Source organism: Shewanella septentrionalis, assembly GCF_025370265.1.
GTDB lineage: Bacteria > Pseudomonadota > Gammaproteobacteria > Enterobacterales > Shewanellaceae > Shewanella > Shewanella hafniensis.
Map to the genome: position 1 here is coordinate 57,672 of NZ_JAMTCC010000006.1, position 57,671 is coordinate 115,342.

Consider the following 57,671-nt stretch of genomic DNA (forward strand, 5'->3'; position numbering starts at 1 on the left):
CTTTGGTTATTTTGAAACCAAGGTTGGTAATGTTTCACAATCCCCTGCTATGCAATTGTGGTACTTTAGCCGGACAAAAAAGTGTCGGGCATTGGCTTTTAGCCTAGAGTAGGCCTTAATCACTAAGGTTTACGGCGTCTAGATTCAAATCGCCTACATGACACAAAATGCTGCGGCTACTGGGGAGTTTCGCAAGAATGAAGAGCAAGAGTTTATTAGGCAATATTGGTGTGCAAGTGGTTATTGCCATGATTATCGGCGCGCTAGTCGGTTTTATCATGGGCGAGAGTGCAAGCGTGTTTGCACCACTCGGAACCATTTTTATCCATTTAATCAAAATGCTAGTGATACCACTGGTGTTAGTTTCTATCATCAGCGGCGCGGCAAGCTTAGGCGATAGCCCATCGGCAGGTAAGATAGGCATTGGCACTTTTGGCTTCTTTATCGTGACATCAGGCATCGCCGTAGTATTGGCGTTGGTGATGGGCAATCTGTTCCAACCGGGCGCGGGGGTCGATTTCACTGCCCATAGCAGCCCAGATTTGATGGAAGTGACTAAGGAACACGGCGCATTGCCAGGGGTAATGGATACCTTTATCGGCATGATCCCAACCAATGTGTTCGAATCGCTGAACGGCGGTAACATCTTACAAATCTTAGTCTTTAGTATCTTCTTCGGTATCGCGCTGACTAAGGTTAAAGGCGATGGCGCTAAGCCAATTTTAGCCGCACTCAACACTGTCGTCGACGCCTTTGTGTGGATGATCAACTGCGTGATGATCATTGCGCCTATCGGTGTATTTGGTTTGATGGCCGATTCTGTCGGCACCTTCGGTTTCGATGCCTTAGAAGTCGTATTTAAGTTATTCGCCGTGTTTGTGGCCGCGATTCTGATTTACGGTTTTATCTTCTTCCCATTGGTGGTGCAGCTCTTCTCGAGAGCCTCGGCACGCCAGTTTATTTCGGCAATGAAGAAACCACAGGTGATGGCGTTATCGACCGCCTCGTCAATGGCGACGCTGCCGGTGAATATGGAAACCTGCGAAGAAGATCTTAAAGTCTCTAAGGCAACCACGGCCTTTGTGCTGCCGTTAGGCGCCACCATCAATATGAGCGGCAACGCGATTTACTATGGTTTAGTCGCCATGTTCTTCGCCCAAATGTATAACGTCGATTTGTCGATGACAGCCTATGCAGCCATTATCTTCACTTCGACCTTAGGCGCAATTGGTCAAGCGGGTGTGCCCGGTCCATCATTCTTAGTGGTGGCTGTGTTGTTAGCGGCTGGCATCCCTATCGATGGCTTACCTTTGCTTTTTGCCTTAGACAGAGTGTTTGACATGATCCGCACCGCACTTAATATTACTGGCGATGCGGCTTGTGCCTTGATCATGGATAAGTACACAGAAGTTGAAGTTAAAGCGGATAGCGAGCACAGCTTAAGCTAGCGAAACAGTCACTCAAGGCTTCAAATACCGGCTTGAATAGGCAACCCTTATTCAAGCCTTTTTTATGCCCGCTGTTAGATATACCGAACTCTATCCTACTGATTTATTATCACTTAATTGAAATTAATGTGATCTTGGCGGCGCCTTGGGCTAAGCTCAAACGGCGCTGCCTCGCAATTCGTATTTCTTTATCTGCCAAGCCACACGGGCGCGACCTCTTTCTGCGATAATGGCTTGGCTATCATCAGCCCAAAGGAGTGTTGCATTATGTCCGTCTTTGCCCCTGCAAGCCCTTTTGCCGACTTTATCTATCGCCATTTCCGCGCCATTCATGCCCTTAAACTTGGCCTCGCCTTGCTGATTGCCGTCACCATTAATGCCATTTGGTCGCCGCCACATTTTATTTGGAGCATGGTGACAATCGTGATCATTATGATGAGCCTGCCACAGGTGGGTGGTGCGATTGAAAAGTCCCTGCAACGGGCGGTAGGCACTTGTTTAGGTTCTGCTTATGGCGTGATGTTAGTCGCCACTATCGACAGTTATTGGCTGATTATGGGGCTACTGATCTTAGCCGTCAGCTTGATTTGTTTTATCTCGGCGGGACGCTACAGCTACGCCTATCTCGTGGCAGGATTTACCATCATCATAGTGGTCGGCGATGCTAACCATGATACTTCTGAGGCACTGTGGCGCACAGCCAACATACTCTCAGGCTGCGTGATTGCTATTTTAGTCTCGCTATTTATTTTCCCAATCAAGGCCAAACAAGACTGGCGCAGCCAGCTCGCCAATGCCATCGACAATATGGCAAAGGTGCTCACCCAACATTTACACGCCCCCGCTAACCATGATTTAGATTTTCGCGCCGAACTCGAAGCGGCCATGAAAGCGGTATTAACCCAAAAGAAGCTGTTTTTCTCCCTCGAGTGGGAAAGCCAAACCTTAAAAAAGCATAAAATACTGCTGGCGGAATTGGTCAATAAACAGGTTCGGCTGATCACCCTACTCGAATTGTTGCCTTTGAGTCGCTGGCAGGAAGCCGACAAAGAGGCTTACCACCAAATCAATCGCGTCGCCGCCGAGCTTACTGCCCATCTTCAAAGGCTGAGTGAATTTGTCGCAGGTAAAACCGCATCTTTACCCACGCTGCCCACCGCCCTAGGGCAAGAGTTGCAACTCAGATTACAACTCAGCTTGGCCGCTCAGACGCCGAATTCAGCCCCTTTGACAAATGAAGTCGCGCAGGGATTTGCCCTCACGGGATACGGCTGGCTTATCTATCAACTCGCCATCGCCGTCGAAGCCCTCTACGCCGATATCGAGATTATCGAAATCGCTTATCGCGGACAAACCGTGTTACACAAAACTGCCAAGCGTTCATAAGCCGTTACCACGGGGAATCACAGCTAAAAATCACTCTCGCGAACCAAGATAACCCCTTGACCGCCCTTGCGTTAACGGGGCGTTTAATGAAAAGATACCGTCCTATTAAAAATTCGATATATGGACTCTTTTCATGCGCTTATTTTCCCTCTCCGTTATCGCCATTGCCTGCCTTTCTGCGGGCAGTCTCTACACTGTCGATGCTGTTGCCAACGATGCGAAAACCTTAGCTCAAGCATCTACAGATTTGCCAACCTCAACGCCAGTCGCTGCGGCGCAAACCGTCACCGACAAAACGCCAGTTGAAACCCCAGTAGCAACAGCGCCACAGGATGTAAGTCCGGCTGCGAATATCCAAGCAACCGAACCCGCTGCGACTGTCGCAACCGATGCCACCACTGTAGTGCCAGAGCCCGCGCCTAGCCCTGAGCGAGCCAACACCTTTGTCAACGATGCCATTTTACCGCCGAGTATCACTTGGCATGGCGCCAGCGAATCGCTCATGTTGAGTGTCGATAACGAGTGGGCAACGCCATTTGAACAAAGTAGTGGTATTGAAAGCCCAAGCTACGAGGCCACTATCGCTTGGCTCGACAAACTTGCAGGCGAGACCGATAAATTACAAAAGGTTAGCTTAGGTAAGAGCCCACAGGGGCGCGATATTTGGATGTATATCGCCAGCAGTGAAGGCATTAATGAGTCGGCACGGCTAAAGCAAAACACTAAGCCGACGATTCTGGTGCAGGCAGGGATCCACGCGGGCGAAATCGACGGTAAAGATGCTGGCATGATGCTGCTGCGGGATATCATCAAAGGCGATAAGAGCGATCTGCTCGAAAAGGCTAACTTGCTGTTTGTGCCTATGTTTAGTGTCGATGCCCATGAGCGCAGCGGCGAATTTAATCGCGTGAATCAACGTGGCCCTGTGAATATGGGCTGGCGTACTACCGCAAATAATCTCAACCTTAACCGCGATTATGCCAAGGCCGATACCTTAGAAATGCAGCACATGCTACGCGCAATCAACGTCTGGCAGCCAGATTTATATATCGACGTGCATGTCACCGACGGCATCGACTATCAATACGATGTCACCTTTGGTTATAACCTCGCCCAAGGGTTAAGCCCAGCCAGTTACCGCTGGCTCGAAAACAGCTACAGACCCGCAGTTGAAGCGGCATTAACCGAGCAAGGCCATATTCCCGGCCCGCTGATTTTTGCCGTGGATAACGCCGATATCACCAAAGGCATGTCGCTGTGGAATCCTAGCCCACGCTTCTCTAACGGTTATGGTGATGCGCGCCATTTACCGACTATTTTGATTGAAAACCACAGCTTAAAACCCTTTAAACAAAGAGTGCTCGGCACCTATGTGATGCTGGAGCAAACCCTCAAAACCGTGGGCGAACAGGCGACAAAACTTAAGAGTGCGATTCAGGAAGATAAATATCGCGCCTCACCGCTGATCACCCTCACGTGGAAATCGGCACCACTGGCAAAAGGTTGGGACTTTAAGGGTATAGATTACAAGCTGGAGCAGAGTCCGATTAGCGGCACTGAGGTGGTACGCTGGAACGGTCAACCTAAGCTGTACCCAAATCTGCCTGTGCTCGCTGAGACTGTGCCCGATATTAAAGTCACTCGCCCGAGTGCTTACTATATTCCGGCTCAATGGACGCAAGTGATTGATCGTTTGAACATACACGGCATTCGTATGACGCGCCTGAGCAAACCGACAGAGCTTAAATTACAGCAATATAAACTCAGTAATCCCGTGTTTAACACTAAGGATTTTGAGGGCCGTCAAACGGTCAAAGCCGAGTCAGAGTTGACGAAAGTCAGCACGACTCTGCCCGCTGGCACCATTAAAATCAGCACAGATCAACCGCTGGGCGATCTGGCGGTTTTACTGCTAGAGCCGCAATCGCCAGATTCTTTGCTGCAATGGGGTTTCTTTAATCCTATCTTCACCCGCACTGAATACATTGAAGATTATGCGGTTGAGCCGCTGGCGGCCAAGATGCTAAAAGATGATCCTAAGCTGCAGGCTGAGTTCGACAAGGCACTGACCAACGCCGAATTTGCCGCCGATCCCGAGGCACGCCTGCGCTGGTTCTATGAACGCAGCCCTTACTACGATAACCGTTACCTTAAGTATCCGGTTTACCGTAGTCGTTAATCCTCGCCATCACAAACGGCAAGCATTACGAAGGCTTACGAGCGCTGATGCTATACACCAAGGGCACATTCTGCCCTTGGTGTGTTAACACATAACGACCATCGGCTTGGGCTTCGAGCCCTTCGAAACAGTTGTACGGGCTGAAATCGAATTCGTGGAAGAACTCCAACACTAAGCCCGCCAGCAATAACGCATTGATCACTTCAGATAGACTGTGTGACCAACACATTAAGGTTTGCTGATCATCACCGGCATTTTCGGTATAGGTGCCTTCCTGCTCTATATCTGGCTCACCCCGATTAAAATAGCTGTAACCATCAAACAACTGCTGCGCCGGATGAAACTCGGCCATGTAAAACTGTCCGCCTGGCTTTAAACAAGCAGCAACCGTCTGCGCCCACAGGGTTAAATCCGGCAGCCACACAATGGCACCATAGGACGTAAACACAATATCTTGCGGCTCAACCTTGCTCGCCACACTGTAAACATCGCTACAAATAAACTCGGCGGACAATTGTGTCTGCTGCGCCAGCTTTTGTGCTTCATCAATCGCCACCTCAGACAAATCAACGCCCAGTACTTTAGCGCCCATGCGCGCCCACGACAGGGTATCTAAGCCAAAATGGCATTGCAGATGCAGCAAACTTTTTCCTGCCACATCCAGCTCGCTCAGCTCGATTTCCCGTAATGAAGTATTTCCACGCAGGAAGCCCGCCACATCGTAAAAATCCGAAGTTAAATGTACCCGAGTGCGCGCATCCCAAGCCGTCTTGTTCGTCGTTAAATAATCCATCTGCATCCCTTCTTATGTTTTTTGTATTTTTTGTATTTTTTATATTGTCTGTATGTTTGCCCAGCCAGACCTATGAGGCTCAAGCTAACTTAATAAATGAGCAATTTCACTAATCTGTGAGTAAATCCCTCATTCGGCGGACATGTCCGCACAACCAAGCGCGGACACTTTCAGCTTAAACAATTGATTATAAATGAAACTTAAAATTGGCATGGGCTGTGCAATGTCTTATCCATCGCAAGACGACTCAGCGCTCACCCGAATAACGAGTGCCTGATAAACAAGGAAGCTAACATGTCACTACGCCCATTTATATTCACCCTCGCTTTTATATTGGTGTTTACCGCAGGGGTATCGCTCACTGGCTGCATTATTAATGTCAACGCCGCTGGCATGCCGGATTTAGACCACCAACAACGCGAACTCACACTCGATAGCCAAGACTTACAAGGTCTGATTGCCGAGACTGGCGCAGGCAGTCTCGAAATTATCGGTGTCGAAGGCCTCAGCCAAATTAAACTCGTCGCCGACATTTACAGTAACGACGACAGCAAAGTCATTCTCACCCTTGAGAAAAAGGCCAACAAGGCCAAGCTCAAAGCCGATTTTGAACAAAGCGGTTTTAATAATTACTCACCCTATATCGACCTAAAACTGCAAGTGCCTGCGAATTTAGCACTGGATATCGATGACGGCTCAGGCGCCATTTTGATCAGCAAGATGACAGCAGATATCAATGTCAAAGACGGTTCAGGTGAACTCATCATTAACGGCGGTAACAATGTCAGCATTGATGATGGTTCAGGGGACATTGAAGTCAGTCAAATCAACGGCAACCTCACGATTGACGATGGCTCTGGCGCAATCAAGGTAACTGATATTCGCGGCAATATCGCCATCGATGATGGTTCAGGCAACATCGAAGTCGCCAATGTGCAGAGTCCTGTGACCATCACAGACGGATCAGGCGACATTAATGTCTTTAACACTAAGGGATTAACGATTCTTGCGGCAGGTTCTGGCGATGTGAAATTTAACAAAATCGACGGCCCAGTGAGCATGCAATAACGCGCTGTTTTACTACCCTACACCCAAAGGTTTTACCTACTTCCCGGCGTAGAGACTGATGTTGCAACGGTTCCCAGCCAAGATGTCAGTCTTCTACCCACCCTTTTAAGCTTGTTCCCGACTTATGCATTTATGCCACTAACCCCTTGTAGTGGCATTTTTTTAGCTCTCGATTCTTACTTTTTCAGCTCAAAATCAGGCCTAAATTTGATGGCGACGAAATCTTAAAAAATTGATTTATCATGGAATTTAATCGTTAAGCTATTAAGCACTGTCATTCCAGTGACTCGCCGTGAATATGTCCCTATAGGCTCGACCGTGGAATCCATGCCACGAACGGTCACTTCCATGACAGTGCTTAATTCCGCGAGCTAAATCGTATTCTGTTAGCCTTAAACGGCGCCTAAGTGTAAGGTGAGAACCGAGCTAAAAATCTCAGAAGGTGCCATATCTTTGAGCAAGTTAGCCCTCCGAGCAGCGCTCGCTGTTTACTGAACTCGTTTGATAATAGCTTTAAATACATTGCCAGCCTTGTTGTCAATAAATTCAATATCGGGGTAAGCTCTTATCGCCCGTTTTATGCCGCTCCCCAAACCACGATATGGCAACACTTTTGGAGCGAAAGAAGCCAAAATTGGGTTTCTAACGTTTGAGTTGCCCATCTTAATATTTTCTATCGTTAAATTATTAGGCAAGTGACCTGGGCTAACTATTTCAATCCGATCTGTAAACACCAAAACCTTAACTGGTGCAGATACGAAGTAGTCACGATGAATAAGCGCATTGGCAATAAGCTCTTCAAGCACTATTCGCGGTATTTCAGGCTCACCCACAGAGTTGATGCTTTGCTCATTCTGTACATGGCGAATGTTAGACAGCACAAAGCCGAGAACCTTTTGGAACACATCCGAAAGTTTGCCGTTAATATCCTGACTGTCGATGTAATGCTCATCTTCAATATCAACACCAGGGAAAGCGACCGCTTTTACAATAAAAACGGGCAAGCGTACTTGCGGTCTTGAAGCGAATAGAAGAGAACCACAAATGTTTAGTTGACCGTTTTTTGCCAAGTTCATGTTTTCAAGTAATTGAACGCGAGATACTTCTTGGTCTTCAACCCGTTCGCTGTATTCTCTCTCGAAAAATGCGTCAAAAAACTCTTGGTCGATGTCCGCAACTGAACTTCCGCCTACAGGGATCTCATCAGCATGTATCAGTGCTGCTTCTTGAAACATTCGTTGGAGCTCTTCGCGTGCTGTCACTCTGCGTTTATCAGAGCCACTTTTAACCCAGATATACCCATTAGTATCCATGTAAGGCTTGTTCAAACCAGCTTCGACGGTTACTAGCAGCACCTTCCCAGTTGGCAAAGTGAAATTTTGAGTCATTGGATTTATTGCTGGCCTAACGTTATTAGATGCAGCATTAGAGATCCGATTATTAATCTCTCGGATATTTTCGTCAGTCAACCCTGAAATAGATCCATCGTCGTTTACACCAACGAGAATGTAGCCACCTTTAGAGTTGCAAAATGCGGCCATTTCAGAGGCCAATGAGTTCTCATTATTAATGGTGGCTTTAAACTGATGCCTTGAGTCTTCACCGTTGGCAATAATAGCTAAGAGTTCTTCGGTTTCCATGCTTCATATACCTGCTTACGTTTTTCGAAGGCTTCGGCACCGCCTTCCATAATACTAACAATGCGTTGCTGAACTTCAGCACAGTCAATGCTGCCAGTGACTAACGCGATGTGGTCATCTTGATACTCACAGGCTATCACCTGTTCCGCATCACCCAGTACAGGAATATTGGCGTTGTGTGTTGCAAAGATAAACTGAGTAAAGGGCTTGATCTCTCGAATAAGCTTGATGACATCATCATAGATGGTTTGGTTATCCAAATCGTCTTCTGGCTGATCAATAATCACCACATCATTTTCTTGCTGGCTCAACACAAACAGCATCAAGGCAGATGCTCGCTGCCCCAAAGAGTGGTGTGCCAGTGCTTTACCATGATATTCAATAGTGAACACATTAGGGACTTGCCAAGTTAATAAAGAGTTCAAATGTTCTTCAAAGTGCTGCCAAAAAGTATCAGAAGAACCACCAAGTAAGATATCTACTTCTACTTTATCGCGATAGACAGCAGCAAAATCACTAAAACTATTCACCACTCCCTGCAACGTTGCTTCACGAATACGGCTCCCTCGATACAAATCTTGTATGTGCTTCAGCATGGCGGCTTTATTCGCCTTAAACTGCGGCACAATTTTAAGTGGAGAATCAACCCGATTTATCTTGCCCAGCACCTGCTCAATGGTGCGGTACTCTTCCAGCCATAGATCGTTAAGCTGTGCTAATTCACGTTCCAGCGATTGATTCAAATCCGCATATTGCTGCTCGCTTTTGTCTAGCACGGTTATCATTTGTTCGGCTTGATCTAATAGGCTTTTAAGCTGCTTAAACTCCTGTGGGCTAATTGCCTGTGCACCAGCTTGCTTAAGCTCTGTGGCCAGCTTGCGTTCAATCTCCGCGAACTCTTCCTTCAGCGCCTGCTTTTGTTGCACAAAACCAGACAGCTTCTGCTGTAATAGCGCAACAGTATTGTGACCATTTAACACCGTTTGCTTGATGCTATCAAAGCCTGCAATCAACTGCTGATAAGTTTCAAAAAAATCATCAAAAAACACCTGATTCTGGGCAGACTTATACAACGCCTGATTCTTTAGCTCATCCTCAAAGCTGGCGACAAAACTATTGAGATCAGAAAGATAATGCTCGGCACCTTGAATAACTTGCTGCGCTTTGCGTTCGTCGCGGTCAAAATCAATTTGCTTTTGCAGCTTGCTCTCTACACCGTGTTGCTGATAGAACTTGAGCTTAAATACAGCATCTTGCTTTTTCTGCAACCATTCTTGCTTTTGCGTTGCCGCTCGGGTGAGGCGTTTAATCTGATTAATCACATCAACCACACGTTGACGGCCTTGCTCAATTTTTTGCCGAACGGGCACCAGCGCTTCGCCAAGTAGCTTTTCAATCAAATCCTTTTCAAAGCCAGCACCCGTGCTGGAAAGATCTTTCTGGCCAAAATAAATCGGCTGATGCAATACCGTTTCACGTACCGACACTCCCGGTTGCAACTGACCATTCACATACACATCGGGGCGCTCACCCAATATACGGCGAATTTGATAGGGCTGACCGCGGCGGTCAATGGCGTCGATGGTAATTTTTCCACCACTGCGCAGTAAGTGCTTTACTAGACTCTCTTTGTATTCCACATCCGACGACTTATCGCCAAAGGGAATATTCAGCGCGTAACGTACCCCTTCCAACACGGATGATTTACCACTGCCACGAATGCCAATCAGGGTATTGAGCTCAGGCGAAAGGCAAATTTCTGTGCCACCTAAAGTACCAGCCCCTTCAAAGCAGATTTTTTGAATATAAGAATGCTTATAGCTGGGCAACTCGGTCCGGACTCTGGAAGCTTTGTCGCGCAGCGCAAACTTCACCGCTTCAAAGCTGAATGAACCAAGTTTTAGGTAGCTTGCCTCTTTACGGGCCGCCATATACGAAAGGTTCTTGGCATCACAACCTTCCACTTCCGCTGGGTATAAATTACCTAATACCTGCAGAACCTTCGCGCGCTCATCACGGGTTCGCACTTTTTGAAAAGCCAACGCTCTGCGTCTTACTGCCGCGTTATCAAATAGCTCTTTTATGCGCCCTGGTGCAAGGCCGCCCCATAAGCCATTGGGCGCTTCAACGTGAGCAAAAATGAGAAAATAATCTTTATGGAATTTATCTAACTCTCGAACAGAGTCGACAATATCATGGTTCGATCGTGCATTTTCTTGTTCAAAGTTTGCTTGGCCTGCGAATGTAACACTAAGAAAACTTTGGATGTAATTCTCATTCTCTTTGTTATGAAACCATTCATCGGAAAATACCACTAAAGTATGAACACCAGCTTGTCCATCTTTAATGGATAGCTCAATGCCAGGCAACAAACCAATGCCTGACTTTTTGGCATTCTTGCGCAGAACCTTAAATTCATGCAGATCGAACTTATTGTGGTTGGTAATCACACCAAGGCCAATACCAGCGTTAGCTAGCGCCGTGACATACTGGTTTGCATAGTCGTTCTCCTCACCACTATAAGTAAACTCTTTATCGGCGCGAGTATGGAGGTGGAAGTCAGCCTTTAACCAGCGACTTCCATATTCAAAAACTTCACTATTCATCATCAAACTCCTGCAATCCAATCAAGCTATTTCGAGTTAAAGTAGCTTCATATTTAGCTCTGCCGCTTCAAATCTAGGAGTTAAGTTCCTCATTCTACTAAACTCAGCACAGAAACTTTGACTAATTCCTGCACCTTCACAGAACTATTTTGCTGTAACATGATTAAGAACATTCGCATATTTCAACATTTGTAAATTCAACTAAACGCTGGATGGGTTACGCGGGCAGTATTCGGAGCGACTCGAGTATTCTTATAGATTTCAGCTCCATCATTCTACGATGTCCCACTGTTTTTATGTAATTTATATAAAAACAACTAAGTATGAATAGACTAATTAAATTGAACCGAAATATACAAAGATTTTGACTTGCCTTTACTCGGATGCGAGAAAGTGCTCACTATTGCTCTATATTTGTCCTATTGAATAGCAACCGGCACAATTTATCGCTACGACAATTGCTAAATTCTACTACTTAGCAACAGAGTTGGAATATATGTAAGCTTACAGAATACTCTGTGCTTAATCATTGTATTCAAATACCAATGACTTAACCGGATTTTGCTCTTTTATATCGCACTACGATCGACAATATCAATCAACGCCAGCTTTTGAGCACGACTCAGCTTTTTAACTGCTATTTCACGGCGCAGTGCATCGCCGTGACTACCAACCTGCTCTTGATACATCAGCGTTAATGGACCTTTACCCCGCAGATACTTAGCGGATTTGATGCCACCCGACTGATGCTCACTAAAGCGTCGCGCTACGTCAGTGGTGACGCCTGTGTATAAATGCCCGTTGGCGCAGCGGACTATATACAAGTACCAAAGGGCTGATTCGGTCACTTACGAATGACCTACTTCGCCATACCTAACAGACTCAAGAAGAAGGCATATTCTTGGGCTGTGTCTTGGTATTGACGATAACGTCCACTCTTACCGCCGTGGCCAGCTTCCATATCCACATTGAATAACAACACCTTATCATCCATCTTGTACCACTTATTCTGTACATCGCGCAGTTTAGCGACCCACTTGGCGGGTTCAAAATACTGCACTTGGGAATCATGCAAACCTGTCGTCACTAACATGTGTGGGTATTCTTGCTCGGTGACATTGTCGTAGGGCGAGTAACTCAACATGTAATCAAAGTAAGTTTTCTCGTTCGGATTGCCCCACTCGTCGTACTCATTGGTCGTCAATGGAATCGACTCGTCCAGCATAGTCGTCACCACATCAACAAACGGTACATGGGCTGCAAGGGCGAAATACTTGTCCGGCGCTTGGTTAGCAATTGCGCCCATCAGCAAACCTCCCGCGCTGCCGCCAGAGGCGACGACCTTGTTTTTATCGCCATAACCTTGTGCAGTTAATGCCGTTGTTACATCGATAAAATCATTGAAGGTGTTTTGCTTATTCAACAGCTTACCGTCGTCATACCAAGGGCGGCCGAGCATTTCAGAGCCGCGCACATGGGCGATGGCATACACAAAACCACGATCGAGCAGACTGATAACGGATGAAGAAAAGTCTGGTTCAACTGTATAACCGTAAGATCCATAACCATATTGATACAGAGGGTTAGTGCCATCTTTCTTGAATTTATCTTTGCGATACACCAAAGAAACGGGCACCTTTACGCCATCACGAGCGGTAATAAATACACGTTCGGCACGATATTGGCTGGCATCGAAGCCGCCTAAGACTTGATCTTGTTTCAATAAATCCCGTCTATCAGGATTCACCAGCGAATATTCGTATACGGCTTCTGGCGTTGTCAGGCTGGAGTAGAAAATGCGTAACTTATTGCTGTCTTGCTGGGCATTAACATCTAAACCCATCACATAGGCAGGTTCATCAAAGCTCAGTTCGAAAGGCTTTTGACCATTGAACGGCATCACTTTAATTCGCGTCAGGCCGTTTTCGCGGGTCTGAATAATCAGATAATCCTTGAGCACTAACTCATCTTCGATACGGGCATTGGGATTATGCGCAACCACTTCTTGCCACTTCGATTTATCCGCCGCATCTTTGATGGCAACTTTCATCAAACGGAAGTTAGTCGCCTGCCAGTTGGTGAGAATGTAATAAGTATCACCCAGCTTAGACACACTGTATTCGTGACCTTCTTCCCGCGCTAATACTGGCTTGAATAAACCTAAAGGCTCGCTGGCATCGAGAATAGACACTTCACTCGTCGTGGTGCTTTCTTGGAACAACACAATTTGCGACTCATCTAAGGTTTTGCCGAGTGAAATATAAAATGAATCGTCTTGTTCTTCATACACTAAGACATCGCTCGATTGCTTAGTGCCCAGCTCGTGGCGATACACTTGATAGCCCAGCAAGGTTTTTAGATCTTTGGCGATATAGAACACATGCTTGTTGTCGTTCGCCCACACTACGCGACCTTCAGTATTTTCAAGCACGTCGGTGATCATGTCGCCTGAAGCCAAGTCTTTAAAATAGATGTGATATACACGGCGGCTGAGGACGTCTTCGCCAAAGGCCAACATGGTTTCATCTGGGCTCACACTCGCGCCGCCTAAACCATAAAACTCATGGCCCTTAGCTCGCTCGTTAACGTCGAGCATCACTTGCTCAACGCCATCGGCGCCTTTACGGCTGATTAACGGATATTCGCCGCCTTCTTTATAACGACTGTAATAGCTGTGCTGGTGCCATTGGTACGGCACACTGGACTCATCGGCGACTAAGCGCTCGGTTAATTCTTTAAAAAGGCCATCTTGTAGCGGCTTTAAGGGTTTAAAATAGGCCGCAGTGTAGCGATTCTCGGCTTCGAGATGGGCCAACACTTTAGGATCTTTGCGTTCATCGTCACGCAGCCAATAGTAATCATCGGTGCGCGTTACGCCATGCAAGGTCATCACATGGGGAATTTTTTCAGCAACTGGGGCGGGTACTTGCCCTTTTGAGGTCGAACAACCGGATAACAACATGGCAATACCTAAAGTTAGCAGCAGAGATCGCATTTATACGTCCTTGTGACGTCCATAACGACCGTCGCAGAATGCAACGGCAAATAAATTAGCATGATAGTGGTCAGGTGTGCACTAGCGCAAACATTGAACGCGAGAAGTTGCCATTCGCGGTAAATAAGAGCAACATAACGGCGTTTTTGAGCGCAAACGGCTCAAAAGCAAATTCTCAGGGCGGGGTGAAACTCCCCACCGGCGGTAAATGGGTAACGCTAAGTGATTATTTAACTGAGCATCCCCAAAGCCCGCGAGCGCCCGAAATCACTTTCGGGGTCAGCAGATCTGGTGCCTTAGATTTTGCCGAGTGCAAAACTGACTATTCCAGAGCCGACGGTAATGGACTGTGTGCTTTAATGGCGACAGTGCTGAGTCCGGATGGAAGAGAATGTAAGACAACATTGTGGTATTTAAGTGCAACGCGCTTGTGTATCGCAGTGTTAGCCTCATGTTTTGCAATAACTTCACCCCAAGTGAAGCGATATTGCTACAGCAAAATCGAGCCATTAGGTTTGATTAAGTTGTATTTCTGCACGCCCTGATTCTGGATATTCCAATGTCGTATTTTTTAAGGATATTAACCATGAATCAGTCTTTACTTGCTCCTTTTGGTACTGCTATCGAACGCGTTGAAGCGGGTCTTAATGCCCTGCGTCAAGGCCAAGGTGTGTTAGTGGTCGATGACGAAGATAGAGAAAACGAAGGCGATTTAATTTTCGCTGCCGAGACGCTGACGAACGCCCAAATGGCCATGCTCATCCGTGAATGTAGCGGTATTGTTTGCCTGTGTTTACCCGATGAAAAAGTCAAAGCCCTCGAACTGCCTGCTATGGTCGAGCACAACTCGAGCCAATACGGCACGGCTTTCACTGTAAGTATTGAAGCAACTGTCGGTGTAACGACTGGGGTTTCTGCCGCTGACCGCGTGACCACCATTAAAGCCGCGATTGCCGACAACGCTAAGCCAAGCGATCTCGCTCGCCCTGGCCATGTGTATCCACTTCGCGCCCAACCGGGCGGCGTGTTAACTCGCCGCGGCCATACCGAAGGCACGATCGATTTAGTGCAACTCGCTGGCTTAAAACCCGCAGGTGTATTGTGTGAAGTCACTAACCCAGACGGTACTATGGCGCGTTTACCCGAAATTATCGCCTTCGGTGCGCTGCACAATATGCCAGTGCTGACGATTGAAGACATAGTGGTCTACCGTAAATCGTTATTGGCTAAGGTCGGTTAAGTCAGACTTCAATGGCCTAAACTTAGGTCATTAATTTAAGACGAAGGGACGTTTCGCTGCGGCAAACGTCCTTTTTATTGGGCTTTATTTGCAGTCCAACATCGCTTAACCCACCGGTTATACCATTCCCTGAATCAACGCCCATAAGGGCAATAAATAAAGCCATTCTTTCGAATAACAAAATACTGTGTCACATCACAGACAAATGAAATGTTTGTTTGATAGGCAAAAAATACACTAATAAAAATAGTTGCTTAGCTCGATATATAACAATCTGCTTAATTTCGTGACCTAGATTAGATATCCATAAACTAAAGGTCGCGGTGACTGGCCGCCTATGTTAAATATTCTCACCCTGTGCCTAGTTCCATTTTCAACTCAAGTTCAACGTGATGACGTTGAATTTCTTTTTTGACTAGGCGAACGAGTGGAGTGATCTTTAATGCCGTCAGCGCTACACCACCTCAGTTTGAAGCAAAAGCTCATTCTGTTTTCGCTTGTCCCCCTGTTGATGATGAGTTTTTTTATTCTGACTCGCATGCATGGCTTAATAAATGAATCACACTCGGCCAAGCACAACCATCTTGCGGTGCAGGCGACGGTACACATCACCGAATTACTGTATCAGTTGCAGAATGAATATGGTCTGAGCACCAACCAACTGCCCACCGATAACGCGCTAGTCACGCAACAACAGGCGACCTCCAAAGCTCTCGATACGTTACTTAACAGTGAACCTTTAGCCCACCTCAGTGAGTCGCTCGATCCTAAGAGTATTGAAGCCAGTCAGATGAACGCATTATTAGATGCCATCACACTCACAGGCCACAGACTCGCCAACGCACGTCAAACTCTTGCGAGCGAAACACAAGGCTCGTTTAGTGATCTCTATAGTCAACTGCACACTCAGCTATTACAGCTCATTCAACTATTGCAGTTACAAACCAACGAAATCAGCCAATCCCGCGCCTATACCGATTTAATAAACTTGCTGATGGTGCAAGAACTCGCCGTAAAAGAACGTAGCGCGATCAATCATTTGCTGCTCAGCGACTCACTCAATCTGAATGATTACCGCACCATAGGCTCCTTCATGTATGAATATGGCCGAGCTGTGATGCACGCGAGCAGTGCCGCGATTTCCGATAGAAAATCGTTACTGAAAAACCTGCAAGATTCGCCAGAGAATCAACTTATTCTGCAAATTAGCCAACAAATCGAGCAACAAACCCGCATTAGCGCACTGGCACAGAATATTAATGCCAACTTAGGTTACGGTGGCTTAATGGGGAGTTTTCAGGACTATCTGCTGAAGGGCGATGACGTTTCACTGCAAAAATTTAATGATGCGCTGGCGAACATTCACCTCAACTTAGATGAACTCAATCACGAAATTCGCTTTCTCCCCGAATTTAAGTCGGCGCTGAAAACCATTGAGGACAGCGTAGATCAATACCAGTTCAGCATGGTCAAGCTAAAGCAACTGCGGCAGCAAGGTTTGCCGATGGCGGAAATCAACGCCATCGCGCAAGTCCCAGCCAGTGAGGACAAGTTAAGCCAAGCGATGACACAGCTGTTAATGCCGCCACACCCGATTGACAGCCAAAAATGGTGGGCACTTACCACAAAGCGTATCGAACAACTGCATCAACTCGCCAAAGACATCACCCAGACCATGGCGCAGCAGAGCGAGTTTCAACAAAACCAAGCCCTGACCTTCCTCGGCCTGTACTTGTTATCAGCCCTGTTCACCGCAACCGTTACACTCTGGCTCGGACAGAAGATCATTCGCAACTTTATGGATAAAATCACTAAGATTGCTAATGACATGCAGCAAATGGCGGAAGATCCCAAGCTCAATATCAATATCCGCGTCTCAGGTACTGATGAACTCGCTCGCATGGCCCGCGCCATGAACCGGATGATCAGCGAACGGCAGAAGGCGAACCATGCGCTCACCCGCGCCGCTGCGGTATTTGACTATTCTGCCGAGGGCATAATGGTGACTGATGCCGACAACCATATCGAACTGGTCAATCCGGCATTCTGCAATATTACTGGCTATACATTGGAAGACGTGAAAGGCCGCAGTCCATCCATCCTCAGTTCTAGCCGTCATTCGCAACACTTTTACACCACCATGTGGGAGTCGCTGCAAACAGAAGGAAAATGGGAGGGCGAGGTTTGGAATAAACGCAAAAATGGCCAAGTGTATCCCGAGTATTTAGCCATTACTGTGGTGCGAAATGAGCAGGGGCAAATAATCCAACACATTGGTTTATTTATGGATATCAGTAAGCGTAAGCAATATGAGCAAGATCTTTGGTATCAAGCCAACTTCGATGCGTTAACGGGACTGCCTAATCGTAAGTTGTTTAATGAACGCCTGCAGCACGAAATCCATGCGGCGCAGCATGACTCACGCAAACTGGCGATTCTGCTGATAGATTTAGACCAATTCAAATACATCAACGATGTGCAAGGCCATGCCACAGGCGACTTATTACTTAAAGATGTGGCCAAGCGCTTAGAAAGCATTGCGGGTAAAACCGACTTTATCGCCCGTATCGGGGGGGATGAATTTGTCCTTATTTTACCGCGACTAACCAACGAGCTTGCCATCGAACACATGGCAACGCGTATTATCGAAACCTTAGGCATACCATTTGACTTAAATGACCGCGAGATCCAGATTTCAGCCAGCTTTGGTATCGGCGTCTATCCCGAAGATGGCCTCGATGTCAGCTCACTCACCCGCAATACCGAAACCGCCATGTATCAAGCTAAAGATGCGGGACGGAACAATTTCAAATACTTTACCGCGGGCATGAATGAAGCCATGTTCGCTCGGATGGAGTTAGAGCAACGCCTGCGCCGCGCCGTAGCACAAAATGAATTTGCCCTGCATTATCAACCCATAGTAGATATGCAAACTGGAGTCGTCTGCAGCGTCGAAGCCCTTATCCGCTGGCAAGACCCTGACTTTGGCCTGATCCCACCGGATCAATTTATCCCGCTGGCCGAAGAAACCGGACTGATAGAACCTATGGGCGAATGGGTGCTCAACCAAGCCATGCATGATTTGAGACAGTGGCAGAAAAGTGGCTTAAAAATCAATGTTGCGATTAATGTTTCCGGTCGCCAATGCATCAACACCCGCGGCATGGGATTCGACCAAGTGCTGCAGGAATGCTTTGACCGCCACCATGTAAACCCACGCAATGTGCATATTGAGATCACTGAGAGCATGCTGATGGGCGATGCCAGCCATTGCTTGAGCACGCTAGAATCGATTCGCCATTTAGGCTCGCAAATCTATATCGATGACTTCGGCACAGGTTATTCTTCCCTGAGTTATTTGAAAAAATTCCCCATTTCAGTGATTAAAATCGACCGTAGCTTTGTGGAAAATGCCCTCGAAAGTAACGCTAATGCTAACTTAGTCAAAGCCATCGTCATGATGGGGCAAAGTCTCGAAATGGAGTTAGTGGCCGAAGGCATAGAAACCGAAGCCCAGTGGCACTTCCTGCGGGATCTAGGTTGCCACTTCGCTCAAGGATATTTGATCTCTAAACCACTGCCCTTTGACGAGATCACCCCCTTGCTGCACATCAAGCACACAACACTGCTCAACCACGATTACCAAGATAGGTGCGTGAATATCTAAGATGCTGAAAGCTAGCAACTAATAGCAAAAAGAATTGAAGAATAAACAGCAAAAAAGCAGCCTAGGCTGCTTTTTTTGTAACGAATAAAACGGATTTACGCCTGTGGTTGGCCTTGGCCGTTCATTATGCTTTCGCCGCCCTTAGAGGCTAACTTAGCTAAATCTTTATCGATAAAGAACAGTGCCTTACCATCTTCACCCACTAAACGTATCTTATCGACAATCGACTTGAACAGCTTTTCTTCTTCGTGCTGCTCGGCAACATACCATTGCAGGAAGTTGAAGGTTGAATAGTCTTGATTCGAAAAGGCTGCATGGGCCAAGGCATTGATCTGACTGGTGATCAACTGCTCATGTTCATAGGTGAGTTCGAACAACGCCAGCAGCGAATCAAACTGTGATTGTGGCGCTTCAATCGCCCCTAACAAAGGTAAGCCACCGGTTTCACTCACATAAGTGAACAAACGACGCATATGGCCCATCTCTTCGTCCGCGTGCTCGCGCATAAACTTAGCTGCACCTTCAAATCCCTGATCTTCACACCAAGCGCTCATTTGCAGGTATAAATTTGAGGAGAAGAACTCCATATTAATTTGTTCATTCAACTTTTCGATCATAGTGGCTGACAGCATAGTAAATCCTCTTTTGCATTCGAACTGAATCATGGGGCACATTGTCATCAAGGGGGTCGACAAAAGCAACAAAATTTACCTTTAGATTTTTAGCTAAGTTAATGATTCATTGATAAAAATGATTTTCATTTGTCCAGCGACTCGCGTTCAGCCTTTGGCTTAGTGACATAAATTGCACCACTGCTTGCTAGGTTATCATCCAAAGTGGCAGGAAAAACTGACTGGCCTATCACAGAAACTCACATGCAAATCATAGCCATCACCGATCACCGTGGCATAATAGCCAGTCATAATCAGGTGGAAATTCATTCAGCGTCATCACGACCCATTGCATATAAGGCAGACCCTCATGTCCGTAACAGCCGATCCTTGTTCGCAACCTAGCTTAATGCATCCAGATCAAGCTATTCCCCTTTTGCTCGAACAAGTTAGCCCAGTGTCAGACACAGAAGTCGTATTGCTTCCCCATGCTCTTGGCCGCGTCCTTGCCGAAGATCTCGCTTCCTGCATCGACCTGCCACCCTTCAACAACTCCTCAATGGACGGTTACGCCTTCCGTTTTGTCGACTTGAATACGCAAACCAATCGCACTTCATTACGCCTTATCGGCAGTTCCTTCGCCGGCCATGGTTTTGAAGGTGAAGCCAAACCTAATACTTGCATACGGATCATGACGGGCGCGCCTGTGCCTGCAGGTTATGACACAGTACAAATGCAGGAAGAAGCCGAAGTTGAAGGTGAGTTTATTCATATTCGCCACCCTAAGGCGCAAGGCGCCAATGTGCGTTGCCGTGGTGAAGAGCTGACCCAAGGCACTAAAGTGCTCAGTGCTGGCATTCAAATTGGCGCAGCCGAGCTAGGCGTATTGGCGACTATTGGTGTCAGCCAAGTGCGAGTCTATCGCCAACTTAAGGTGGCGTTTTTCTCCACGGGTGATGAACTGCGTCCGGTTGGCAGCGAACTCGCACCGGGACAAATTTACGATTCGAACCGTTATTCGATTCAAGGTTTACTCAGTCGCGCTAATGTGGAATGGCTCGATTTAGGCGTAATCGCCGATGATCCTGAAGCCATACGTCAGGCATTTCGCCATGCCGCCAGCCAAGCAGATATGGTGCTGACCTCGGGCGGCGTGTCGGTCGGCGAAGCTGACTTTACGAAACAAATTCTCGATGAAGAAGGCAAAATCACCTTCTGGAAACTCGCCATCAAACCAGGTAAGCCCTTCGCCATGGGCAAAATTGGCAAGGCAGTATTCTGTGGTTTACCGGGGAACCCCGTGTCTTCTATGGTGACGTTTTACAAACTCGTTTGGCCAATACTGAACAAGATGCAGGGTTTAACCCCAGTTGCACCTTTGATGTTAGACGCTACGCTCACCACGCCAGTGCGTAAACAACCGGGCCGCGTCGAATATCAACGGGGCATTTTAAGCCGTAATGCACAGGGCAAACTCGAGGTTGCCATTACTGGTAGCCAAGGTTCTGGCATGTTGACCTCAATGAGCCTAGCGAACTGTTTCGTTTTATTGGAACAATTCCAAGGGGATACACCCGCTGGCACCCAAGTGACGGTCGAGCCCTTTAACAGCGTGCTCTGCTAGGAAAATCTCCATGAATGTGCCTGACGATATTCTCAGCGACAGTGAACTCTTAAGATACAGCCGTCAGATCTCCATCAAAGCCATGGATATCGACGGCCAAGAACACCTAAAACAAGCGAAAGTGTTGATGATAGGTGCAGGCGGATTAGGCTGCGCCGCCAGCCAATACCTCACAGTTGCAGGGATTGGCGAGCTGACCTTGGTCGATTTTGATACAGTTGAACTCTCTAACCTGCAGCGCCAAGTGCTGCATCAAGATGCCAATGTCGGCCAGCCAAAAGTCGAATCGGCCAAACAGAGCCTTAGTCAGCTCAATCCCTTCATTAAGATCAACATTATCAATGCCGTATTAGATGATCATGAGATTGACGCCCTTGTTGCCGATCACAATCTAGTGCTCGACTGCACCGATAATGTCAGTGTGCGCGAACAACTCAATCTCAGCTGTTTTAAGCATAAAGTGCCCTTAGTGTCAGCTGCGGCAATTCGGATGGAAGGCATGGTCACAGTGTTCGATTATCACAGCGAAACACCTTGTTATCATTGCTTTAGCGCCCTATTTGGCGAGCAACAACTCAGCTGTGTCGAGTCGGGCATCCTAGCCCCTGTGGTCGGCATGATAGGTTGTTTACAGGCGGTTGAAGCCATCAAGGTCATCACTGGCATGGGTAAAACCTTAGCGGGCCGCATTTTAATGATCGATGCGATGACGATGGAGTTTCGTGAGATGAAACTCCCGAAACACGCGAAATGTAGTGTTTGTGGTACTCAAGCTTAAGATATTCTCGCTTGAAAAACAGCTTTACTTGCCTTAAGTTAGCCCGACGCTGGTGAGGCTAAACGACCAGTTAACATACGGAAATAAAAAGGAAAATATATGGATTCGGAAAACAGTGTATTTGATCGCATGACCACAGACGATCCCATCGTTGGCGCTGGTATCTACAACCTCGTTATCGGCCTCACGCTGATTTGGGGTTTTGCCGTTAACTATTGGATGGTCACCAATATCGACCCAGAAGCGATTGCCAGCGTGAATCCTTGGATTTTCTTTATCGGCTATTTTGCCTCCTGTTTTTTCGGGATTTATCTGTTTCAAAAATCGAGCAATCCCGTGGTCAGCTTTATTGGCTACAACTTTGTAGTCGTCCCCTTCGGCTTAATTATCAATATGGTAGTCAGTCAATACGACCCTGAATTAGTGACGGAAGCCATTCGCATTACTGGCCTAGTAACCATTGCCATGATGTGTTTAGGCACACTCTTTCCCGCCTTTTTCCAAAAAATTTCCGGCGCACTCACGATTGCTTTGTTGCTGGTTATCGTAGTCGAGCTAATTGAAGTGTTTATCTTTAATACTCACCACGGCATTTTAGATTGGATAGTGGTGCTGATTTTCTGCGGGTATATAGGTTACGACTGGGGACGGGCGAATCAAATCCCTAAAACCATAGATAATGCCATCGATAGCGCTGCCGCTTTGTATATGGATATCATCAACTTATTCCTACGCATTCTGCGAATTTTAGGGCGTAAATAAGTCACCAAGGAGTGTCTATGAAAGTCCTATTACCGTTTACTGCAACTTTACTGCTGGCAACTGTGGCACTCGTGGGTTGCGGCGAAGCTGAAAAACCTGCTGCGCAAGTTAAGATTGCTAATCCGGCCTCTGAGTATTGCATCTCCCAGGGTGGTAGCTTAGCAATAGAGAAAACCACCGAAGGTGAGCATGGCATCTGTACCTTGCCAAACGGTGAAGCCATGGAAGAGTGGGCGTTATTCCGCCGTGATCATCAGGAAGAAAAGCCGCAGTAACAGTGGTTCTTTTTACCTTTAAAAAAACAGGCGCCAATAATGGCGCCTGTTTTGTTATTAAGTAAACTGAAAATCTTAATTGGCTAAGTGTTCTGCGCGCCAGATTTTGCGCTTAGCGGCCGACTGAAAGCTCCACGCTAAGACCCGCGTAATTTTATTGCCTTGCTGCATTTCAATCGTCTTCACTGTATCGACGTTCAACTTTGCTAAGGCTTGATAACAAGGTTTCAGGTTTTCTTGCTTCGACACTAGGCTAGTGAACCACAGGCATTGGTCTGCAAACATCTGACTCTCGCGGATCATGGTCGCCAAGAACTGTCGCTCTCCACCTTGGCACCAAAGCTCTGCCGCTTGGCCGCCGAAATTCAGCTTAGGTGCAGCCTTTACTGAGCTCCCCCGATTAAGCTGTAGATTATTCACCTTGCGCTTTGTACCTTCGCTCGCCTCGGCCATAGAGGCATGAAACGGAGGATTACACAGGGTTAACTCAAAACGTTCTTCGGCTTGAATAATTCCCTTGAAGACCGCCTTGTCATCAGGCTGTAATCGTAAACTTATCAGCCCTTGCAGCACTGGATTTTGCTCGATAATACTCTGCACATTGGTGAGTGAATGGGCATTGATATCCGAGGCAATAAATTGCCAGCCGTACACTTGGCAGCCCAATATGGGATAAATGCCGTTCGCGCCAGTGCCAATATCTAATACCCTCGCCTTACTTATGGCACATGACTTATCGCCTTCGGCTAACAGATCTGCCACGTAATGCACATAATCAACGCGTCCGGGAATAGGAGGACATAACGCTCCTTCAGGAATATTCCAAGAACCAATTCCATAGTGATGTTTGAGTAGCGCCGCATTGAGGGTTTTAACTGCCAAGGGGTCGGCAAAATCTATCGATAGCGCGCCATAGGGCGTGGGCCGCACAAAGGTTTTCAGCTGAGGGAATGCAGCGATTAGCGCCGGAAAATCATAGCCATTCAAGTGGGCATTACGCGGATGCAGGGCTTTTTTGATTTCAGTTCTGGCTCTGTCTTTGACTGGCTTTGCTCTGCCTTTTCCTTCAGGTTTCGCCTGCTTGGGTGCTTTAGCTTTTTGGCGGGGGTTCGCTGCGCGGGTTGCAGTTTTCGCAGTCGCTGATGGAACGGATTTCACGGCAGGTTTTGACATAGCAGCTCTTGGAACGCAGTGGGCCGACTTAAGTCAGCCCATAGAATAAGACAATAAATTAATCGTACAAATAAGAGGTAAAGAGTAAGTTTACAATCAAGGCCTTGCCCGCTTCTTTGGTGAGCAGATTATTGACCATATCGAAGCACTCACGACGGATTTCTTCACGGCCAGTGAGTGACTTAATCTTTTCTTCCGATTGATTACCCAATACTTCAACAATCGCGGCGCGTAATAGCGGATCGTGACGCTCAACTGTGACCAAATCATCTGGGCTCTTAACCATTAACTCGACGCTGATCTTCACAAACCCTAATTTCTTACGGTTAGAAATGTAGTTAGTGACGATTTCAGGCTCAAAACCATAGTAGGCGTACTCACCCGTAGGCGTCGCTGCAGGTGCCGCTTCTTTTTCATCGGCCGCATAAACACTGAAAACACTGGTAAACAGGATCAGACAGACTGAGAGTAATTTTTTCATAGCGGCTTACGGCTCCCTAAAAACAATAATGGTAATGGAAGAAACTTCCCAATCTATCTGCTCGCGTCGCGACATGCTAGACTGCCGACGTTTGCCTATATTGTAACGAGTATTTAATGAATGTGACTAGCTTAAGCTTCCCCTATGGTGAATCTATTCAGTGGTTTTGTGCCGGAAGCGCTAACAAACTCCCCAAATCGCCCTTGAAAGAATGGTTACTTGCCACTGGCAGCCTAACGCAAAAACTCAAAACTTGCTGCACTCAATTTGAAGTCAAAGTCCTTGGCGAAGGACTTCATGCGCCCTTAGATGGCGAATATCCCCAGCAAGGCTCAGTATGGATCCGCGAAGTGTTACTTTGCCTCGACTCAATCCCTTGGGTATTTGCCAGAACCTTGATCCCCGAAAAGTTAATGGCCGAGCGCCAAGCCGATTTCCTTGGTCTGGGCACCCGCCCCTTAGGTGAACTGCTGTTTAGCCAAGATCATTTTATCCCTGGCAGGATTGAAGTCGCCAGTTTTGAGACCTGTAGTCGCCTCGCGCATTTAGCCGAAAGTTTAGATCAGAGTGTCGAACATGAACTCTGGGGACGCCGCCGCTATTTTCATCACGGTGAACACGAAATGATCGTCAGTGAAATCTTTCTGCCTGCGGCCGAGCAAGCTATCCGTAAGTTATGAATCCGAGCTTTAGCCAAAGCTTGCTTTAATGACTGATGACAAATAAAAATGCCTCTAAATTAGAGGCATTTTTGATCTGCTATCACGCGATTAACTTAGCGAATATTTAACTGGCGACGCCAAGTCAATAAGCCAAGGAAAGCAAGGCTCAACCAACCTAAACTACCACCGCCAGAACTCTCATTCGCCGGCGGAGTCACAGGAGGTGTGACAGGGGGCGTAACTGGTGCGGTAACAGTCACTGTCAAACTACTAATATCCTTAGTATTTTGCGCATCTGTCACTGTAAGCGTCACAGTATAAGTGCCCGCCTTCGCATAGGTATGGGTTGGCGACGCCGCTGCACTTGTGGTGCCATCACCAAAATCCCAAGCGTAGGTTAATGCTCCCGCACCACCATTGACATTACTGGTGAAGTTTACAACTAATTGATTGACCGCATTAGTAAAGCTGACTTTTAACGGCACTACAGCATCAGAATTTGCATTTGCTAACCGAATAACCGCTGTGCTGTTATTACTGGCTTGCGATAGTACCTGCATCGTCAAACCTAACTGCTGCAATACCATACCTGACTGGGGTTGTAGCGGCGCACTGTAATCTAGACTGTCATCAAACAGGCTGACAGCATCGCGATTATTGTCACCTGCATAGAAGGTTTGTTTTACTGTGCTAAAGGCTGCATCGCGGATCTGCTCGTCAGTAGAGCGAGTGCCAATCAGGTTTTGGTCAGCATCAATCACGCCAATCAAGCCATGCCCAGCATGGTCCGAGACATTATTGTCTCTGTAGCCAAAATCTTCTAACCAGACTAATACACCAGGATCAAAACTTGCGGCTTTTAAACCAGCATCAACACCGTTATGGCTGCGTAACTGGATAAGATAACGAGATGTCGCACCAGGACGTGAGTCTTTAATCCGGCTATAACCGTAAAACGTCACTTTATCTGCGACTTCAGCGTTATCACCATATAACTCAGTGGTATTTTGTTTAACACTGATGTTATCAATAGTGATCCCTGACTCTGAGGTATAGTCATCGGTGACATAATTGATCTCGACAGCAATCGTTTTTCCAGAATATGCAGATAAATCATATTCTAACGTTACCCAAGCATCATTCCCTTCCGCCTGAGCAATCGCAGACGATTCGCCAGTAATAATATGACGAGCGCTGTTTATCCCATTGTTAGACTTAGTGTAATTACCCGTAATAGCCTCACCATCCACTTTCACCTGCATGTAGTCATAGTTAGGCTCAATACTCCAACTAGCCTTCATGCTCAAACTAAGTTTATCCGTCGTTACCGTAGGTAAATTGACATTAAAAATCATGCTGTTATTCAGCATATCCCCTTGACCAGAATAATACTGATAACTGCCCTGATAAGGTGTTTTAAAGGGGATTGGCGTTGGAGGAAGTGGAATAGAGACTTGGTTAACCGCCTGATGATTAACCGCTTCATTCAAGGTCACATCCATGCCGGATTTAGGAATACTATCTAAGCTGATTTCACGTTCATTCAACCACTTACCTTTATATCTTTCCTGTAGATAAGAACGCGCATAGGGACTAAAACCACTCGGCTGGGCACCAGCGATAGCGCCAGCCCAACTACCTCCAGACATCAAAGACCATAAACCCACAGGCGAGCCGTCTTTATTGGGGTTATCAGTAGTATCGTATTCATCTGGCAGACCTAAATCATGGCCAAATTCGTGGGTACATACGCCCGTTGCCGCATCGATAGGCTGAATGGTGTAACCGAATACTTTTTTGCCCGTACCAGGAAGCGCATAGCCATTGGTTGCTTGGTCAACGAAAAATCGATGCGACCAAATTGCACTCGCGCCTAAAGCTCCACCACCGGCTTCTTCACCTATGCTAGAGTGGAAAATCATCACATGGTCGATAATGCCATCGGGCTCGTTGTAATTACCGTTGTTGTTAAAATCATTTTGATCTTCAACATCATAGCTAGCCAACTCTGCTGCAGACATATTCGCGACAGCTTGAGATACGGCTTCTTTTACCAGTTGCATCACCTGCGCATCGCTGCCAGAGTCAGGATCATTAGCACCATAGTATTCGGCATTTTGATTAGCGGTATACCAACCCTTTACGTCCCCAGTGAAGGAGAAAGTTTGCCCAGAAACCGCTTGATAATATTGATAGCCCGAATCTAAAGTCTGCCCCTGTGGACCTTTAAATCCCGCAGGCGAAAAGAGTAATTCCTTGTAGTGGGACACAGGATAACTCGGGTAATACATGGCTGTATCGCCCGCTTTCAAGCCATTGTTATCATGTTTTAAATCAGGGAAATCCACTAATACCGTGAGTACTTTAACGGTTTTTTTTACATCCGCATCAACCAGTAAACGCTGTGCAGGTGATCGCATCATTTGCGATGACTTAGCTCTTTGCAGTCGCGCATGTTCAGCTTCAACTTCGATGCGCGGCGCCTTAGGTTGAGTCAAGGTGGCACGATGAATATACGCTTCTATCGCTTCCTGCTTTACGCTATCACTGGCATCGGCGGCCACTTCGCCACGTTTAATCAACCAATATAAAATTCGATCTTTATTAATCACACCCGCATCAGCAGGCGTATGATTCGGAGCCGCAATACTCGCGCCGCTAATCAATGCCAACATCAGTCCAAACGCTGTCACGCCTTTTGCACTTCGCATTTTTAACATCCTTACTGTAACAGCCAACGCCATTCTATTTATTAAGACTAGTGTCTCTTTGTATTAAGACAAATTTGCCTTTATGAGTCATCAACTCAAGGTTTATCTATCTCAAGATAGAGAGACAGAGTTTTTGACATTATCAGCACTGCGCTGAAGTAACAACTTGATACATTACTTCGCTGGCACGATTTACACTTTTGTCAGCGTTTATTCAGCAAACCTCTATGCTGAGTGCATTCCAGCCAAATCCCAGCCATAAAAAAACCGCATTAACAGCGTTAATGCGGTTTCGTTTTAAGCGAGCGAAATAAGTTTAGCCGGCGGTTTTTAGATAATTTGAAATACCGTCGAGGAACATTTGTACTGAGATCATGACCAATACCATGCCCATCAAACGCTCAACCGCAGTGAGGCCTTTTTCACCCAACACACGGGTGAAGAGTTTATAAAACATTAAGATCACTGCGCTTGCCCCCCAAGCAGACACTAATGCTATGGTCCAATCGCCCATGCGTGAGCTATCGGTATGCGCCAGTAGAATCAAAGCGGCAAGAATCGATGGACCTGCCATCAAGGGAATGGCCATAGGCACGATAAATGGCTCTTCTCCCGCGGCTAATCCAACGACACCGCCGGGTTGAGGGAAAATCATTTTAATCGCGATAAGAAACAGAATAATCCCGCCCGCGATACTCACAGATTCAGAGCGAAGATTTAAGAAACTTAAGATGGCCTCACCCGCATAAAGGAAAGACAGCATGATCACTAAGGCGAAGAGTAACTCGCGGATCAATACCTTACGACGTTTCTTGGGATCGATATGCCGTAGAATCGACGCGAAAATCGGCAAATTCCCCAGGGGGTCCATGATCAAAAACAACATTACCGCAGCAGAAAATATATCCATTTAACGTATCAACACCCAAGCCAACATAAGCCCATATTGTATAACCTTTTCTCGGCTTAGATCTGAAAATTTCTCCGCAAAATGGTCAAAGTGAATAAAATTCGCCCCAGAAAACCCCAGCGCAAAATGTCAGTTTGGTAAATTGCCAGCAAGTCACTGCTCACTTTGCCTTACAGCTGGTATACTATGGCGTTTTTTCAGCAAATTTTCCGTGGAATCCATGCTCTATCTTCTTGCTAGCTGTATCGCACTCTTAATTGGGCCACTGTTTTATCGCTACTTTTCATCGGGCAGCGGATTACAGAAGGGGCTCGATGGCTTTATATTCGTCTCATTAGGCGGATTAGTGCTGATCCACATCTTGCCAGAGCTACTGCAGCATGGCGGTTTGTTAGCCGTAGTCTTTGTATTCCTAGGTATCTGGGGACCGACCGCCAGCGAACGCCTTTTCCACCGTTATTCAGAAATCACCCATAATCTCACCTTGTCCCTAGGGATTGGCGGCTTGCTACTGCACACCATCACCGACGGTGGCGCTATGGTATTGGCGCAGCAAGACGGCAGTTCGATCTTACTTGCCCTCGGGGTCATTATGCATCGCCTCCCCGTCGGCCTCGCCATTTGGTGGTTACTCAAACCTCAAGTCGGCACCCGCTGGGCTAGCTTAGTGCTGGTCGCTATGATGCTACTTACGGGTGTTGGTTACTTTGCAGGCGAGCAATTAATCACTCAGCTCAGTTTAGAAAATACCGTTTATTTACAAGCCTTTGTTACCGGTTCGATTTTGCATGTGGTGCTACATCAACCCCACGGTCAGCACGATACCGACAAGCAAGGCAAATACGAGTACCAAGCGGGTATCGGCAGTTTGCTCGGCATAGGCTTGCTCGTGATGCTGCTCTTGATGGATTCTGGCGGCCACGAACATGCCCACCATGATCACAGCACAGAACAATTAATGACTTGGCTACTGACACTCGCGCCCATATTACTGCTGAGCTATGGTGCGGCGGCGCTGCGCTTTAAATTAGGTCTGACACCGCAGGATAGCAGCTTAGCCCGTCGCTGGTTCCAACGCTTAGCGGGGCCCGAAGCTCTCGTCATCACCGTCCTGTTACTCGGTCCTTGGCTAGCGTTATTCCAGTTACTTGTGGTCTTTATTCTTAGCGCTTATTTAAGCCACGCTAACGTCACTATTACCGATCCACATACCAAATTACCCAGTAATTCCCTACGTTTCGGCTTTGCACATTTAGTCGATCGCAGCGCACCGTGGATTTTACTCAGCCTAGTACTAGTGAATTTAATCGGCCATCCTTCAGTGCCATTAAGCAATCCGCTGCTGCAGGTTATAGTGCTGTTACTCGTATTCTTACCTATGCGTTTCTGCAACTTAGGCGCAGCGGTACTGGCTCTTGCACTGGCCTATAGTGGCTGGAGCCCTATCGCGATTATGATGCCGCTGATTGCCGCACCTGTGCTTAACATAGCGCAGCTTAAGTTAATGACATGGCCGCAAAGGGCAATATTACTGAGTATTATTGCGTTGAGTTTAGTCGCAGCACTCCGTTTGCCACTGTGGTTCTCCCTGTTCACTTTGCCGGAAGTGGTGAACTTAGTCGCGCTACTGATCCTGTCGGGATTATTTGCCGCCAGCTTACTGCGCTTAGGCCCACGTAAATTTCTACGCCGCTTAATGCTGAGCAAACCAGCAGCTCATGCGCATGGCCATTCCCACGCGCATGCACATAGCCATGAACCTAGCGCTTCGCACACATCTGTGCAGAGCACTGCTGAAACGCCTAGTGCCCATGATCATTCCGATGAACATACACACGATAAAGCAAAAGCAAATAAGCACTCGCACCACTAACACTGTTCATTTATGAGCAGACAGGCTAAGTTAATCTACCTTTGGATTAATTTAGCCTGCTATGTGCATACTCTTTGTCGCCATTAATGCCCATCCTAAGTATCCCTTAATCATCTGTGCCAACCGTGACGAGTTTCACCATAGACCGACCGCGCCAGCGCATTTTTGGCCACCGGAAGAAAACATACTCGCAGGTAAAGATCTGCAGGCGGGCGGCACTTGGTTTGGGGTGAATAAACAGGGACAAGTCGCCGCTGTGACAAATCTGCGCGTACCGCAAAAAAAACCAGAAGCCATGCGTAGCCGTGGCGAACTCATCACTATGACGCTCAACTCTGGGTCGCTCGTGTGCCCGAATTGGCTCATTGAGCACAGTGACAATTATCAGCCATTCAATCTCATCTTCGGCCAAGGTACTGACTTATATTGTTTTAACAGTATCAATAAAGACACAGTCAAACTCGCCGATGGGTTTCATGCCATTAGCAATGGGGCGCTCGATGATATTTGGCCGAAAATGGCGAAGGGACAGCAAGCGCTAGAAGCCGTGATCAATCAGTCCGACAACCTAGAAGTGCAAGCGCTGTTACAGCTGATGAAAGACGACTCCCAACCACAAGATAATGAATTACCTAACACGGGAGTGGGGATCGAGTGGGAACGGCGCTTAGCCGCGATTTATATTCGTCACCCCGACTATGGCACGCGCTCCACCAGCATTCTGCTTGAAGATGCTGAGGGCGGCATGCATTTCACCGAAGTGAGATACGACGGCAAAGGTAGACAGCTCGGACAGCAGGATTTCCATTTAACCCTGCCCGCCGAGCCACCCGCTAAGCCAGACTGTTTATTAACGCAAATCTAAACTGAGCAACTGTGCAGTCTTGTATTGAAACGGCGCACTTTAGTCAGCGCTGTTGTTCAATTAAAGCAGTGGCTTAGTCCGAACTGTGATCCATAGTAATCACCCAGCGATCGTCAATTTTCTCAATCAACAGGGTAAACACGCCCGTTGGAGCATCTTTTATCCGGCGCAAATCCCAGCGCCCAACGACCATAGCAGCGTAATTACTGAGCATTTTGATTTCTTTGATCGTGAACTTCAGCTCACCAAGCGCTTCTTTATTGGGATAATTTTTCTTATAGGCGGCAAGTGTATCCTCCCAACCGAAACGGAACTTACCGTTAGAGACAAAGCGCAATTGCTCGCTCTTCCAGTAGCCTTGCATATAAGCATCGAGATCGCCGCGATTCCAGGCGTCTTCTTGGCCTTTAAGCATCTGCGTAATTTCATCCGTCGGCACCGCACTCACATGGCAAGTCACTAAGAGTAAAAGTGCCGCAAAAACACGCTGCCAGCTAACCTTGTTTAATAGTCCATTTTTCAACATAGTATTGTTCCCCCACAATCAGGTTAAACTGTACTATAGCGAATTCAGCACAGACTATCTTGCTTAAGCCAATTTAAAATCTAAAAAAGCTGATGATATTATTAATTTTTCGACTCTGGGCACCGAACTATGTTTACACCACTTTGCCGTTGGCTACTTAAGCTTTCAGGCTGGCAGATAGAAGGCCAACTGCCCGACAGCGCTAAATACATCATCATAGTCGCGCCGCATACCAGTAACTGGGACTTCATCGTGGGCATCTTAGCCCGTGGTGCTCTGGGCACTCGAATTCACTTTCTCGGTAAACACCAACTCTTTATCCCGCCTTGGGGCTGGTTCTTCCGCGCCATTGGCGGCAGCCCAGTGGATAGACGCAAAAACAATAACTTAGTCGATGCTGCCGTACAGCTGTTTGAGTCGAAAACCGATTATAAGCTAGCGTTGGCGCCCGAAGGCACCCGTAGTCCAGTGACCCGCTGGAAGTGCGGCTTCTACCATATTGCCTGCAAGGCTCACGTACCTATCACTCCCGTTGGCTTAGACTTTAGCCGCCGCACTGTCGTTATCCGTACGCCATTACAGCCTAGTGGTGATATCGCGACCGACATGCACGAGATTTTAAGCTTCTATCGCACCATTAAAGGTCGCCATCCTAAGGTGATCCCTGATTTTGTGGCGAGTGCGAAACATTAATATTTTCCCCATTTAGAGCGTCACACATGCAACCCGAAACTTGGTTACTCTATCTCTTGGCCATTGTATTGATTGGGATCTCACCCGGCCCCATCGCTATGTTGTCTATGTCCCACGGGATCCATTTCGGCAAGATGCGCAGCATAGCCACAGGCCTTGGCAGTGTGAGTGCCGCTTTAGTCTTGATGATGGCGTCAGCGGCGGGATTAGGCGCCATTATCAGCACCTCAGAATACGGTTTTACCTTGCTAAAATGGTGTGGTGCAGCCTATTTAGTGTTTTTAGGCATCAAGCTGTTGTTGACCAAGAACCAAGATCAGCCCCTTGAGATCAGCCAATCAAAAGGAAAAGGCACACCAAGGCAACTTTATCAGCAGGCGTTTCTAGTGGGGATCAGTAATCCCAAGGATTTACTGTTTTTTGCCGCGCTGTTTCCGCAATTTATCAATCTTGCCGCGCCGCAATTACCGCAACTTATGATACTGGCAGCCACTTGGGCAATAGTGGATTTTAGCTTTGTGATGATTTACGCCAGCATGGCCAATGTGCTTGCGCCCAGCCTAAAGGCGAGCAACAAGCTGCATTGGTTTGACAGAACCAGCGGCGGTGTATTTCTTACCTTAGCCGCGATTCTGATCAGTCGAGACTAACCCTCGACCTTCACCGATTTTAAGCTGCGAATATCGTTACCCGTTGGCGCTTGGAAAGCCTGCAGACCAAACTCAGGCAATATCGCAAAAATATGGTCGAAGATATCCGCTTGTATTGCTTCATAAAATGCCCAGCGGGTGTCGTTGGTGAAGATATAAACCTCGATCGGCAATCCCTCAGTGGTCGGCGCTAATTGGCGCACCATTAAGGTCATTTCCTTATGGATTTTATCGTGACGCTGTAGGTATTCCTGCAGGTAAGCGCGGAAGGTGCCGACGTTAGTCAAATGGCGACCGTTTACTTTCATGTCGAGGTCAGACACTCTGGCATTCGACTCACGGATTTCGTTGATCTTCGCGGGGAAATATTCTTTTAAGCAATTGATCTTACTCAGACGCTCGCGCTCTTCCTCGCTCAAAAACTTAATGCTGTTGATATCGATATTGATGGCGCGTTTGATCCTACGACCACCCGACTCAGACATACCCCGCCAGTTGCGAAACGCATCCGACACTAAGGCATAGGCTGGGATCATAGTGATGGTTTTGTCCCAGTTGCGCACTTTGACCGTGGTCAGCGAGACTTCTTCTACCGCACCGTCGGCGCCGTATTTGTCCATCTGGATCCAGTCGCCCTTGCTCACCATACGGTTAGCCGCTAACTGAATGCCCGCCACGAAACCTAAGATAGTGTCGCGGAACACTAACATCACAAAACCCGTCGCCACACCTAAGCCGCTGAGGAAGTACACAGGCGACTGATCGGCCAAGATGGAGATAGATACGATAATACCGACAAAGAATAAAAACAGCTTAGTTAACTGCACAAAGCTTTTAACGGGTAAACGCCGACTCACCAGATTCACATCTGAAATTTCATCGACCGCATCTAAACCCGCATAAATAGCGCGGATCATCAGCACCACCAGCCAAATACTCAGCAGCCGATCGACTAAATTACTTAAGATTTGATGTTCGGTTAAGGCGATGGGCACTAATAGATTGAGCACGATTGCAGGCACTAGCATGGCCAGCTTTTCGAGCACCTTGTAACGCATGAACACATCGTCCCAAGTGACTTTGGAGCGGAGGATCACCATGTTGACCGCACGTATGACTACACGTCGAACAATGAAATAAGCAATGCCCGCGAGCAGTAAGCAGGCAATGATCATGATGCTGGTTGATATGCCGTCCGAGGGTTGGCTATCAATCCCAAAGCCCGCTAGCCATGCCGAAATTTCGAGCCTTATTTCCTGATCCACAATTCCACTCCAACGTAGGCGCTAGCGCAACAAACCCATACAAAGGTAACCGCCGAGTTGACCTCGGTTAATGTCACCCTAGAAAATACTGATATCCAAACACAATAAATTTACAAACACTTATTTTAAAAGAGATTTTAGCATTTTGAATTGACCGAGCACAAAGGAAAATGAACAATCTTCAACCTGTTCCCAAGGAAATCATCCCATGAGTCGTTATTCATCTACGCTAGCCTGTCTTAGCTTTGGACTATTGAGCCTAAGCCAACCACTTCAAGCTGCAGAATATAGCAATTCGAAGCCATTGGTAATCTCAGATAAATCAGAGAAATCAGAGAAAACCGCCAATCCTTCTTATATCGCCCTCATGCTGGATTATGTTCCCGCCGCAGACAATCTCTACGGTATTACATTAGCACCCTATCATTTCGATAATAATTACCAGCAATGGGGCTATTACCTAGGCTATGCCCGCAGCCGAGAAACCGATGTAATAGTGCCAGAACCCGCGCTGTCATATCGCCAAGAAAGCCTCTTTCGCTTAGGGTTAAGCTACAGCCTCACTGCTGACTTAAGCTTTTATGCGGGCGGCAGCGGCTATATCAGCACTGTGTCTTACACGAATAATATTTCACCCAAAATTGTCGATGGCAAACCCACATGGGAAGAAGATAAAACCACCCGTTGGGGCGCAGAAGCAGGGCTAAGATACCGGATTACAGAACATTTCATCCTGAGCGCGGGCTATAACTCCAGCACAGAATCCACAGTTTTGAGCATAGGTTATGCGGGCTAAGCTCCTAGCGACTGGGCTTGAGCGATTTATTGGGTTAGCTCGGCTCGCGCCTTAGCAAGCTCCAATTCCACTTCGGCGACCTTATTGCGTTTCTTGTTGATTTTATCCATAGAACGACCTTCTTCTATGGCTTTGGCCAACTCGTTTTGACGCTCGGTCAGTTTTTCTTCTAAGGCCGCAACTTTGGCGGCGCGCTCGGCATATAAACTGTCATCGTCACAATGGGTTGAAACTTCGTAATAGGCCTTTTCGAGCCCGTCAACTTTATGTTGATTACCTGCTGCTTTGGCTTGGGCAAGTTCGGCACTGATGGCCTCTAATTTCGCCGCGCAGCCGACTTTAGGGGCTTCATCGGCCCATGCCGCTGCGCTCAATACCAAGCCAATAACGACGCCATAAATTCCATGTTTAATCTGCATCTTAATCTCCTCTCGCTAAATTGATTGATAATGTCGCTATCTGACTGTGTCCTGTCACCGCGCTATCAATATAGTGCCACACTCAGTGAACTCAATCTGTATTCGAGTCAGTATCTTCCAGCTAAATCCACTTTATTCGTCAAAACACGACTTAGACAGTGACTAATATGCGGCAAATTGTTTATGTTAGGGCAGAATATTGACTCAGACGGATATCGGAGCCAGAAAATTAATGCAAACTTCATTACGCCTTAGCGCACTTAGCTCATTGTTATTGCTAACATCATCGGTTATGGCCGCCGACGTAGCTCAAATCACCCTAGAAAATGGCGCCCAAGTCAGACTCAAAGACGACTTTACCTGGGAATATGTGGTCACAGAAACCAAAGCTGCGCCCAATGTCTTAGCAGCAACGGCAGTGAGCACCTCAAGCAATGTTGCCAGCGTCCCAAGTGTTGCACTCGCCACTCAAACTGTGGCTGAACCTGTCACCACCTTGACTGCCACCGCAATTGCCCAACCTGAGCTACTAGGCTCAACCGGTAAAGACGGCATCAAAGTCAGCTTTACCGGCGGACAATGGAAAGGCGATAAACTTGGACTCAGTTTCGACCTTGCTAGCACCAGCAATGAGCACGTGACCTTAGTCGAAGTGGAAGCCAGCTTCTTCGCCGATAATGGCACTTTGCTCAAAACCGAAAAACTCGAAGTATGGGAAGCCATTTTCCGCATGCCTGAAACCTATCTGCGTAAGGGCGAGCAGCGCAAAAGCAGCGTGATTTGGGTCGAAGGCATAGATAAAGCTCAATGGCAGAAGCAGTTAATTAACCTCAAAATCACCGAAATTAACTCCCGCTAATCCTTTGAGTAAAAGCAGGAATTGGACGTTGATGTCCAATTCCATCTCTTCCTCTTAACACTATTGCCTTACTCGCTGTGATATAGGCTAGAATGCCAACATATCCGACACCGTTTATGCTGAGCCAGTCGCTAATGCCAAATCGCTACCCTACGTTATCTATAGCCATGCTTCTGGTGGGCTTAAGTGGACAAAGCCTTGCTGATACCGTGTTACTCAGAAATGGCGATAGAATCACTGGCGAAATTAAAAACTTTGACGAAGAACACTTAATCATCAAACCCAATTATTCCCCTAAAATAACCATCGAACGTAGTGCAATTAAAAGCTTTGAAACCACCCAAAATCATTATTGGAGCATTAATCGCACCCTGCATGATGTGAGCATTCAATACTCCGACCTCGATGGGTTTGTGCTGGTAAATAATCGACAAACTCCTATTAGTGATCTGGTGTTTTCTGACCGAAAAAGTGACTCTGAGTGGCGCTATAGTGGCAGTGTTGAAGCCGCAATTGATGTCACCAGTAACACTAAAAATACCCAAAAACTTCATGCCAAAGGCGATATTACCGCCGAAACCTTACAATGGCGCCATAACCTCAAAACTGAGGTTCGCTATGAAACCGAAGAGAAAACCACTAAACGCAATACGCTTGAAGCTCACTACAGCCTTGACTACCTCATCAGCGAGCATTGGTTATTACGTCAAGAAGATTATTTTCAAGAAGATAGACTCGACTTCCCCGTTCGCAATTATTACGCCGCGCTCGGACCGGGTTATCGATTTTGGGGAATAGGACGAGATAAACTGGACTTTGTTGTCACTTACAACCACTTTTGGTTAGATAGTCAAATATTTACCTATCAACTCAATGCTTGGGCAACCACAATTAACTATAAACAGTATTGGTTTGATGGCGTGCTGGAGACCTATGCCGATCTCCAAATCGCTTTCCCTGACACGCCAACCATTGACTATATTTCAGACTCAACAATAGGGCTTAAGTATCTGCTTACACAAGAGATTTACCTCTCGTTTAAGTATGATATTAATGAAACTCAAACACCTTGGCACACTACTCGTGATATCAAGTACAACCTTGGACTAGGTATTAATTTCTAATCCTCACTCCTGATACGCTAACCTGTGCGCCATAGGATGCCCATCATTCAATTGCAGTAAATCCCATAAATTGCCGTAGAGATCTTTAAACACGGCGACTGTGCCGTAGTCTTGTTCTTGCGGCTCGCGCACAAACTCCACGCCATCGGCGACCATACGGCGATAATCACGCCAAAAGTCATCGGTATTCAAGAATAAGAACACCCGCCCACCCGCCTGATTACCAATAAAATCGATCTGCTCTGGCTTAGAAGCCCGCGCTAACAAAATAGACGCGCCCTTAGAACCCGGTGGGGCAACGACGACCCAGCGCTTATCTTGCTCGGCTTGATAAGTGTCCTCGACTAATTCGAATTTTAATTTATTCACATAAAAATCAATCGCCTCGTCGTAATCTCTTACGACTAAGGCGATATGCACTAGAGCTTGTTTCATGGCAACCTTAAATCAATCCTATTTGGTCACCAGTTTACACGTCATTTCTGGCGCTTCGAAGCCCCAAACCACTTTCGCTTCGCCTTGATGTTCCCAAAGACTTTCATTGCGGCCTTGATACTTAGCACCACTGCCGCTGGGTTGTACAAACATCAATGAAGTACTATCACCATGTTCAGCAATTAGAGTCGCGGGTTCGGTTTTAAAATAAGTCACCACGACTTCATTAGCAGGATTGCCGTCACAGGCATAAAACACTGGGCCGGTCATATCGACTAAACGGTATTGCGCCTGCAGTTCGGCAATACGGGTTTGATAGCTAGCTTCAATACACGCGTGTTTATCCTCGCTCTTCCAACACTCATTACGGCCTTTCACCCAACCACGCTGCATCGCTTTTAAAGTCGGTGGCTGTTCATTTTTTGCTTTTTCAAGCGCTTGGCTGTAAACCTCAGCTAACTGATTATCGAGTTGGCTCAGTCCCGCATCCTTACAAACCATAGCTTCGATACTGCCCGCATTGACTTTTGCGCAGTCAAAGGAAGGCGCATCGGCCGCCATGGCGCCTGTACTTAACGAACTCACCATCACAACGGCGGCGCAATACCTAGTGAAGCCCAGTCGATTATTCAACATCTTATTGATTAACTTTACCATCTCAATTCCTTTATATTCTGTGGTTTACTTCAACGCTTGCCATAGCTAACCCTAGATCGGCTTAACCTAGCCTGACTCAAAGAGTCATGCCTTAAATTGCATTCAAAATAGTGTAAAAATCGTGATTAAATTCACCATTATCTCGACCCCACAAGCACTTCATTCTAGTGCTAACAATCAAACTCGGCGAGGAAAATGCAACGGCTTAGCAACCCGTGTCCACCAGCCTGTTCGGACACATTGCCGGACACTCTAGCGCCATCTCGGCAGTGATCGGCGGACACTTAAATAGCCATTAGATTGATAAGTAATATGAAATTTTTATGGCACAGATTCTGCTGTGGCAGGTTAATGCAACTCTGGCATAACCCGCCGATCCACACAGCCATACAAGGAAACACTATGAATACGCGCACTCAACTTATGGGCGGTCTGTTTATTCTCGCTCTGATCCCAACCGCCATTTGGGCGACTCAAACAAAGAGCCAAGCAACGAGCAACAGTGCCGATGAAGGTATATCTGTCTTCAGCCAATCAGTGCTCAGCCAAAGTCAGCCAGATTTTTCATGGATTTATGTTAAACAGGATGGCGAGATGACTATCGGTGCTGGCCACAGTGACGATTGGGAACAGCTGGAGCGCCAAGGTAATCCTTATCATGCCGATTATCTGTGGGTGAAAACCGCAGGAACGCCTTATGTCATCACAGATCCCGCCATAGTGGCGCAAATCAAAACCGCCATCATGCCTATGCAACAACAGGGAGAAAAAATGCAGGCAATAGGTGAACAGATGCAGCAAAAAGGCGATGCGATCAACAGCCAAACTCAGCAACTTTTACTCAATGTTGCGACCGATAAAGAAGATCCTAAGATACAGGCGGAGATCGACAACCTGAGCACATCAATGGACATGCTTGGTCAACAAATGAATGAGCTAAGCAAAGTTCATGAAAGCCTTTCCAATACCGCAGAGAAGCAAATTGTCAGCCTCGCTCAAGCAGCCATTAAAGCGGGCACAGCGATAAAGGCACCTTAACTGCCTTTGGAAAACAGCCAGCGCATTTGCCAACTGGCAAAAAGCCACAAGATCCTGACACAAGCTGCCTACGTCAGTTGCGCTTAATACTGATTTAACCGAATCACAAAACGGTTAATTTTGGCATTACGCGTGATAGTGGTTGAATTTTCGAGCGAAATTGACTATTTTCACGCCGCTTGTCACTTCATCACTAGGAAAAGGATCAACATGGAACAAGTTATTACCGCAACTGCAGGGAACGATAATCCGATTCAAATGACAGAAATTGTCTATTCGAAGGAAAAATCGCTGTTCACTCTGTTAGCGATTATCTCTGGGATCGTTTGGGCTGCATTGATCATAGGCACTTTGGGCATGGCCCTGCTCTATGTGTTGATGTTTTTCATTATTTATCTTTTCAGCCACTCCGCTTTTATCAGCTACCTAAAAGGTACGGCTGTCGAAATCAATGCAGAGCAATTCCCTGAATTACACAAACAATATTTAGCATGCTGCGATCGTTTAGAAATGAAAGAGCCACCACGGGCTTACTTGTTGGCCGCCGATGGCATGCTCAACGCGCTGGCAACCCGCTTCCTCGGCCGTAACTATATCGTGTTGTTTTCATCGATTGTGGATGCGCTTGAGTCCGATAAAGATGCACTTAACTTCTATATCGGCCACGAATTAGGCCATATTCGCCGCAATCATATTGGCAAAGCGCCCTTTTTAGTCTTCGCCACTTGGTTGCCGTTAGTGGGCGCAGCTTATTCTCGCGCCTGTGAATATACCTGCGATCTCCACGGGTTACGTTGCTGCAACAGCTTACGTTCTGCCACCAATGCCGTCGCCGTATTAGCCGCTGGCGTAGAGCAATGGAAACGTATGAATGTGGATCAATATATCCGCCAAGCTCGCGAATCGAGTGGTTTTTGGATGTCACTGCACGAGCTTAACGGCAGCTATCCTTGGCTGACTAAACGTATGGCAAGAGTCGACGCCAAAGCGCAGGGAACGGAATACACGCCGCCATCACGCAGTGCATGGGCATTTGTATTTAGCCTCTTTATGCCACGCATGGGCACTGCTGGCGGTGGACTCATTATTTTTGCTGCGATTATTGGTGTTGCCGCCGCAGTTGCGTTGCCAGCGTACAAGCAATATCAAGAAAAGATGACTGCAGCCACGAGTTATGAAGCCCCGGCCGCAACCGAAGCGACACCAGCAGCTATGACTGTGCCTGACGCAACACTCGCCATTGCCAGTATCGATCAGCAGCACCAAGCACTGACGCCGATCACCGACATCTTAGTTGGCTATTATCAAACCAACCAAGCATGGCCAACTGAATTAGATGCCCTAAAGCTGACGGACGAGCAGATTGCGACATTTAATCTGTACACAGATGGCATAGTCGGCTTTGTCGGAGGCGAAGCCCTCGGTGATTATCAAGGCTACGAAGTCTATCTATCGCCACAAGTTGATGAGCAAAGCAATATCACTTGGGTATGCAGCAGTAGCGACATTCCCGACGAATATCTGCCAATAGATTGCCAAGGCTAAGATCAAAAAGCGCTGCAAATGCAGCGCTTTTTAGTTGAGGACGAGTTAGCCCTTTTGAATCGTCATAGTCCAAGCAGCATCGCCCTTCTGGGCAAAGTGGGTCACCTCATGCCCGGCTTCAGCCGCCCAGCGGGGAATATTCTCAGTTGCTTGGCCACAATCGTAATCCAGTACCACTTTATCGCCAGTCTCAAGACTCGCAATTAAGCGTTGTAACTCAATTAAAGGAAAAGGGCATAGTTTACCCGTTGTGTCGAGATACTGTTCCATATACAGCTCCTTTATAAACGTTAAATCTGCGCAAGACGCATTGGCCTCAGTAGCGCAAAATAGTTAAAGCACCAACTGCCAAATAAAATAGCAGGGATAAATAGCCAGCCTTGCCACGACAAATAAGCCGTGCCAACGAGCGCATTACCAAGCATGCAACCTCCGGCAAGCCCGCTCCCCACACCCATCAACAGGCCACCAATAAACCCAAATAACACCACTTTATGACCTGGGTAGCGCCAGCGCTGCTCAGCACTGCCCCGAGCAGCGATAAAAGCGCCTACAAATAATCCCAAGAGAAAATATCCAGGCCAACTAAAGAACTTAGTGTTACCTGTGGTGACAAGATCCCATAACTGCGCACTCGGGCCACTGATCCCAACACTGCCTACACGACCACTTTCAAGACTTGCAGGCCATGCAAGTAGCGCCAGTAAACCAATCAGCAAAGCACTTACAAAGGGATGCCAGCGCGCTTCAAACAACCAATGAGCTAAACCCGTTTTACGGGGTGCCATCAGTGCAACCGGACGTTTGCGGCGTTTGAGATAACCCAATGCCAACCACAATGTGAGTAATACGAGGACAAGCACGATCACCCAAGGGGAAACGCCCAGAGTTTGATAGAGCGTTTGGTCCTCGAGTTGATGCTGTTTAAAAGGTTTAAGTAGACCTTTCACCTCATCAAGACGCACTAATTTACTGGCAGCAATAAAACCGAGAACGGCCATCACACTAGCAGCTAACCCTTCGGCAGCGCGGTAATAGGCACCAGTGGAGCAGCTTCCCGCTGCTGCCATACCCACACCAAACAATACACCACCGACTAAGGTTGCCAACCAAGGGAAATGCCCTTCTGGCAATTTAACCCAACCCCATTCGTAAAACAGGAACAGCCCTAGACTTTGGATGCTGATGGCAATCAAAATAGCGATCACCATGGTAAAGTCCCGTTGCAGATAGGTATCGCGGATCCCGCCCGCCATACAAAATCTCCCCCTTTGCATCACAAACCCCATGGCTAAGCCAATACCTAAGCCACTGAGAATAGTCAACATAGTCCTATCCTCAACGCTGGATCAAATAACGAATAGTCGGACCATTCTGCTCAATTTCCAGCACTTTATAACCATGATTTTTAGCGTCGAGGGGAATGTTGTTAATAGACTGCGGGCAGTCACTAATCACCTCGAGAATTTCACCGGGCTTTAACTTTGGCATAGCCTCAAGGGTAGCCACTGCGGGATAAGGGCAAGGTTCCCCCACCATATCGAGTTGATAATCTGGAATATATTGAGCCATTACGCCGCCTCCGCTAGCAATTGTTCATCACGCTTCGCCTTACGAGCAAAGAAACGTTTTTCCCACAGCAACATAGCGCCAAAGGAGAGCCCCAGCAGCACATAGGTCAGCAATAATCCGCCTTTATCGCCAAAGCTGGTCAGTAAATTAACTTTGTCCCAGTTGGTCGCTAATGGCTGAGCGATATCATCCCAGTAATACGCCAGTAAGGTTGAACCCAACACGTTACCTAAGCCCACCCACCAGAAATGCACTTGGCCTTCGACTGCACGATACATCCAACCCGTTTCACAACCACCAGCCAGTACAATACCAAAACCAAACAGTAAGCCGCCGATCACCGCATTAGGGCCAGCCCACATGATCTTAGGTGGCACACCCAGTTGCACATAGCTGTAAATACCTATCGCACTGACCGCCATGCCTAAGATAATCGCCTTCGCCATGTGAGTACGACCAGTGATCCACATATCGCGGAACGCTGAGGTAAAGCAGATTTGGGCCCGTTCGATTAATAAACCAAAACCAACACCACAGAGCATAGCAATGCCGAGTTTTGGCGCGTTGAACATAGTCAATAACCCCCAACCGACGATGCCTACAAACACCAACATACCGATACGGAAACGACGTCTAGCTTGGTTTTCGTCCTGCTTGATTGAAGTCGCTTTATTTACCTTTTTCAGTTTTATCGGAATACGGAACATCGGCAGCAAGGTAAATCTTGCACCAAAGTAAGAGCCTGCCGCAGTCGCCAAAGCAAAGAACCAAGCATGTAAAGAGAACTGCGGAATACCCGTGAAGAAGGCGGCAAGGTTACAACCCATAGCTAAACGGGCACCAAAGCCAGCAATAATGCCGCCGATCAGTGCCTGAGCAATACGGATACGGCTCTGTGGCATACGCAGTTTGACGTTATTGGCCCAAAGCGCAGCAGCAATACAACCACCAAACATACCGATAATCATCATGCCGTCGATACGATCTAGAGGAGAGCCCTGCAGACCTATCACTTTGAAATAACCCCAAGTTTCTGGTTCTGCACCTAAAAACTGCAGTAAATGACCACCCCAACGAGTGAATTCCCCAGTAACGGCCCAGAAGGTTCCGGTCAAACCAAAATAGTAAGTAGAAAGGATACCCGCAGCGATAACCGCTGGCATAGGCGCCCAAAAACGGACTAAATATTCTTGTTTAAATTGTTGCCATGTCATGTCATTACCCTAATGAACGAGACTATAAAAAATAAGCGCAATGCGCTTATAACCTGTGTGCCAGAGTGATTGAAGTCGTTCGACAACTTCAATCACAAGTGGCCTCACGCTTAAATGGCTTTAGCTAAGCTGACACACTGCTGCCCCAACAGGCGATAACCGTGGGTGTAAAGCGTTGCCCTGCCATTACGGCAAAAACCGATAAGCGTGATGTTGCTTTTCTCTGCTAATTCCAACGCCAGTGAAGTCACGGCGGACATAGCAAACAGAATTTGGATATTGGCACTGGCGGCCTTTTGCACCATTTCGAAACTGGCACGGCTGGTGAGCAATACGGCGACAGGACGCTGTGCCTGACACATTGAGAATCCGCCGATTAATTTATCCAGTGCAATGTGCCGACCAATGTCTTCAAAGGCGGCGATGATTTGTCCATCTTGATCTAAGCCCATGGCCGCATGCGTTGCACCCGTGAGCTTAAAATGTTGTTGATTATCTTTGACTTGTTCGAGGGCAAACTGCAGGTGATCGATATTAAATCTGGCGTCCGAATCTACGCGGATAACGGGTTTTACCGCCTCTTCCAACTGAGCCACACCGCAAAGACCACAGCCAGTTCGCCCCGCCATATTGCGCCGCTGCTGCTTGAGTTCCATAAAGCATCTTTGGGTAATTTCCACTTGAATAAGCACGCCTTCTGGAGTGAATTCGAGATCCACGCCTTTAATTTCATTCACATGGGAAACAATCCGCTCCGACAAGGTAAAGCCAATGGCAAACTCTTCGAGGTTTTCGGGGCTGGCTAACATCACAGTGTGGGAAATGCCGTTGTAGACCAGCGCCACACGCACCTCGTTGGCGACATAATCGGTCAAATCCGATGCCTGTCCCAGCTCTAACAGGACTACGTTTCTCTCTGTAACCACAGCGTGTGAATGATATTCCATAGCGCCCTCTAAAAACTACAAAACCAAATAAAAACAAATAGTTTGATAACAATTTAAGACTTGTATCACAAACCCATAAACTAAATAAGAATCGCCTTGAATCATCTTTACGCATTTTCTACTATCGAGTTGTCTTCTATTGGAAGAACGTCGTCTCCGGTGAGGCGTCCGGATTTCAAATCCGGGTAGGGCTGCCAGCAGTCCTGGGTAGGTTCGACTCCTATGTTCTTCCGCCAATTCTCATTGGAATAAAACAACTCCCCATCCCGGATCTCCCGACTGTTACTGCGATATTTCCTACGAGTAAAACCACTCCGGTCAAAAAACTCCAACAGCTGAATACTGACCTTGCGGCCAAGGCCTATTAAGTCTTTAAATTCAGCAGTTTCGAGCTTGCCGTGTTCGGCGACGTGAGTACGCACTAAGCTGGCGTAATAGCAAAGTTGTTCACTGAGTAAATACCTGTCTTTCACCACTGCAGTAATAAACCCCTGTTGCACCAGCTGGAAACACAGCAGCCTTAATTTGGCAGGTTCCAGCTCAAGGTATTCGCCCATTTCGGTGACCCACACGGGGGCGGTTTGCTCTGCAAGCCAAGGCGCAAGTGCCTGCCAACAGTGCTGCGCCTCAGCATCGAGCACTATTCTGTGCTCGGCCAATTGCAATAGAGCGCCACGCAATACCATGCGCTCCTCTTGGCACAGCGAATCGAGCACTTTATTGGCTAATTCGGGCGGCAAAGCGCTATGGCTCATGCGTTGCAGGCGATTACGCCCCAGTCCAAGTTGGTCGGGATGTTGTTGATGGAACTCGCTCAGTAAAGTAATAAACTGTTGTTTTTCTTGCTCAAGTAAACGTGTGGCCACGGCAAACTCGCCAAGACGGACTAAACCCGCTTGGGCTAACAGCATTGCCAGCCCTTCGTCGGTTAATTGCCAACGCCACGCGATTTCATCAAGCTCTAGCGCCTGAGTTTGGCCGAGTAAAGCCACCACATGGGCAGGATTATCCAAGCGCGCTAATTGCTGTAATCTCTCGACTCGCTCAGGCGTGCGCTTCTTACGATTAGGGACTTTAAGCGCCAACACTCGCCCTGCACCTAAAGTCTGTTTACCGCCAATGTGGCGCAGGACGATACGGTCGTCTTGACATAAAAGTAGCGGCTTTTCGAGTACCAACTCCGCTAGATAAAAACCTTCAGCATTAGCTTCATTTAACAGCGAAACTCGCCCTAAAGTATGATCAGCGCCATGGTGACAGTGGACATTTTGCCAATGCACCAAGGGCTCAATACCTAATAAATCGAAGACTCGAATATGCACCACAGGGCGGCTACAGAGCTCAGCTTGAGGCAAGCTGCTCAACCAATCGCCGCGCTCGGGCGACCTATGGTTATCAACTCCGGTTAAATTGAGTGCTACACGTGTCCCCGTGATGGCCCTTTGGGCTTCTTGTCCCTGACAATGGATGCCTCGTACTCTCAACTTGGCCTTTTGCCCTGAGCTAAAAAGACTATCACCCACGCACACATTGCCGCTGATCACTGTGCCCGTAACCACACAACCTGCGCCCTTCACACTAAAGGCGCGATCGAGCGTCATCCTAAAACTGCTGGCATCCTCAGCCCGCTTAGACTCCTGCTCAGCTAAATCAAGAATATGCGCCTTCAGCGCGGCCACACCATTGGATGCTAAGTCGGCAGTTTCACTTGCCGACACCTGAAAAACACCACTGGCCTCAATGCCATACTCGGCCAGCAAAGTTAAGCCATCGGCGACAAGCTGCTCAGCCATATCACTATCAACCAGATCCCGCTTAGTCAGCACTAAGGTCAAACTGTGAAGCGGTAAGAGCGCTAGGATTTGCAGATGTTCGCGGGTTTGAGGCATAACGCCATCATCACAGGCCAGCACGAGTAAGGCATGGCGAGCATGACTCACGCCCACCAGCATGTTGTTGATAAATTTTTCATGCCCAGGCACATCAATAAAAGCAAGCCGCGAACCATCTCGAAGTGGCATAAACGCATAGCCAAGATCGATCGTCATACCACGGCGTTTTTCCTCCGGCAGACGATCGGTATTCATCCCTGTTAAAGCGCGAATAAGCGTACTCTTGCCATGATCGACATGACCCGCAGTTACAATGATCACAACTGCATACCTAAGGTGCTCAGCTCGGCGAGTAACTCGGCTTCGCTATCAAGACCGCGTAAATCCAATCTGAGTTGATCGTTACTCATGCGACCTATGATAGGGCGTGCCGCCTGCTTAAATTGTTGTTCTAACAAACTTAAACTACCGCCATCGAGTGCGGTAAAACACAGCGCCACTGAGGGTAAAAAAGTATCGGGCTGCGAGCCACTGCCGACCTGTGTTTGGCACTCAACTAATTCAATGCGATAACAAGGTTCAAAGTGAGCTGCCAAAGCATGCTGTAAGCGACGACCAATCTGCCATAACGTCTCTTGGCTACGGGCAAATTTCGCCATAATGGGCAGCTCAGTGTCTAAGGTTTCAGGGTTAAGATAGTGGATTAATGTTGCCTCTAACGCCGCCAAAATCAGCTTATCGCAACGTAGGGCACGCTTGAGTGGATGACTCTGTAACTGCTTAATCAGCGACTGTTTACCGACAATTAAACCCGACTGAGGTCCACCCAATAGTTTGTCGCCAGAAAAACTCACTAAATCGACACCATCGGCCAGCATGGCTTGAGGCGTAGGTTCTTGTTTTAGCCCAAAGCGGCGCAGGTCCGTCAGTGAGCCACTACCAAGATCCGAAATGAGTGATATGCCACGCTCACGGCATAACTGACCCAGCCTTGCCTCCTCCACTGCGGCAGTAAAGCCACTGATATGATAATTACTGGTGTGGACCTTCATTATCGCAGCGGTATTTTCAGTAATCGCCTGCTCATAATCCTTAAGATGTGTCCGATTGGTGCTGCCGACCTCGACTAAGGTGCAGCCCGCCTGACGCATAATGTCAGGGATACGAAATGCGCCGCCAATTTCCACCAGCTCACCACGGGAGACAATCACCTCTTTCCCCGCAGCCACAGCTGACAGCATCAACAAAACCGCAGCAGCATTGTTATTCACGACACAACAAGCCTCGGCACCCGTTAAGCGCTGGATTAAAGCACTGATTGCATTATCCCTGTGACCACGTTCACCTGCCGCAAGCTCAAACTCCAGCGGTGTGGGGTAGCGCATAACAGAAGTCACGGCTCGAATCGCCGCTTCTGACTGCTGCGCTCGGCCAAGGTTGGTATGCAGTATGGTGCCAGTAAGATTCCACACAGGTATTAAGCTGTGGCTGTAATCTTTAGACAGTTGATCAACCAAACATCCGTGCAATTGCGCAAGCTCGCCACACCATGTCGGCAACCGGCGCTCACTGCCGATTAAGCTACGCGCCGCCTTTAACTGGCTATCCAGCGCCGCCTTTACTGCCACTTTGCCGTAAGACTGCTGCAATACAACAAAGCTAGGCTCCGCCAGTAAGCTGTCCATTGAGGGCAAAGCGCGGTACAAGGCTTGTGGCGTTTCGGGTGCTTGGGTCATCATCTGTGTCATCTTGTTTAAGTTATTGCCATCTGTTGGATAAAAAGCAGGAAGGGATCAGCAACCCGACTCCCTCCTGCATTGACTTAAGCTATTTGGCTTACGTGATTTCGTGGGCCATTAGCAGTGGGTTCAATGTTGTCGCCCCGAAGCCTTTGACATTTAGTTCACTGTCTAACATCAAGGTTGCGAGATCGTCAGCCACCACATCCATAGAAGGTGACATTTCAACAAACATCATCTTGGTGTAGCCATGACATTCATCGCAGCTTTCGATCCGCACTTGAGCCTGAGCATCATCTAGCGACCAAATCGTCATCTCTTTGTCCTGACCGCAACTGGTGCAATGGGCGCGAATGTAATGCCACTCGCTTTCACACAAACTGCAATGCAGATAGCGCAAACCAGCGCGGGGCTGATCGACAATCACGCTCGCCACGGGATGACATCCACATACGGGGCACATACTCTGTTGCGCCACCTTACGTTGATCCATCCGCTTGATGACCATAGGTGCCCAATGCGACCAATAAACGCCCATCGCCGCCCAGATGAATAAACTAAAATGGGCTGGCACTTCACTGACATGTCCTTGGCGCAGTGAACGCCCCCACGAACTCAGCTGCTCGGGAGATTGCTGCATCAGCAAACGCACTACCCGAGCAATGGATTCATCCACTTGCGGCAACAAATCACTTAACAGTTGCTGTAGCAGTCCTTGCCAATAGCTATCTGCCTCTGAGCCCAACAGAGAAAGCGGAGTCGCCTCATCTTTCCCCCAAGCGAGAAGCTGACCGAAGTCAGCCTCCTCCGCCAATTTGGCCTGTATAGAGACCAGACGGCGGCACAGCTCAAAGTAGTCAGCCAGCGGCGAGTCCTTGGCCAATGACAGCAAACGATGCGCCCTTCTGTGATACACAACGTGGGGATCTGCCGCTTTTAACGGTTTAAGTTCCAGCGGCGATTCGCTGCCGGGGACCAGAGGTATCTCGGCTGTATGACTCATTATTTTTTCTCCACGTCCGAATGTTCATCCAACATCACAGGGTGATGCTTACGGCACCAAGCCTTAGAGACTTTGCCGTAAAGCATGCCCGTTACCGACCCTTCCACCCACGTCGCCATCCAGAAATGCACCATCACAAAAATCAACATGATGAGCGCACAAATGGCGTGCAACAAAATGGCCCAACCCACTACTGTGGCGGAGAAATAGGGCGCAAAATAAGGCTGCCACATGATGATACCCGTCACGGTTAAAGTGACAGACGTCAGCACGAAGGCGCGAAACAATACCTTTTGCCCTGGGTTGTAATGGCCGATAGGCGGGATTTTCTCCTCGTTCTCGAACATCACATCCTTAATGGCGAGCATCCAAGCGAGGTCGTGCTTTTCCCATTTGTTGTGTTTGTAGTAACGCACCAACATCAACATCAAAGGTAAGCACATCATCAAGCCCGCAATGGGATGAATAAACTTCGCCAATTGCGGTGTGCCCGCTATCGCCCCAAGCCATTGAAACGACGGATAGAAGAAGGAAAAACCAGTGAGAAATGTCACTAGGCCAACCGCCACAATGAACCAATGACAGATGCGATCGAACAGCTTGTGACGCACTATCATTTCTTGCTTATCATGCTTGCTCATTTGTCGGCCCCCTCTTCCTGCTTAGCCTCTTCCTCTGGCGGTTGATAACCCGGTTGGTCTTCTTCGACTATGTTGCGACCGACGGTGATCTTATGCAGACAAGCGACGGCGGCAGTGGCAAGAATGCCCATAGTGCCTAAAGGTTTGACCCAGTCCTGCCACAGAGTGAGTGACAGTGGGATCTGCGGGTTATCAGGCATGTTGTAGCTTTCTGGCTGATTGATATCGTGTAATATCATCATCATACCCGTACCACCTACGCCCTCAGGGTTATAAAGTCCTGCCTTAGCAAAGCCCCTTTCCTTCAGTTCTTCGACCCGTTTTTGCGAGTAAAACAACATGTCCTCACGGGTGCCAAAACGCAGCGCCCCTGTGGTACAGGACTTAACACAGGAAGGTTCCAATCCCACGGCTAAACGGTCAGAGCACATAGTGCACTTGTAGGCCTTGTTATCCTTGGGATCGATTTTGGGCACATCGAAGGGACAAGCACTGGCGCAATAACCGCAGCCGATACACTTGTCCGAATCGAAGTCCACCACACCATTGGCGTGCTGGATAATCGCGCCCGAGGTCGAACAGGCAGTTAAGCAGGCAGGGTCGGCACAGTGCATACAGGCCGAGTGGGTAAATTGCCAACGCAGCTTGTTGCTTTCCATCACCTCATGGAATTCCATCAGGGTCCAACATTGGCCCGATAGCGACATAGGGTTTTGGTAACTACCTTGGAACGTGCCCACTTCTTCCCGTAAATCATTCCACTCAGAACACGCCACTTGGCAGGCTTTACAACCATTACACTTAGTGGTGTCGAACAGCTTGGCGACCTTTTCTGACGAATTACGCCCCTTTGCCGCAGGCGTCACCGCTGAAGTACCGGAGCGGCGGATAATGTCTTGTGATGCCATAATCAGAGCCCCTTCGCTTTAGTGATGTTAACCAAAAATGCTTTGAACTCAGGCACCTGTGTATTTGCATCCCCCACTTCCGTGGTGAGCACGTTACAGGAGTAACTCTTACGAGTGAGCGCATTATGGCTGCCATGACGGGGTAACCCGACGGTATGAACTAACTGACCATTCACCTTTAACGGCTGCAGACGTTTAGTCACTAAGGCTTTGGTTTCAATGCTGCCACGTTTAGAGCTGACAGTGACCCAATCCCCATTGGCGATACCTTTTTCTGCCGCCAACATTTCATCGATTTCGACGAAGGTTTCCGGCATAGAAATCGCTGCCAAACGGGCATGAGTAGACCAAAAATTAAAGTGTTCAGTTACACAATAAGTGGTTGCCACATAAGGGAAGTCTTTATGGGAACCTAAGGTTTCCTTCACGCCCGGTAGCATACGTACCGCAGGGTTACTGGTGACCTTGTGTAGCGGGTTCACCCCAATAGGCGACTCCATAGGCTCGTAGTGCTCAGGGAACGGACCTTCGGCCAACAACTTAAGGGCAAAGAAGCGACCCACACCTTCAGGTTGCATGATGAAGGGACCTGCGGATTCCTGTGGTGTTAACTTCATATTGAAGTCGCCCACATCGATACCATGCCACTTACCATCAACCCACTCGACGATAGTACGTTTGGGATCCCATGGTTTGCCGTTGATATCGCAAGAAGCGCGGTTATACAGCACACGACGGTTGGCTGGCCACGCGAATGCCCAGCCCGGAGTGACACCTTTACCCGAAGGATCATGGTTGTCGCGGCGAGCCATCAAGTTGCCCTCTTCGGTCCAAGAACCCGCATAAATCCAGCAGGCGCTAGCAGTACTACCATCAGCTTTGAGTTCAGAGAAGCTACTGAGCTGACGCTGAGTCACGAGATCCTTACCGTTAAGCTCGCGAGCAACTTCTTCGGCATGCGGCGAGTAAGGATTGTGGTAATCCCAACTTATCGCTTGCACTGGCTCAGGCAATTTACCGCCCTCTTGTTTGTACAGTTCACGCATGGCCATTAAGACACCGGAGAGGATCTCAGCATCTGGCTTGGCTTCACCCGGCGGGTTAGCACCCTTCCAATGCCACTGCATCCAACGTCCAGAGTTGACGATGGAACCTTCTTCTTCGGCAAAACACGTCGTCGGTAAGCGGAACACTTCCGTCATGATTTCAGCGGGATTCACCTCGTTGAAGCCATCGGCATTTTGCCAGAAGGTTGCGGTTTCCGTTGCCAAGGCATCCAGCACCACCATGTACTTAAGATTACTCAGAGCTTTGAGTACCTTATTGCGGTTCGGCATAGAGTTAATGGCGTTAACCCCTTGGATAATGTAGCCATTCACTTCACCGTGGAAAGCCATGTCTAAGTGCTTAGTAAAGTCGTACTGTTTATCCCACTTAGGCACCCAGTCATAACCAAAGTCATTTTCAACCGTGGCGTTATCGCCCCAAAAGCTCTTCATTTGCGAAATAAAGAATTTAGGGTAATTCTGCCAATAGTTGGTTTGACCTGGACGCAAGGCGACAGGCGTGTAACGATCGAGATAGGTCTTAAGATCAGTGTCTTTTTCACTCGGTAACTTCAAGTAACCAGGCAAGCTTTGGCACAATAAACCCATATCGGTCGCGCCTTGCACGTTAGAGTGACCACGCAGTGCGTTAACGCCACCGCCCAACACCCCAATGTTACCCAGCAGCAACTGCACCATAGCCATAGAGCGAATGTTCTGCGCCCCTTTAGTATGGTGAGTCCAACCTAAGGCATACATAAAAGTGGCGGCTCTATCGTGGGTATGAGTGCTGCCAATTTGCTGGCAAACCATCTCATAGTCCGGAATCGGCGTACCGGTAATATTGCTTACTGTTTCAAAGTCATAGCGATCTACATGTTGCTTCATTAAGTTCCACACGCAGCGTGGATGCTCGAAGCTAGGATCGACTTTCGCGTAACCCTGTTCGTCTAACTCGTAGTACCAAGACTCTTTATCGTAGCTATCTGTTTCTTCATCGAAACCACTGAACAGACCTTCACTAAAAGAGAAGTCTTCGCGCACTATGTAACTGGCATTGGTATAAGCCTTCACATAGTCGTAGTTCACTTGTTTGGTTTCAATAAGATAGCGGATCACCCCGAGCAGGAAGGCGATATCTGTGCCCGAACGGATCGGCGCATAATAATCGGCCACAGCGGCGCTACGGGTGAAGCGAGGATCGACCACCAAAAGTTTAGCGTTGTTATGATGCATCGCTTCTGTAACCCAGCCGAATCCGACAGGGTGAGCCTCTGCAGCATTACCGCCCATGATAATGATCAAATTAGAATTTTTAATATCGATCCAGTGGTTGGTCATGGCACCACGTCCAAATGTCGGAGCAAGACTTGCTACCGTTGGAGAGTGTCAGTTACGCGCAATAGTATCGATTGCAACTAGGCCCAGTGCCCGTGCAAATTTCTGGGTGATATAGCCGCCTTCGTTCGGCATCGCCGACGAGGTCATCATCCCAGTGCTAAGCCAACGGTTAACCGTCGTCCCGGCAGAATTCTTTTCAATTAAGTTAGCATCACGATCATCTTTCATCAGGCGGGCGATGCGTTGGTAAGCTTCGCTCCAGCTGATACGTGTCCATTCATTGCTGCCTGGTGCACGGTACTCTGGATATTTAAGACGATTGGGACTATTTACATAATCCACTAAACCAGCGCCTTTAGGACACAAGGCCCCACGGTTAACTGGATGGTCTGCATCCCCTTCGATATGGAAAATACTCTGTTCGGCGTTCTTGCCATTACTTCCTTTGCTGTACATCAGCAATCCGCAACCCACTGAGCAATAGCAGCAGTTATTGCGGGTTTCTTTCGCGCTAATGAGTTTGAATTCCCGAACGGCCGCATAGGCCTTTTCGGACATCAATCCCAACGCAGAAATTGCTGAGGTGGCAGCTCCGGCAGCACACAGTCTAAAAAACTGGCGTCTGTTCATTGCGTCCTCTCACACTCTTGTCGTTATGAGTCTAGTGGTTGCTGTGGTGAAAATTGCAACCGATCGAGTGGGCCCACTTAAAGACCACACTTAATTTAAGATTATCCTTAAAGAGGAAATAGATAACAAATAATGACATGAGATCGAGATCGCAAATAACCAATCACAAAACTTAAATCCAAATAAATAAATAATATTGAAATTAAAAACTTTAAATAATGTAAAAAACACTTAATTAAAGAGTTAAAACCCAATAATACCAAAAGGACAATTTGTCTAACAATGCAGGCCCATATTGTCCCACAACCTAGCCATATGGTTATTAAAAATAGTTTTATATATTAAAATGTGTATAACGATGACGGATAAAAACACAAAAGTGACGGTTTATTGAGGGGTAAGTAGCCACTGAATTTGACAATGTAAAGATCAGCGCAAAAAGTGCAGAGTCTGCGGTGTTAAACACACCAAAAGGGCAAAGATGAGGATCGAGCTAAAAAGGGGAAACACTCAAGAAAAGGCATAAGCAATCCACTTATGCCTGCATTTAGTTTTATTTCAGCAGTTATGTTTAGCAAGTTGGGGAGTGAATCCTGAGTATTTCAGCAAAAGCGCCCCAATACACCCAACTCAACCGAGTCAACATCGGCTTAGTCGTTTACTCACTAGGAGCTAAAGCGCTTAAAAGCTCGCTAGCGTTCCTGCTGGCAGATAAGCGTTAAAACTCGCTGTATATAACAGGTCTGTCGCGGCTTCGATATCTGGTGCGAAGTACCTGTCTTTATCGTAATAGGCGACGACTTCACGCAATTCGGCTTTGGCCTTAGCCACCGCAGTACTTGGGGCTAAAGGTGCGCGAAAATCTAAACCCTGCGCCGCCGCTAACAATTCAATCGCCAATACGCCACGGGTGTTTTCACTCATATCGCGCAAACGGCGCGCCGCAAAAGTCGCCATAGAGACGTGATCTTCTTGGTTAGCAGATGTCGGTAAACTGTCTACCGATGCTGGATGGGCGTAGGTTTTATTCTCAGACGCCAAAGCTGCCGCTGTTACTTGAGCGATCATAAAGCCTGAGTTCACGCCGCCGTTTTTCACCAGGAAAGGCGGCAGTTTCGACAGGCTAGAATCGATTAACAGTGCGATACGACGCTCAGCAATAGAACCCAGCTCGGCAATCGCAATCGCCAGATTATCCGCTGCCATAGCCACAGGTTCAGCGTGGAAGTTACCGCCTGAAATGATATCGCCCGTGTCTTGGAACACCAGTGGGTTATCGGTTACGCCGTTGGCTTCAGTGCCTAACACATCGGCCGCATGGCGAATTTGGGTTAAACAAGCACCCAACACCTGTGGCTGACAGCGCAGTGAGTAAGGATCTTGCACCTTTTCACAGTTTGCGTGACTTAAGCTTATCTCAGACTCTTCACCCAGTAGATGACGGAACACCATGGCCGCATCGATTTGACCTTTCTGACCACGCGCCGCATGGATACGAGGATCAAACGGGCTACGGCTGCCCATAGCCGCTTCGACGCTCATGGCGCCGATCACTGAACTTGCAGCAAACAAGTCTTCGGCGTGGAACAAGCCTTCCAGCGCTAGCGCAGTCGAGGCTTGCGTGCCGTTAAGCAAAGCGAGCCCTTCTTTAGCCGCTAAATCGATTGGCTTGAGGCCGGCGATTTCTAAACCTTCGGCGGCGGAAATTAACTCGCCTCGATAGCTCATTTCGCCTTCACCCAGCATAGGCAAACACATGTGCGCCAGTGGCGCTAAGTCACCCGAGGCGCCGACTGAACCTTTTTCAGGCACGCAGGGATAAACTTCGGCGTTCACTAAGCTGATTAAGAAGTTAATCACTTCTAAACGAATGCCTGAAAAACCACGGCTTAATGAGTTGATTTTTAACACCATCATCAAGCGCACTGTGGCATCTTGCATGTATTGACCTGTACCAGCAGCGTGCGACAACACGATTGAGCGTTGCAGCAATTGCAGATCTTCGGGCGCTATCTTGGTATTGGCCAACAAGCCAAAACCTGTGTTGATGCCGTAAACGGTACGGCCTTCATCCAACACTTTTTGCACGATTTGCGCGCTGGTGTTGATGTCAGTAATGGCCTCTGGCGCGAGTTCGAGTGTCAGCTTATGGCGGCTGATTTCGCGTAATTGCGCTAGGCTCAAGCTACCCGGCGTTAACACTAAGTGATTCACAGATTTCATATTTTTAGCTCCAAGCTTTTAGTTATTATTGTTATTTTAAGAAGTTAGCATCGGCTACTCTTGCATAGGTAAGTCGAGGCCTTGCTCTTTGGCGCAGTTTTTCGCAATCTCGTAGCCCGCATCGGCATGGCGCATCACGCCTGTCGCTGGGTCATTCCACAGCACACGGCCAACACGTTTTGCCGCCGCATCAGTACCGTCACACACAATGACCACACCCGAATGTTGGCTAAAGCCCATGCCGACGCCGCCGCCGTGGTGTAATGACACCCAAGTTGCGCCACTAGCCGTATTGAGTAGTGCATTCAATAATGGCCAATCGGATACCGCATCTGAGCCATCCAGCATAGATTCGGTTTCGCGGTTCGGGCTGGCCACTGAGCCAGAATCTAAGTGGTCGCGACCAATTACCACGGGCGCCGACAACTCACCATTTTTGACCATTTCGTTAAAAGCTAACGCTAAACGAGCGCGATCTTTCAAGCCGACCCAGCAGATACGCGCAGGCAGACCTTGGAAGGCGATACGCTCGCGTGCCATGTCTAACCAGTTGTGCAGGTGTGGATTATCTGGGATCAGTTCTTTGACTTTAGCGTCGGTTTTGTAGATATCTTCAGGATCGCCAGATAACGCCACCCAGCGGAACGGGCCAATGCCTTCACAGAACAGCGGACGAATGTATGCAGGCACAAAGCCAGGGAAATCAAAGGCGTTTTCAACGCCCATTTCAAACGCCATTTGGCGAATGTTGTTACCGTAATCAAGTGTGGCTGCGCCGGCAGCTTGCAGGTCGAGCATGGCTTGTACTTGCACCGCCATCG

The 57,671-nt window shown here is 47.8% G+C and carries 46 protein-coding genes, 1 tRNA gene, 3 pseudogenes and 1 riboswitch (1 of these 51 only partly in view); of the genes and pseudogenes, 21 read left to right on the forward strand and 29 right to left on the reverse strand.

The features are described from left to right. The first annotated feature begins 197 nt into the window (after positions 1-197). The 3 genes from NE536_RS04825 (at position 198) to NE536_RS04835 (ending at position 5,013) form a co-directional block, all read left to right on the forward strand. Positions 198-1,448, forward strand: a complete 1,251-nt coding sequence (locus NE536_RS04825) for a dicarboxylate/amino acid:cation symporter (protein ID WP_261271959.1) — start codon at positions 198-200, stop codon at positions 1,446-1,448. 267 nt (positions 1,449-1,715) lie between these two features. Further along, the gene (locus NE536_RS04830) at positions 1,716-2,834 is read left to right on the forward strand and encodes an FUSC family protein (RefSeq protein WP_261271960.1); all 1,119 of its coding nucleotides are present in this window, start codon (positions 1,716-1,718) and stop codon (positions 2,832-2,834) included. A 133-nt stretch (positions 2,835-2,967) separates the two neighbouring features. Next, positions 2,968-5,013 carry a M14 family metallopeptidase gene (locus NE536_RS04835; RefSeq protein ID WP_261271961.1) on the forward strand — a complete coding sequence of 682 codons (2,046 nt, stop codon included), beginning with the start codon at positions 2,968-2,970 and terminating at the stop codon, positions 5,011-5,013. Positions 5,014-5,038: 25 nt separating this feature from the next. Here NE536_RS04835 and NE536_RS04840 read toward each other — a convergent pair whose 3' ends face one another. Beyond that, positions 5,039-5,806: a class I SAM-dependent methyltransferase gene (locus NE536_RS04840; RefSeq protein WP_261271962.1), complete on the reverse strand. Its 768-nt coding sequence runs from the start codon at positions 5,804-5,806 to the stop codon at positions 5,039-5,041. A 294-nt stretch (positions 5,807-6,100) separates the two neighbouring features. On the opposite strand from NE536_RS04840, the gene NE536_RS04845 reads away from it, so the two are divergent. Next, positions 6,101-6,874 (forward strand): DUF4097 domain-containing protein, encoded by a 774-nt coding sequence (locus NE536_RS04845; RefSeq protein WP_261271963.1) that lies wholly within the window; start codon positions 6,101-6,103, stop codon positions 6,872-6,874. Between the two features lie 488 nt (positions 6,875-7,362). On the opposite strand, the gene NE536_RS04850 is transcribed toward NE536_RS04845, so the two are convergent. From NE536_RS04850 to NE536_RS04865, 5 genes and pseudogenes are all read right to left on the reverse strand, one after another. Then, complete coding sequence (locus tag NE536_RS04850; RefSeq protein WP_261271964.1) at positions 7,363-8,514, reverse strand: RNA-binding domain-containing protein; 1,152 nt, start codon at positions 8,512-8,514, stop codon at positions 7,363-7,365. Further along, positions 8,493-11,120 carry a TrlF family AAA-like ATPase gene (locus NE536_RS04855; RefSeq protein WP_342455070.1) on the reverse strand — a complete coding sequence of 876 codons (2,628 nt, stop codon included), beginning with the start codon at positions 11,118-11,120 and terminating at the stop codon, positions 8,493-8,495. Before NE536_RS04855 ends, NE536_RS04850 begins: the two co-directional genes overlap by 22 nt. A 36-nt stretch (positions 11,121-11,156) precedes the next feature. Then, positions 11,157-11,252, reverse strand: a pseudogene (locus NE536_RS22960) (hypothetical protein); the annotation flags it as partial. Between the two features lie 437 nt (positions 11,253-11,689). Continuing rightward, a pseudogene (locus tag NE536_RS04860) lies at positions 11,690-11,959 on the reverse strand (GIY-YIG nuclease family protein); the annotation flags it as partial. Between the two features lie 20 nt (positions 11,960-11,979). Continuing rightward, entirely contained in the window at positions 11,980-14,115 is a 2,136-nt protein-coding gene (locus NE536_RS04865) for a S9 family peptidase (RefSeq protein ID WP_261271966.1), read from the reverse strand. 167 nt (positions 14,116-14,282) lie between these two features. After that, positions 14,283-14,512: riboswitch (FMN riboswitch) on the forward strand. 189 nt (positions 14,513-14,701) lie between these two features. Here NE536_RS04865 and ribB point away from each other — a divergent pair. Both ribB and NE536_RS04875 read left to right on the forward strand, forming a co-directional pair. Then, a complete protein-coding gene (ribB, locus tag NE536_RS04870; RefSeq protein WP_006083662.1) occupies positions 14,702-15,355 on the forward strand; it encodes a 3,4-dihydroxy-2-butanone-4-phosphate synthase in 654 nt (217 codons plus the stop codon). 442 nt (positions 15,356-15,797) lie between these two features. Continuing rightward, on the forward strand, positions 15,798-19,022 hold the full coding sequence (locus NE536_RS04875) for an EAL domain-containing protein (protein WP_261271967.1): 3,225 nt from the start codon (positions 15,798-15,800) through the stop codon (positions 19,020-19,022). Between the two features lie 95 nt (positions 19,023-19,117). Here the strand turns inward: NE536_RS04875 and ftnA are convergent, their stop codons facing one another. Next, entirely contained in the window at positions 19,118-19,654 is a 537-nt protein-coding gene (gene ftnA / locus NE536_RS04880; RefSeq protein ID WP_107946218.1) for a non-heme ferritin, read from the reverse strand. A 349-nt stretch (positions 19,655-20,003) separates the two neighbouring features. Between ftnA and moeA the strand changes: the two genes are divergently transcribed. The 4 genes from moeA (at position 20,004) to NE536_RS04900 (ending at position 23,072) form a co-directional block, all read left to right on the forward strand. Beyond that, positions 20,004-21,257, forward strand: a complete 1,254-nt coding sequence (gene moeA / locus NE536_RS04885) for a molybdopterin molybdotransferase MoeA (protein ID WP_261271968.1) — start codon at positions 20,004-20,006, stop codon at positions 21,255-21,257. A 10-nt stretch (positions 21,258-21,267) separates the two neighbouring features. Next, positions 21,268-22,035: a molybdopterin-synthase adenylyltransferase MoeB gene (gene moeB / locus NE536_RS04890; protein ID WP_261271969.1), complete on the forward strand. Its 768-nt coding sequence runs from the start codon at positions 21,268-21,270 to the stop codon at positions 22,033-22,035. A 99-nt stretch (positions 22,036-22,134) separates the two neighbouring features. Beyond that, positions 22,135-22,797, forward strand: coding sequence for a Bax inhibitor-1 family protein (locus NE536_RS04895; RefSeq protein ID WP_261271970.1), 663 nt, complete (start codon positions 22,135-22,137; stop codon positions 22,795-22,797). A 17-nt stretch (positions 22,798-22,814) separates the two neighbouring features. Then, the gene (locus tag NE536_RS04900; protein WP_261271971.1) at positions 22,815-23,072 is read left to right on the forward strand and encodes a putative hemolysin; all 258 of its coding nucleotides are present in this window, start codon (positions 22,815-22,817) and stop codon (positions 23,070-23,072) included. Positions 23,073-23,147: 75 nt separating this feature from the next. On the opposite strand, the gene rlmF is transcribed toward NE536_RS04900, so the two are convergent. Then, positions 23,148-24,245 (reverse strand): 23S rRNA (adenine(1618)-N(6))-methyltransferase RlmF, encoded by a 1,098-nt coding sequence (gene rlmF / locus NE536_RS04905; RefSeq protein ID WP_261271972.1) that lies wholly within the window; start codon positions 24,243-24,245, stop codon positions 23,148-23,150. Between the two features lie 58 nt (positions 24,246-24,303). Beyond that, on the reverse strand, positions 24,304-24,726 hold the full coding sequence (locus NE536_RS04910) for a flagellar basal body-associated protein FliL (protein WP_012586415.1): 423 nt from the start codon (positions 24,724-24,726) through the stop codon (positions 24,304-24,306). Between the two features lie 116 nt (positions 24,727-24,842). Between NE536_RS04910 and NE536_RS04915 the strand changes: the two genes are divergently transcribed. After that, positions 24,843-25,406 carry a chorismate--pyruvate lyase family protein gene (locus tag NE536_RS04915; RefSeq protein ID WP_107403199.1) on the forward strand — a complete coding sequence of 188 codons (564 nt, stop codon included), beginning with the start codon at positions 24,843-24,845 and terminating at the stop codon, positions 25,404-25,406. Positions 25,407-25,501: 95 nt separating this feature from the next. Here the strand turns inward: NE536_RS04915 and NE536_RS04920 are convergent, their stop codons facing one another. Then, a complete protein-coding gene (locus NE536_RS04920; RefSeq protein ID WP_261271973.1) occupies positions 25,502-28,099 on the reverse strand; it encodes an immune inhibitor A domain-containing protein in 2,598 nt (865 codons plus the stop codon). 316 nt (positions 28,100-28,415) lie between these two features. Continuing rightward, positions 28,416-29,009, reverse strand: a complete 594-nt coding sequence (locus NE536_RS04925; RefSeq protein ID WP_011848195.1) for a YhgN family NAAT transporter — start codon at positions 29,007-29,009, stop codon at positions 28,416-28,418. A gap of 220 nt (positions 29,010-29,229) precedes the next feature. Here NE536_RS04925 and NE536_RS04930 point away from each other — a divergent pair, with 220 nt between their 5' ends. Beyond that, a complete protein-coding gene (locus tag NE536_RS04930) occupies positions 29,230-30,882 on the forward strand; it encodes a ZIP family metal transporter (protein ID WP_063881937.1) in 1,653 nt (550 codons plus the stop codon). 61 nt (positions 30,883-30,943) lie between these two features. Then, positions 30,944-31,747, forward strand: a complete 804-nt coding sequence (locus NE536_RS04935) for an NRDE family protein (protein WP_012196507.1) — start codon at positions 30,944-30,946, stop codon at positions 31,745-31,747. 73 nt (positions 31,748-31,820) lie between these two features. Here the strand turns inward: NE536_RS04935 and NE536_RS04940 are convergent, their stop codons facing one another. Then, positions 31,821-32,273 (reverse strand): YybH family protein, encoded by a 453-nt coding sequence (locus NE536_RS04940; protein ID WP_006083706.1) that lies wholly within the window; start codon positions 32,271-32,273, stop codon positions 31,821-31,823. 129 nt (positions 32,274-32,402) lie between these two features. On the opposite strand from NE536_RS04940, the gene NE536_RS04945 reads away from it, so the two are divergent. Together NE536_RS04945 and NE536_RS04950 are read left to right on the forward strand one after the other, a co-directional pair. Continuing rightward, the gene (locus tag NE536_RS04945) at positions 32,403-32,966 is read left to right on the forward strand and encodes a lysophospholipid acyltransferase family protein (RefSeq protein ID WP_261271974.1); all 564 of its coding nucleotides are present in this window, start codon (positions 32,403-32,405) and stop codon (positions 32,964-32,966) included. A gap of 26 nt (positions 32,967-32,992) precedes the next feature. Then, entirely contained in the window at positions 32,993-33,616 is a 624-nt protein-coding gene (locus tag NE536_RS04950) for a LysE family translocator (protein WP_261271975.1), read from the forward strand. Here the strand turns inward: NE536_RS04950 and NE536_RS04955 are convergent. Next, positions 33,613-34,881 (reverse strand): mechanosensitive ion channel family protein, encoded by a 1,269-nt coding sequence (locus NE536_RS04955; RefSeq protein ID WP_259582578.1) that lies wholly within the window; start codon positions 34,879-34,881, stop codon positions 33,613-33,615. The genes NE536_RS04950 and NE536_RS04955 overlap by 4 nt on opposite strands. Before the next feature lie 208 nt (positions 34,882-35,089). Here NE536_RS04955 and NE536_RS04960 point away from each other — a divergent pair, with 208 nt between their 5' ends. After that, a complete protein-coding gene (locus NE536_RS04960) occupies positions 35,090-35,677 on the forward strand; it encodes an outer membrane protein (protein ID WP_261271976.1) in 588 nt (195 codons plus the stop codon). A 26-nt stretch (positions 35,678-35,703) separates the two neighbouring features. On the opposite strand, the gene NE536_RS04965 is transcribed toward NE536_RS04960, so the two are convergent. Continuing rightward, positions 35,704-36,096 carry a DUF1090 domain-containing protein gene (locus NE536_RS04965; RefSeq protein ID WP_261271977.1) on the reverse strand — a complete coding sequence of 131 codons (393 nt, stop codon included), beginning with the start codon at positions 36,094-36,096 and terminating at the stop codon, positions 35,704-35,706. 232 nt (positions 36,097-36,328) lie between these two features. Between NE536_RS04965 and NE536_RS04970 the strand changes: the two genes are divergently transcribed. Together NE536_RS04970 and NE536_RS04975 are read left to right on the forward strand one after the other, a co-directional pair. Continuing rightward, positions 36,329-36,955, forward strand: coding sequence for a DUF3157 family protein (locus NE536_RS04970; RefSeq protein WP_261271978.1), 627 nt, complete (start codon positions 36,329-36,331; stop codon positions 36,953-36,955). Between the two features lie 92 nt (positions 36,956-37,047). Then, positions 37,048-38,079: a DUF481 domain-containing protein gene (locus NE536_RS04975; RefSeq protein ID WP_261271979.1), complete on the forward strand. Its 1,032-nt coding sequence runs from the start codon at positions 37,048-37,050 to the stop codon at positions 38,077-38,079. 3 nt (positions 38,080-38,082) lie between these two features. Here NE536_RS04975 and NE536_RS04980 read toward each other — a convergent pair whose 3' ends face one another. Beyond that, complete coding sequence (locus NE536_RS04980; RefSeq protein WP_261271980.1) at positions 38,083-38,514, reverse strand: VOC family protein; 432 nt, start codon at positions 38,512-38,514, stop codon at positions 38,083-38,085. Positions 38,515-38,532: 18 nt separating this feature from the next. Beyond that, the gene (locus NE536_RS04985) at positions 38,533-39,171 is read right to left on the reverse strand and encodes an MliC family protein (protein WP_261271981.1); all 639 of its coding nucleotides are present in this window, start codon (positions 39,169-39,171) and stop codon (positions 38,533-38,535) included. 402 nt (positions 39,172-39,573) lie between these two features. Between NE536_RS04985 and NE536_RS04990 the strand changes: the two genes are divergently transcribed. Both NE536_RS04990 and NE536_RS04995 read left to right on the forward strand, forming a co-directional pair. Next, entirely contained in the window at positions 39,574-40,209 is a 636-nt protein-coding gene (locus tag NE536_RS04990; RefSeq protein ID WP_259483956.1) for a hypothetical protein, read from the forward strand. 210 nt (positions 40,210-40,419) lie between these two features. Continuing rightward, positions 40,420-41,754 (forward strand): M48 family metallopeptidase, encoded by a 1,335-nt coding sequence (locus NE536_RS04995; protein ID WP_261271982.1) that lies wholly within the window; start codon positions 40,420-40,422, stop codon positions 41,752-41,754. A 45-nt stretch (positions 41,755-41,799) separates the two neighbouring features. Here the strand turns inward: NE536_RS04995 and NE536_RS05000 are convergent, their stop codons facing one another. The 5 genes from NE536_RS05000 to fdhD all read right to left on the reverse strand — a co-directional run bounded on the left by NE536_RS05000 (position 41,800) and on the right by fdhD (position 45,487). Continuing rightward, complete coding sequence (locus NE536_RS05000; protein WP_107946198.1) at positions 41,800-42,024, reverse strand: sulfurtransferase TusA family protein; 225 nt, start codon at positions 42,022-42,024, stop codon at positions 41,800-41,802. A gap of 20 nt (positions 42,025-42,044) precedes the next feature. Then, complete coding sequence (locus NE536_RS05005; protein ID WP_107946197.1) at positions 42,045-43,082, reverse strand: YeeE/YedE family protein; 1,038 nt, start codon at positions 43,080-43,082, stop codon at positions 42,045-42,047. Positions 43,083-43,092: 10 nt separating this feature from the next. Further along, positions 43,093-43,326 (reverse strand): sulfurtransferase-like selenium metabolism protein YedF, encoded by a 234-nt coding sequence (yedF, locus tag NE536_RS05010; RefSeq protein ID WP_107946196.1) that lies wholly within the window; start codon positions 43,324-43,326, stop codon positions 43,093-43,095. Beyond that, positions 43,326-44,540 (reverse strand): selenium metabolism membrane protein YedE/FdhT, encoded by a 1,215-nt coding sequence (yedE, locus tag NE536_RS05015; RefSeq protein ID WP_107946195.1) that lies wholly within the window; start codon positions 44,538-44,540, stop codon positions 43,326-43,328. The genes yedF and yedE overlap by 1 nt, the downstream gene beginning before the upstream one ends. A 110-nt stretch (positions 44,541-44,650) precedes the next feature. Next, positions 44,651-45,487 carry a formate dehydrogenase accessory sulfurtransferase FdhD gene (gene fdhD / locus NE536_RS05020; RefSeq protein ID WP_259544549.1) on the reverse strand — a complete coding sequence of 279 codons (837 nt, stop codon included), beginning with the start codon at positions 45,485-45,487 and terminating at the stop codon, positions 44,651-44,653. 141 nt (positions 45,488-45,628) lie between these two features. Between fdhD and NE536_RS05025 the strand changes: the two genes are divergently transcribed. Then, positions 45,629-45,723 (forward strand) — tRNA-Sec (locus NE536_RS05025). A 69-nt stretch (positions 45,724-45,792) separates the two neighbouring features. Here the strand turns inward: NE536_RS05025 and selB are convergent. The 8 genes and pseudogenes from selB to hutU all read right to left on the reverse strand — a co-directional run. Beyond that, positions 45,793-47,640, reverse strand: a pseudogene (selB, locus tag NE536_RS22965) (selenocysteine-specific translation elongation factor); the annotation flags it as partial. Then, on the reverse strand, positions 47,637-49,058 hold the full coding sequence (gene selA / locus NE536_RS05030) for an L-seryl-tRNA(Sec) selenium transferase (protein ID WP_261271983.1): 1,422 nt from the start codon (positions 49,056-49,058) through the stop codon (positions 47,637-47,639). The pseudogene selB and the gene selA, both read right to left, overlap by 4 nt. Before the next feature lie 97 nt (positions 49,059-49,155). Continuing rightward, entirely contained in the window at positions 49,156-50,061 is a 906-nt protein-coding gene (gene fdhE, locus NE536_RS05035; RefSeq protein WP_261271984.1) for a formate dehydrogenase accessory protein FdhE, read from the reverse strand. Then, positions 50,061-50,702 carry a formate dehydrogenase subunit gamma gene (locus NE536_RS05040; protein ID WP_006084873.1) on the reverse strand — a complete coding sequence of 214 codons (642 nt, stop codon included), beginning with the start codon at positions 50,700-50,702 and terminating at the stop codon, positions 50,061-50,063. Before NE536_RS05040 ends, fdhE begins: the two co-directional genes overlap by 1 nt. Next, the gene (gene fdxH / locus NE536_RS05045; RefSeq protein WP_280925568.1) at positions 50,699-51,610 is read right to left on the reverse strand and encodes a formate dehydrogenase subunit beta; all 912 of its coding nucleotides are present in this window, start codon (positions 51,608-51,610) and stop codon (positions 50,699-50,701) included. The genes NE536_RS05040 and fdxH overlap by 4 nt, the downstream gene beginning before the upstream one ends. A 2-nt stretch (positions 51,611-51,612) precedes the next feature. Next, on the reverse strand, positions 51,613-54,627 hold the full coding sequence (fdnG, locus tag NE536_RS05050; RefSeq protein ID WP_261271985.1) for a formate dehydrogenase-N subunit alpha: 3,015 nt from the start codon (positions 54,625-54,627) through the stop codon (positions 51,613-51,615). A gap of 681 nt (positions 54,628-55,308) precedes the next feature. Continuing rightward, positions 55,309-56,850, reverse strand: a complete 1,542-nt coding sequence (gene hutH, locus NE536_RS05055) for a histidine ammonia-lyase (protein ID WP_261271986.1) — start codon at positions 56,848-56,850, stop codon at positions 55,309-55,311. 54 nt (positions 56,851-56,904) lie between these two features. Continuing rightward, positions 56,905-57,671, reverse strand: partial view of a urocanate hydratase gene (gene hutU / locus NE536_RS05060; RefSeq protein ID WP_261271987.1) — the 3' portion only. 901 nt of this gene lie beyond the right edge of the window; 767 of the gene's 1,668 nt are visible here — the last part of the coding sequence; the start codon falls outside the window, past its right edge; its stop codon occupies positions 56,905-56,907.

Coding starts and splice junctions, on each gene's coding strand:
- NE536_RS04915 (WP_107403199.1), top strand. CDS start 24,843: ATGAATGTGACTAGCTTAAGCTTCCCCTATGGTGAATCTATTCAGTGG.
- yedF (WP_107946196.1), bottom strand. CDS start 43,326: ATGGCTCAATATATTCCAGATTATCAACTCGATATGGTGGGGGAACCT.
- moeB (WP_261271969.1), top strand. CDS start 21,268: ATGAATGTGCCTGACGATATTCTCAGCGACAGTGAACTCTTAAGATAC.
- rlmF (WP_261271972.1), bottom strand. CDS start 24,245: ATGTCAAAACCTGCCGTGAAATCCGTTCCATCAGCGACTGCGAAAACT.
- NE536_RS04950 (WP_261271975.1), top strand. CDS start 32,993: ATGCAACCCGAAACTTGGTTACTCTATCTCTTGGCCATTGTATTGATT.
- yedE (WP_107946195.1), bottom strand. CDS start 44,540: ATGACATGGCAACAATTTAAACAAGAATATTTAGTCCGTTTTTGGGCG.
- NE536_RS04825 (WP_261271959.1), top strand. CDS start 198: ATGAAGAGCAAGAGTTTATTAGGCAATATTGGTGTGCAAGTGGTTATT.
- NE536_RS04995 (WP_261271982.1), top strand. CDS start 40,420: ATGGAACAAGTTATTACCGCAACTGCAGGGAACGATAATCCGATTCAA.
- NE536_RS04850 (WP_261271964.1), bottom strand. CDS start 8,514: ATGGAAACCGAAGAACTCTTAGCTATTATTGCCAACGGTGAAGACTCA.
- NE536_RS04875 (WP_261271967.1), top strand. CDS start 15,798: ATGCCGTCAGCGCTACACCACCTCAGTTTGAAGCAAAAGCTCATTCTG.
- NE536_RS04960 (WP_261271976.1), top strand. CDS start 35,090: ATGAGTCGTTATTCATCTACGCTAGCCTGTCTTAGCTTTGGACTATTG.
- NE536_RS05040 (WP_006084873.1), bottom strand. CDS start 50,702: ATGAGCAAGCATGATAAGCAAGAAATGATAGTGCGTCACAAGCTGTTC.
- fdhE (WP_261271984.1), bottom strand. CDS start 50,061: ATGAGTCATACAGCCGAGATACCTCTGGTCCCCGGCAGCGAATCGCCG.
- NE536_RS04970 (WP_261271978.1), top strand. CDS start 36,329: ATGCAAACTTCATTACGCCTTAGCGCACTTAGCTCATTGTTATTGCTA.
- NE536_RS04935 (WP_012196507.1), top strand. CDS start 30,944: ATGTGCATACTCTTTGTCGCCATTAATGCCCATCCTAAGTATCCCTTA.
- hutH (WP_261271986.1), bottom strand. CDS start 56,850: ATGAAATCTGTGAATCACTTAGTGTTAACGCCGGGTAGCTTGAGCCTA.
- fdxH (WP_280925568.1), bottom strand. CDS start 51,610: ATGGCATCACAAGACATTATCCGCCGCTCCGGTACTTCAGCGGTGACG.
- NE536_RS04840 (WP_261271962.1), bottom strand. CDS start 5,806: ATGGATTATTTAACGACGAACAAGACGGCTTGGGATGCGCGCACTCGG.
- NE536_RS04975 (WP_261271979.1), top strand. CDS start 37,048: ATGCCAACATATCCGACACCGTTTATGCTGAGCCAGTCGCTAATGCCA.
- NE536_RS04940 (WP_006083706.1), bottom strand. CDS start 32,273: ATGTTGAAAAATGGACTATTAAACAAGGTTAGCTGGCAGCGTGTTTTT.
- NE536_RS04845 (WP_261271963.1), top strand. CDS start 6,101: ATGTCACTACGCCCATTTATATTCACCCTCGCTTTTATATTGGTGTTT.
- NE536_RS04985 (WP_261271981.1), bottom strand. CDS start 39,171: ATGGTAAAGTTAATCAATAAGATGTTGAATAATCGACTGGGCTTCACT.
- NE536_RS04895 (WP_261271970.1), top strand. CDS start 22,135: ATGGATTCGGAAAACAGTGTATTTGATCGCATGACCACAGACGATCCC.
- NE536_RS04930 (WP_063881937.1), top strand. CDS start 29,230: ATGCTCTATCTTCTTGCTAGCTGTATCGCACTCTTAATTGGGCCACTG.
- NE536_RS04835 (WP_261271961.1), top strand. CDS start 2,968: ATGCGCTTATTTTCCCTCTCCGTTATCGCCATTGCCTGCCTTTCTGCG.
- NE536_RS04920 (WP_261271973.1), bottom strand. CDS start 28,099: ATGCGAAGTGCAAAAGGCGTGACAGCGTTTGGACTGATGTTGGCATTG.
- ftnA (WP_107946218.1), bottom strand. CDS start 19,654: ATGCTGTCAGCCACTATGATCGAAAAGTTGAATGAACAAATTAATATG.
- fdhD (WP_259544549.1), bottom strand. CDS start 45,487: ATGGAATATCATTCACACGCTGTGGTTACAGAGAGAAACGTAGTCCTG.
- NE536_RS04910 (WP_012586415.1), bottom strand. CDS start 24,726: ATGAAAAAATTACTCTCAGTCTGTCTGATCCTGTTTACCAGTGTTTTC.
- NE536_RS04900 (WP_261271971.1), top strand. CDS start 22,815: ATGAAAGTCCTATTACCGTTTACTGCAACTTTACTGCTGGCAACTGTG.
- NE536_RS04945 (WP_261271974.1), top strand. CDS start 32,403: ATGTTTACACCACTTTGCCGTTGGCTACTTAAGCTTTCAGGCTGGCAG.
- moeA (WP_261271968.1), top strand. CDS start 20,004: ATGTCCGTAACAGCCGATCCTTGTTCGCAACCTAGCTTAATGCATCCA.
- NE536_RS04990 (WP_259483956.1), top strand. CDS start 39,574: ATGAATACGCGCACTCAACTTATGGGCGGTCTGTTTATTCTCGCTCTG.
- NE536_RS04965 (WP_261271977.1), bottom strand. CDS start 36,096: ATGCAGATTAAACATGGAATTTATGGCGTCGTTATTGGCTTGGTATTG.
- ribB (WP_006083662.1), top strand. CDS start 14,702: ATGAATCAGTCTTTACTTGCTCCTTTTGGTACTGCTATCGAACGCGTT.
- NE536_RS05005 (WP_107946197.1), bottom strand. CDS start 43,082: ATGTTGACTATTCTCAGTGGCTTAGGTATTGGCTTAGCCATGGGGTTT.
- NE536_RS04925 (WP_011848195.1), bottom strand. CDS start 29,009: ATGGATATATTTTCTGCTGCGGTAATGTTGTTTTTGATCATGGACCCC.
- NE536_RS04865 (WP_261271966.1), bottom strand. CDS start 14,115: ATGCGATCTCTGCTGCTAACTTTAGGTATTGCCATGTTGTTATCCGGT.
- selA (WP_261271983.1), bottom strand. CDS start 49,058: ATGATGACCCAAGCACCCGAAACGCCACAAGCCTTGTACCGCGCTTTG.
- NE536_RS04855 (WP_342455070.1), bottom strand. CDS start 11,120: ATGAATAGTGAAGTTTTTGAATATGGAAGTCGCTGGTTAAAGGCTGAC.
- NE536_RS04830 (WP_261271960.1), top strand. CDS start 1,716: ATGTCCGTCTTTGCCCCTGCAAGCCCTTTTGCCGACTTTATCTATCGC.
- NE536_RS05000 (WP_107946198.1), bottom strand. CDS start 42,024: ATGGAACAGTATCTCGACACAACGGGTAAACTATGCCCTTTTCCTTTA.
- NE536_RS04980 (WP_261271980.1), bottom strand. CDS start 38,514: ATGAAACAAGCTCTAGTGCATATCGCCTTAGTCGTAAGAGATTACGAC.